Source organism: Desulfosporosinus sp. BICA1-9 (assembly GCF_000802135.1).
Window position 1 is genome coordinate 1 of sequence record NZ_JUEE01000081.1, and the last position, 53,057, is coordinate 53,057.

The 53,057-nt window shown below is 42.3% G+C and carries 36 protein-coding genes, 1 tRNA gene, 1 other RNA gene and 1 pseudogene; 29 read left to right on the plus strand and 10 right to left on the minus strand.

The genetic code is table 11. The annotated features are described in order from the left end of the window. Positions 1 to 257 precede the first annotated feature (257 nt). From panB to JL57_RS10125, 4 genes are all read left to right on the plus strand, one after another. On the plus strand, positions 258 to 1,091 hold the full coding sequence (gene panB, locus JL57_RS10115) for a 3-methyl-2-oxobutanoate hydroxymethyltransferase (protein ID WP_034141931.1): 834 nt from the start codon (positions 258 to 260) through the stop codon (positions 1,089 to 1,091). Between the two features lie 129 nt (positions 1,092 to 1,220). After that, complete coding sequence (locus JL57_RS10120) at positions 1,221 to 1,688, plus strand: hypothetical protein (protein WP_034141932.1); 468 nt, start codon at positions 1,221 to 1,223, stop codon at positions 1,686 to 1,688. 50 nt (positions 1,689 to 1,738) lie between these two features. Continuing rightward, positions 1,739 to 1,924, plus strand: a non-coding RNA gene (gene ssrS, locus JL57_RS34050) — 6S RNA. A gap of 41 nt (positions 1,925 to 1,965) precedes the next feature. After that, positions 1,966 to 2,619, plus strand: a complete 654-nt coding sequence (locus JL57_RS10125) for a histidine phosphatase family protein (RefSeq protein WP_034141933.1) — start codon at positions 1,966 to 1,968, stop codon at positions 2,617 to 2,619. Positions 2,620 to 2,682: 63 nt separating this feature from the next. Here JL57_RS10125 and JL57_RS10130 read toward each other — a convergent pair whose 3' ends face one another. Next, a complete protein-coding gene (locus JL57_RS10130; RefSeq protein ID WP_034141934.1) occupies positions 2,683 to 3,708 on the minus strand; it encodes a phosphatidylserine/phosphatidylglycerophosphate/cardiolipin synthase family protein in 1,026 nt (341 codons plus the stop codon). Positions 3,709 to 3,850: 142 nt separating this feature from the next. Here JL57_RS10130 and JL57_RS10135 point away from each other — a divergent pair, with 142 nt between their 5' ends. The 12 genes from JL57_RS10135 (at position 3,851) to surE (ending at position 14,438) form a co-directional block, all read left to right on the plus strand. Beyond that, on the plus strand, positions 3,851 to 6,160 hold the full coding sequence (locus tag JL57_RS10135) for a M28 family metallopeptidase (protein WP_034141935.1): 2,310 nt from the start codon (positions 3,851 to 3,853) through the stop codon (positions 6,158 to 6,160). 65 nt (positions 6,161 to 6,225) lie between these two features. After that, positions 6,226 to 6,465, plus strand: a complete 240-nt coding sequence (locus JL57_RS10140; RefSeq protein ID WP_034141936.1) for a YkuS family protein — start codon at positions 6,226 to 6,228, stop codon at positions 6,463 to 6,465. A 379-nt stretch (positions 6,466 to 6,844) separates the two neighbouring features. Continuing rightward, the gene (locus JL57_RS10145) at positions 6,845 to 8,119 is read left to right on the plus strand and encodes a class I SAM-dependent rRNA methyltransferase (RefSeq protein ID WP_291299925.1); all 1,275 of its coding nucleotides are present in this window, start codon (positions 6,845 to 6,847) and stop codon (positions 8,117 to 8,119) included. A 69-nt stretch (positions 8,120 to 8,188) separates the two neighbouring features. After that, positions 8,189 to 8,635: a Fur family transcriptional regulator gene (locus JL57_RS10150; protein WP_291299926.1), complete on the plus strand. Its 447-nt coding sequence runs from the start codon at positions 8,189 to 8,191 to the stop codon at positions 8,633 to 8,635. Positions 8,636 to 8,888: 253 nt separating this feature from the next. Beyond that, positions 8,889 to 10,052, plus strand: coding sequence for a tetratricopeptide repeat protein (locus JL57_RS10155; protein ID WP_034141938.1), 1,164 nt, complete (start codon positions 8,889 to 8,891; stop codon positions 10,050 to 10,052). 237 nt (positions 10,053 to 10,289) lie between these two features. After that, positions 10,290 to 10,670 carry a 6-carboxytetrahydropterin synthase QueD gene (queD, locus tag JL57_RS10160; protein ID WP_034141961.1) on the plus strand — a complete coding sequence of 127 codons (381 nt, stop codon included), beginning with the start codon at positions 10,290 to 10,292 and terminating at the stop codon, positions 10,668 to 10,670. Then, positions 10,670 to 11,365 carry a 7-cyano-7-deazaguanine synthase QueC gene (queC, locus tag JL57_RS10165; RefSeq protein ID WP_034141939.1) on the plus strand — a complete coding sequence of 232 codons (696 nt, stop codon included), beginning with the start codon at positions 10,670 to 10,672 and terminating at the stop codon, positions 11,363 to 11,365. The genes queD and queC overlap by 1 nt, the downstream gene beginning before the upstream one ends. Before the next feature lie 161 nt (positions 11,366 to 11,526). Further along, entirely contained in the window at positions 11,527 to 12,084 is a 558-nt protein-coding gene (locus JL57_RS10170; RefSeq protein ID WP_034141940.1) for a DUF366 family protein, read from the plus strand. Then, entirely contained in the window at positions 12,084 to 12,815 is a 732-nt protein-coding gene (locus JL57_RS10175; RefSeq protein ID WP_034141941.1) for a 7-carboxy-7-deazaguanine synthase QueE, read from the plus strand. Before JL57_RS10170 ends, JL57_RS10175 begins: the two co-directional genes overlap by 1 nt. Positions 12,816 to 12,861: 46 nt before the next feature. Next, positions 12,862 to 13,434 carry a GTP cyclohydrolase I FolE gene (gene folE / locus JL57_RS10180; RefSeq protein ID WP_291299927.1) on the plus strand — a complete coding sequence of 191 codons (573 nt, stop codon included), beginning with the start codon at positions 12,862 to 12,864 and terminating at the stop codon, positions 13,432 to 13,434. A gap of 13 nt (positions 13,435 to 13,447) precedes the next feature. Then, positions 13,448 to 13,642 carry a YpmA family protein gene (locus JL57_RS10185; protein ID WP_034141942.1) on the plus strand — a complete coding sequence of 65 codons (195 nt, stop codon included), beginning with the start codon at positions 13,448 to 13,450 and terminating at the stop codon, positions 13,640 to 13,642. 13 nt (positions 13,643 to 13,655) lie between these two features. After that, on the plus strand, positions 13,656 to 14,438 hold the full coding sequence (gene surE, locus JL57_RS10190; RefSeq protein ID WP_034141943.1) for a 5'/3'-nucleotidase SurE: 783 nt from the start codon (positions 13,656 to 13,658) through the stop codon (positions 14,436 to 14,438). A 60-nt stretch (positions 14,439 to 14,498) separates the two neighbouring features. Here surE and JL57_RS10195 read toward each other — a convergent pair whose 3' ends face one another. Then, a complete protein-coding gene (locus tag JL57_RS10195) occupies positions 14,499 to 14,729 on the minus strand; it encodes an alpha/beta-type small acid-soluble spore protein (RefSeq protein WP_034141944.1) in 231 nt (76 codons plus the stop codon). A 116-nt stretch (positions 14,730 to 14,845) separates the two neighbouring features. On the opposite strand from JL57_RS10195, the gene JL57_RS10200 reads away from it, so the two are divergent. Continuing rightward, positions 14,846 to 15,103, plus strand: coding sequence for a hypothetical protein (locus tag JL57_RS10200; protein WP_034141945.1), 258 nt, complete (start codon positions 14,846 to 14,848; stop codon positions 15,101 to 15,103). Between the two features lie 13 nt (positions 15,104 to 15,116). On the opposite strand, the gene JL57_RS10205 is transcribed toward JL57_RS10200, so the two are convergent. Then, the gene (locus JL57_RS10205) at positions 15,117 to 16,661 is read right to left on the minus strand and encodes a polysaccharide biosynthesis protein (protein WP_034141946.1); all 1,545 of its coding nucleotides are present in this window, start codon (positions 16,659 to 16,661) and stop codon (positions 15,117 to 15,119) included. Between the two features lie 190 nt (positions 16,662 to 16,851). Between JL57_RS10205 and iadA the strand changes: the two genes are divergently transcribed. The 5 genes from iadA (at position 16,852) to JL57_RS34055 (ending at position 26,180) form a co-directional block, all read left to right on the plus strand. Continuing rightward, positions 16,852 to 18,018: a beta-aspartyl-peptidase gene (iadA, locus tag JL57_RS10210; RefSeq protein ID WP_034141963.1), complete on the plus strand. Its 1,167-nt coding sequence runs from the start codon at positions 16,852 to 16,854 to the stop codon at positions 18,016 to 18,018. A 158-nt stretch (positions 18,019 to 18,176) separates the two neighbouring features. Continuing rightward, the gene (gene fusA, locus JL57_RS10215; protein ID WP_034141947.1) at positions 18,177 to 20,198 is read left to right on the plus strand and encodes an elongation factor G; all 2,022 of its coding nucleotides are present in this window, start codon (positions 18,177 to 18,179) and stop codon (positions 20,196 to 20,198) included. Positions 20,199 to 20,487: 289 nt separating this feature from the next. Next, complete coding sequence (locus tag JL57_RS10220) at positions 20,488 to 21,069, plus strand: TetR/AcrR family transcriptional regulator (protein ID WP_034141948.1); 582 nt, start codon at positions 20,488 to 20,490, stop codon at positions 21,067 to 21,069. Between the two features lie 51 nt (positions 21,070 to 21,120). Then, complete coding sequence (locus JL57_RS10225; protein ID WP_034141949.1) at positions 21,121 to 25,467, plus strand: 2-hydroxyacyl-CoA dehydratase; 4,347 nt, start codon at positions 21,121 to 21,123, stop codon at positions 25,465 to 25,467. A gap of 542 nt (positions 25,468 to 26,009) precedes the next feature. Then, positions 26,010 to 26,180 carry a hypothetical protein gene (locus JL57_RS34055; RefSeq protein ID WP_291299928.1) on the plus strand — a complete coding sequence of 57 codons (171 nt, stop codon included), beginning with the start codon at positions 26,010 to 26,012 and terminating at the stop codon, positions 26,178 to 26,180. Between the two features lie 34 nt (positions 26,181 to 26,214). Here the strand turns inward: JL57_RS34055 and JL57_RS10235 are convergent, their stop codons facing one another. From JL57_RS10235 to JL57_RS10255, 5 genes and pseudogenes are all read right to left on the minus strand, one after another. Next, entirely contained in the window at positions 26,215 to 31,155 is a 4,941-nt protein-coding gene (locus JL57_RS10235) for a DUF4132 domain-containing protein (protein ID WP_291299929.1), read from the minus strand. 12 nt (positions 31,156 to 31,167) lie between these two features. Next, positions 31,168 to 31,587 carry a hypothetical protein gene (locus JL57_RS10240; RefSeq protein WP_034141951.1) on the minus strand — a complete coding sequence of 140 codons (420 nt, stop codon included), beginning with the start codon at positions 31,585 to 31,587 and terminating at the stop codon, positions 31,168 to 31,170. 457 nt (positions 31,588 to 32,044) lie between these two features. Continuing rightward, entirely contained in the window at positions 32,045 to 32,230 is a 186-nt protein-coding gene (locus tag JL57_RS10245; RefSeq protein ID WP_034141952.1) for a hypothetical protein, read from the minus strand. A 127-nt stretch (positions 32,231 to 32,357) separates the two neighbouring features. After that, positions 32,358 to 34,285, minus strand: a pseudogene (locus JL57_RS10250) (excinuclease ABC subunit UvrA). 175 nt (positions 34,286 to 34,460) lie between these two features. Further along, a tRNA-Trp gene (locus JL57_RS10255) sits at positions 34,461 to 34,534 on the minus strand. A gap of 208 nt (positions 34,535 to 34,742) precedes the next feature. Between JL57_RS10255 and JL57_RS10260 the strand changes: the two genes are divergently transcribed. The 7 genes from JL57_RS10260 to JL57_RS10290 all read left to right on the plus strand — a co-directional run bounded on the left by JL57_RS10260 (position 34,743) and on the right by JL57_RS10290 (position 51,032). Further along, on the plus strand, positions 34,743 to 35,570 hold the full coding sequence (locus JL57_RS10260; protein ID WP_034141953.1) for a PHP domain-containing protein: 828 nt from the start codon (positions 34,743 to 34,745) through the stop codon (positions 35,568 to 35,570). Positions 35,571 to 35,614: 44 nt separating this feature from the next. Continuing rightward, entirely contained in the window at positions 35,615 to 36,622 is a 1,008-nt protein-coding gene (locus tag JL57_RS10265; protein WP_034141954.1) for a TrkA family potassium uptake protein, read from the plus strand. 92 nt (positions 36,623 to 36,714) lie between these two features. Then, positions 36,715 to 37,605, plus strand: coding sequence for a BON domain-containing protein (locus JL57_RS10270; RefSeq protein ID WP_034141955.1), 891 nt, complete (start codon positions 36,715 to 36,717; stop codon positions 37,603 to 37,605). Positions 37,606 to 37,804: 199 nt separating this feature from the next. Beyond that, positions 37,805 to 38,776 (plus strand): metal-dependent hydrolase, encoded by a 972-nt coding sequence (locus JL57_RS10275; RefSeq protein WP_034141956.1) that lies wholly within the window; start codon positions 37,805 to 37,807, stop codon positions 38,774 to 38,776. Between the two features lie 111 nt (positions 38,777 to 38,887). Next, a complete protein-coding gene (locus tag JL57_RS10280; protein WP_034141957.1) occupies positions 38,888 to 41,395 on the plus strand; it encodes a DNA translocase FtsK in 2,508 nt (835 codons plus the stop codon). Positions 41,396 to 41,673: 278 nt separating this feature from the next. Then, complete coding sequence (locus JL57_RS10285) at positions 41,674 to 50,253, plus strand: GH36-type glycosyl hydrolase domain-containing protein (protein ID WP_034141958.1); 8,580 nt, start codon at positions 41,674 to 41,676, stop codon at positions 50,251 to 50,253. A gap of 65 nt (positions 50,254 to 50,318) precedes the next feature. Then, positions 50,319 to 51,032, plus strand: coding sequence for a bifunctional 2-polyprenyl-6-hydroxyphenol methylase/3-demethylubiquinol 3-O-methyltransferase UbiG (locus JL57_RS10290; RefSeq protein WP_034141965.1), 714 nt, complete (start codon positions 50,319 to 50,321; stop codon positions 51,030 to 51,032). A 68-nt stretch (positions 51,033 to 51,100) separates the two neighbouring features. Here JL57_RS10290 and JL57_RS10295 read toward each other — a convergent pair whose 3' ends face one another. Beyond that, positions 51,101 to 52,552, minus strand: coding sequence for an MFS transporter (locus tag JL57_RS10295; RefSeq protein WP_034141959.1), 1,452 nt, complete (start codon positions 52,550 to 52,552; stop codon positions 51,101 to 51,103). 324 nt (positions 52,553 to 52,876) lie between these two features. Then, a partial coding sequence (locus JL57_RS34060; protein WP_291299930.1) for a hypothetical protein occupies positions 52,877 to 53,057 on the minus strand: 181 nt, incomplete at its 5' end.

Consider the following 53,057-nt stretch of genomic DNA (forward strand, 5'->3'; position numbering starts at 1 on the left):
GACAGTTCTGATTCAGGGAGTGATGTGTAAGAGAGTAGGACACCAAAGAACAGAGACAATAACAATGCTAAGATCGCCGCCCAGAGAATTCCTTTTAGAATTAAGCTTAAATGAAAGGATTTTGACATGGTTATCCCTCCTTTGACTGATATCTACCTATGCCTAAACTTGAAGGAGTATGACTAATTGACAGTATAAAAGAGTATTAAAAATGTAGAGCGAAAGTATGAACTTTAACAAGGGAGGTAAAATGGACAATGAAAAAGACTATTCCTGATTTTGAAAAAATGAAACAAGCTGGTGAAAAAATCAGTATGTTAACAGCCTATGATTATCCTTCAGCCAAGTTAGTAGAAGATGCAGGCGTCGACACAATCTTAGTCGGGGATTCTTTAGGGATGGTAGTTTTAGGCTATGATTCCACTGTTCCAGTAACTATGGAAGACATGCTCCACCATACAAAAGCCGTCCGCAGGGGTGCTGCAAAAACGTTTGTCATTGCTGATATGCCGTTTATGAGCTATGCGACACTCGATCTTGCCATAATCAATGCTGGGAGACTGATTAAGGAAGGGGGAGCGGACGCAATAAAACTCGAAGGAGGCTTAAACCTTGTTCCGATCGTTGAAAGCTTAACTCGTGCAGGAATTCCTGTTGTAGGACATATTGGCCTTACCCCCCAAACGGCAAACCAATTGGGCGGGTTTAAGGTTCAGGGTCGAGACCTTGAGAGTGCTGTACAGTTGGTTAAGGACAGTCAGGCACTAGAACAGGCTGGGGTATTCTTACTGGTTCTCGAGGCCATACCAAGACAAGTAGCTGCCCAAATATCCACAGGATTGAAAATTCCTACGATTGGAATTGGGGCAGGGCTGGATTGTGATGGTCAAGTTTTGGTATTTCACGATTTACTGGGACTCTTTGAACGCTTTAAACCAAAATTTGTTAAGCAATTTGCTCAACTAGGACAAGAAGCAGTTCAATCCATTCATAAATATCACGAGGAAGTTAAATTTAGTCTCTTTCCAGCAGATGAACATACCTTTGGCTTGTCAGATGAAGTAATTCAAAAACTTTATGGGGATAAATGAATTAAACCCTACTTTCGAATTAAAGTTTAACTATTACCAATATTCAGTATAGCATTTATTCGTAAATTTGATATAATATTAATTATTCTTAAGAATTATTTAATTAATATTGGGAAGGATGGACTAGCATTGAGATTAAAGGAAAAAACCCATCGGAAATTTGTCGAATTTTTCGAGAAGATTTCTAGTATGTATCAAGGTAAGGATTTCGAATTAGCATATTCAGATATTCAACGAGAAACAGGTGCCGCAAGTGTAACTTTGAAACGAGCAATTCAGGCATTAGCTGAAGATGGAGTTATAGAAGTTCATCCTGGACGTAATTCTAGATATGCGAAGTTTCATTATCTTTTAGCTCCTCTGAGCGCTGCGGAAAATTCAATCGAAAACCCTTTGGAAAAAACTCAAGCTCCAGAGGATATCAGCAATGAGGAAACGCTTCGTTCTGGTGGAGTTCTTGAAGCAATCTCAGAAGATGTAGAAGAACTTACGCAGCTTGTGGATCACTTAAAGCGGCGAGTACGTAATCAAGAAATGGCGATTGCCTTACTTCAAGATCGATTAGCAGAAATTGAGGACAAAATGCGGAAACGATAATTTCCGAGATTTGCTAGAGATTTTTTTGTCTAGTGGTGGTATAATAGTAACATAACCTAGCTTGTGCGTATTGATTACCATGGTTTTGATCCTATTATGTGACAAGGGAGCTAAATGTCAAATTAGTACAACAGGCCCTATCCGTGTGAATAAGGGAAGTTGGAAAATTGGGACTAGGTACCCACCTGCGAGAGCAGGGTCAGAAACCTGGAATCTTACGGCAAGTCGGGGAAGGGTAGGGATTATTCCCTACCCTTTTGATTGAAGGGGTGTATTGATGACTCGAATCATATTAACGCGCCACGGTCAGACCTTATGGAATATTGAAGGACGAGTTCAAGGAAGTCTAGACTCTCCGCTTACGGAAAAGGGAATACTTCAGGCCCGTTCCTTAGCTCTTCGGCTTAAGAACGAGCGGATTGATCATATTTACTCCAGTGATTCCCAAAGAGCGATTGGAACAGCAGAAGAGATACGCCTTGAGCTGGGTCTTGGCAAATTGTCTTTAAATCCTGCACTTCGTGAGTTTTCTTTTGGAGAGTGGGAGGGGTGTATTTGGCAAGAGTTACGGGAAACCTATCCGGATATCTTTAAGATTTGGGACTCAGAACCACATCTAGTCACTACACCAGGCGGAGAGAACATGACGGGAGTCATGGAAAGGGCCTGGAATTTTGTGCAACATATCATTCAAGCTCATTCAGGAGAAACGGTTTGTCTAGTAACTCATGGCTTGACCTTAAAGCTTTTGATTACCAAAGCACTGGGTTTTGAAGTACATGAGTGGGCAAAAACTCCTTGGCAACATAATACGGCCTTAAATATTCTTGAAGTAGAAGGACAAAAATGGATCCCCAGCATCCTCGCAGATTGCCAACATTTAGAAGGACTTGAGGAATTAGCTGATCAAGAGTCAGATCCCAAAAAATAATTGCAAAGGTAAAAGACAGGCATGAGCCTGTCTTTTACCTTTGCAAGAAAATAGCCACAGTAGTTATTCAGAACTTTTTTCCCAGTCCTGTAAGAACATCTCGCCTAATCGAATGGATGCAGTAGGGGAAGGGACGGTTGTGGAGAATTCATGGTTGGCGAGAAATGAATAGCGTGTCCAACCTGAACTGCTTAAGATAAACGACTTATTATCAAAAATGCCTACGCTCATTCCGAGTGGTGGTTCGCTGGGGTAATACCGAATCTGAACCCCCTGGGCGGCGGTTAAGGTTTCGAGAGTCACTGGATTCTTAGTGGTTACAGCGCGATCAAGGATTAGCCGAACGTCACATCCTTTACCAGCAGCATCAATTAGGGCCTGTACTAAATCTGGATCTGTAATTTCTGTGTTTTCAATCCAGATTGAAGTTGTACTAGATGAGATTCGATCGGCAAGTTGTTGTCGGACATTAGCGTTCGTAGCTAAGATAATATTATCTTCCGGTAGGGAGGATGTCTTGGGGACATTTAAAGGGAATGTTGTGGTGAATTCCCAATCTTTGGAGAACAAGGTAGCTGCCTTCCAGGCGGATCTGCCGGATAACTCGAGAGCAAGATCGTGGGTCTGAAATCCGTACTCTGTCCAGTGAGGACCATAAACAATAGCTCGGGTCTGATCAACTATTAAGTTCTTAGTGTGGTTATACTGGCCTTTTTGAGCAGGATAAAACTGGACAGAAACATTTTGATTTTTGAATTTATCGAGAGTTGCTCGATTTACCTTTTGCCATTGGTCTAAGAGAATGCGGACATCGATACCTGAGCTGGATTTTTCAAGGAGAAGCTCAATAAGGCGAGGGTCATCAAATTCTGCCTGCTCAACGTAGATTGACGTTTGTGCAGACTGAATGAGAGTTAATGTTCGTTCATAGATCTCCTCTTTATCCACTAGAAGTGCATCAGCGGGTAGGTTGGAAATTGGAATTTCTTCAGGGAAAAGTTTTGGTAATTTAATCGTACAACCGCTTAAGAACAACAGACTAAACAATAGTAGAATTAGGATTGAAAGGTAGGATTTCTGTTTTGACATGGCGCTACTTCTCCCAAAGTTAAATATTAATTACAGTATACCATATATGTCCAAGCGGTTAAAACCGTTGTGAGGAATAACCCTAAGAAGTTTTTCATAAGAATTGGCAAAGTGAGTTTGAACTTCGAAGGGGTAATAGATTATGAAGGTTTCCAAGACGATCATGATCGTGTTCATAGTTTTGGGAAGTCTAATGGTTTTTTTCGGATTTAATAGTTTTAGACCCAAGCTTACTCCAACTTCCAATGATGCTGTTGAGGATTTTTCCGCGACAATGGCCTATGAGCATGTTAAATATCTCGTGCAAAAAGTTGGGCCTCGACCTGCGGGAAGTAAGTCAGAGTTGAAGGCTGCTCAATATATTCATTACGTACTAACTCAAAATGGTTGGAAGGTGCGCGAACAACCCTTTAGCAAGGTTGTGGTTCGCGAAGTTTCAATCTTGCAGCCTGAACAACGAGTCGAACTGATCAATAGCCAAAACATCATTGCCGAATTACCGGGATCACGTCCAGATACAATTATCATAGGTGCCCACTATGATTCAGCAACATTTAATGCCCCTGGAGCAGTGGATAATGCCTCCGGAGTCGGCCTTTTACTGGAACTTGCCAGAGTATTAAGTAAGGAACCCCATGAAGAAACCTATCAGCTTGTATTCTTTGGAGCAGAAGAGTTCGGGCTGGTTGGGTCACAATACTATACCTCACAAGCAGACTTATCCGCTGTGCGTTGGATGCTTAATATTGACATGGTTGGAACCCCTCTAGAAATTGATGTGGCTGGTAAAAAGTCTGCTCCACCGGAACTGATTAAGCAGGTTACAGCTTTAGCTGGGGAAAGCAATATCCCTTTCCATCTCAGTCGAGATTCCATCATAATGACCCGTGATAGTTCTCAAGGGGGGACGAGTGATTTTAGCCCCTTCTTAGATCAAGGAATTCCTGCACTGGGTTTAGGAATTTTTGGACGCCCTTCTGGATACTATCATCGACCAGAAGATCGCTTAGATCGTGTTTCTCTGGAAGAGATGCAGAAGATTGGGGACTATTCCCAGCGCTTGCTAAGGTCTATAAGGTTAGAAAAGCTAGGACCTCAGAACTGGGATGAGTTATATCTACCGTTTCAAATGGGTAAGAAGGTTATCATTGTCCCAAGTCATGGAATTCGTATCTTCACGTTTTTCACCTTGCTAGTCACGGGGTTGATTGTCATTAAATTAATTAAAATTCGTGCTCAAAAGCCTAGATTGGACGGTAAAAAGGTTTTGCTGATTCTAGGGATTACTCTGTTGATGAGTCTTATTGTAATTGGCTTAAGTGGGATTAGTGAAGCTCTTTGGCAATGGATTAAACAGGCGACGTTCATCTACTACGCTTATCCAACACTCTTTCTTGTTGTTCGTATAGGAATTGGCTTAGGGATTTTTCTAATTCTAGCGAGTTGGTTAGATTCATTTCCACTAGCACGAGATCCCCAGCTCTATTGGTTTATCGGAGTGTTGATCTTGTTAGTACTTAGTTTAGTATTAGCGCTCAATCGAATTGACCTTGCTTTTCCGTTTGTATTTTGGTTGTTGTGCCTGAATCTGCAGTTTTTCTTACCGAACATTATATTAGTTTTGATCGGTCCCTATTTTATCTATTGGATGCACTATGAGCTTTTAAATTCTCCGCAGTGGCTAAGCTATTATGAGGCAATACATAACCACTTTTTAATTTTCTTGGTTATATACAGCTTGCTGTTAATTCCTTTCTTGCTAGCTGCATTGCATGTAGCTATCACACAAAGAAAACTTGCTAAGCAACTATTGAATCATGTGCGCAAACCTTCCTTAGTTCTGACAGGCTTACTGATTTTATCCTTGGGGTTGGTCCCAATGTACACCCGAGATTACCCACAGACGGTTGTTGTTCGAGAAGAGTGGTCTGGAAGATCGGAAGGGTTCTTACATGTTTTTTCGAATGAAGAATTGCCACGTAAAGTAGTGACTGATTTGAATGGCCAGCAAGGCAAGAGTCTTTATGTACCAGTACTCAATGAAAACCCCCCCCTTAGTATCGATACCTCAGTGGTAGAGAAAATTATAAATTCACAGAGATCCCTAGAAGTTGCTCTCAAATTAAACTATTCCAGTGAACCTTATTTAATCCGTTTTATCTTAGAAAGTGATCAACCTTTTGAACTACAGACCGACGAATTTCTACCGATGTCTAAACTACCCAAAAAATTACAACTTAGAGGAATAGAACAATCCTCTGGAACCTATTCAATCATCCTGCAAAGGACGCCTCCTCAGAAAAATACCATCCAACTCGCTGTGGAAACTCAGAGCGTAATGTCCTGCACAGTGGAGGCAATGTTTCCTGAACCTGCCCCCCGAATCCTAATTCAAGATCCTCTTTTATCAGTTGATTATCAGATTAGCTTCAAAGAGAGCTTTGATTTTTAAAAAATAGGATTGTATAGGTTGAGACTATTGGGGAAAAATAGAGCTTAAGTGAGGAAGGTGAGAAAATGTATAAAACTATAGCAGTAGAAGATGGGCTCGATAATGTGATTCAAGCGTTACATGCCGGGGGATTTAAAACCACACCTTTAGAGGGTGAAAAATTGCAAAATGTCCGCGCCGCAGTTGTTAAAGGGAACGGAACGTCGCTGATAGCTCCAGATTGGCCCGTTAAAATGCCAATTATAAATGCAGCAGGTCGAAGTGCTGATGAAGTATTGGATATTCTTCGTGATCGTCTCTCATAAGCAAGTACGTTTCAACTAACTATTCTCCGTCCTTTTGAAGGGACGGTTTTTTAGTCACCAAAATGGCAATAATTTACATATAATGCAGGGAGAAGATAGGTTATCTCAGGAAGGAGTTGCTCTTATGTTTTTACTCCCCTTTGCTCTAGGTTTTGGTCTTGGAGCCTTTGTTTCTCCTCGTTATGCACCATACCCCTACCCTTATGCGTATCCTACCGCTTACGCCGCTTATCCCTATCCCTATCCTTACCGGGGATGGTAATTAGAGGGTCTCGTAGTGCAGAGAAGGAAGCTTAAGCTTCCTTTTCTGCCACTTTCGAGGTATTCTTAAGCAATACGCCCATTTTAGTAGATGGACCTGAAAGCGAGGAAGAACAAAATGATTGTGCCAAAAGCATTTCTAAAACAAAATCGTAAAAAGCGACTTGAACAGGGGCATCCCTGGGTGTTTCCCAGTGAAATTGAAAAAATAGAGGGAAATCCTCAAGGCGGAGATATAGTACATATTGTCAATCATGTCGGACATTTTTTAGCCCAAGGATTCTATAATCCTTTATCCCAACTCATACTTCGAGTTGTATCGTATTCTGAAGACGACGTTGATGAAAGCTTATTTTACAGTAAAATCGAACAAGCTTGGAAACGGCGACAATGGCTAGTACCTGAAGCCACATCTTGTCGAGTAGTCCATGGTGAGGCTGATTTCCTACCAGGATTAATCATTGATAAATATGAAGATGTCCTAGTTGTCCAAATTCTCTCGTTAGGAATAGAAATGCGACGCCAATGGATATATCAAGCCTTAATTAAACTATTTAACCCTCTTGGAATTTTTGAGCGAAGTGATGTTTCGGTCAGACGTCTGGAAGGGCTCGAAGAAAGGATGGGTTTTGTAGACCAACCCTTTGAGACTAAGGTAACAGTTCGTGAGAATGGATTGAGCATTTTAGTGGATGTTGCTGAGGGGCAAAAAACTGGGTATTTCTTTGATCAGCGTGAAAATAGAGCTGCTCTGAAACCTCTGATGACAGGGTGGGGAGCTGGGCGAGGGATTAAGGTGGATAGTAATGGGCTGCCTATCGATCCAAAAGGGAAAGCCATTAAAAATCCTTTTTGGGACGGTGCTGAGGTATTAGACTGTTTTTCGCATACGGGTTCTTTCATGCTCCATGCCTGTCAGTATGGTGCCAAAAAGGTGACCTGTTTAGACATTTCAGAGAAGGCTATTGAGATGGCTAAAAGTAATGCACTCCTTAATGGGTTCCTGCATCGCACTGAATTTATAGCAGCCAACGCCTTTGACTTTTTGCGTGAACAAGTGAAAGATAAGAAAACGTGGGATGTGGTCATCCTAGATCCACCAGCTTTTGCCAAAAATCGCCAAGCGATAGAAGGTGCTCTCCGGGGGTATAAAGAAATCAACCTTCAGGGCATGAAGCTGGTTCGTAATGGAGGAATCTTAGTGACGGCTTCCTGCTCCTATCATTTGAGTGCGGCGCGCTTCTTGACGATGCTCCAAGAAGCAGCAGCGGATGCCCATAAAGTATTGCGACTTATTGAATTCAGGCGTGCTGGTGCTGACCACCCCGTGCTACTGGGTAGTGAAGAAACAGACTATCTCAAGTTTGCCATGTATGAGGTGTTTAATCGTTAAATTCTGCGAATGCCCTTTTCAAAGGAGTTTTCTTGACATATAATGGAGATATGTGGAGGAGGTCAAGGGGTGGAGGAATTAAAGACATTTGAAAGTATCTGTAATATGTTGCGCGATCATTCCTATAAGGTAACCCCACAGCGCCAGACGATCTTACAAACGTTTTTAGAACATGTAGATCGCCACTTGAGTGCTGAAGAGGTGTATATGCTCGTCAAACACCAAAATCCAGAAATTGGTTTAGCAACCGTATATCGTACCTTAGACATATTAGCTGTAATAGGAGTTTTACTTAAAAACGATTTTGGCGATGGGCGAAGTAGATACGAATTTAGCAGAAAGGACGAACATCATCATCATCACCTCATCTGTCTACGCTGTGGGAATGTCTCGGAATTTGATGATGATTTATTAGAGTCCCTGGAGGCTGTGATTATCAAACGCAACCAATTTAAAGTCATGGACCACGATTTGAAATTTTACGGACATTGTAAAGATTGTGGAGAGGCGCAGTAAAGTGCGCCTCTCCTTTAATTTGTAAGTTTGTGAATGATGATACTCCCTTTTGTAGATATTATGAATGAAAATAAAGAATCAAGGACAGTATTTTTAAACTCTGGCGAGAAAAGTGGATATTCATTCACTTTATGAGAATTACTGGGCATCTGGAAGGTATTTGACGTACGATTTTAGGAATAAAGAGAAGGGGAAAGCAGCCTAAAAGGAGAACGTAAATATGGAAATATAAGTAAATAAAGGGGCGGAAATTATGGCTTTACCTTTGGCCTCGAGACGTAAACAGAAATGGCCTTCTCTTCAAAATTCATATGTCTGGAATTCTCTCCAAGCCAAATGGTATCAACGATTTGGCAAGACGGATGATGCCATCCGAAATTGGGTAGATTTGTTAAATCGAGAATCGCCAAAGCTACGTTTAAGAGAAGTGCGTCATTTAATTGAGGTTCAAGCATTTCAAGAAGCAAGAGATTATCTAGAAGGTCTTGAATTCGATCGTGAAAATTCACATGAAATTAGTTATCTGCTTTCCCGCTGTTATCTTGGTCAAGCACTCATCCCACAAGCCAAAGAAAAAATTGAGCAAGCAATTCAGTCATTACCTCAGATGGCGATGTATTGGGATTTACTCGCAGACATCTATCTGGAAATCGGAGATTGGCGTGAGGCGATTAAAGCACTTGATAATTCATTGAGAGCTGCACCTCAAAATGTGGAAACCAATTATCGTTTGGGTATGATTTATGCTTATCACGAAGAACATCTTGAAGCATTAAGGTGCTTTCAAGGATGTTGTCAACTCCGACCACGGGAGTACTTATATTGGGAAATGAAGGCCGAAATGCATTTAGTATTAGAACAGTTGCCAGACGCCTGTGATAGTTTTGAAAAAGCCCTTCGCTACGGTGGAACTACGGATTTAGCGGCGAGATTAGCATATTGTTATATCCAAAATGATCAAATCAAAAAAGGAATCCAATACTACAAATTCACCTTGAAAAATGAGCCGGATCACTATGAAAGTTTGAGTAACCTTGCTGCAGTCTATCAAAATCTAGGCCGATCTCAAGATGCTTTAAAACTATTAGATCGCGCCATTATCATCTATCCCAAAGATCCAATCCTGCTCAATAATTTAGCCTTTACCTTGGTTCATCAAGGACGCACAAGAAAAGCCGCAGAGGTTTATCGAGAAGCTTTAGAGTTGACACCCAATCATCCCCTAATTCTCTATAATTTAAGTGTTTGCCTTACTCGCAAAGGGAATTGGCAGGAATCCATTGATTTACTCAATCAGTTGATTGAAAATGATCCCAACCATTCAGCTGGCTGGGCCTTACTGGGTAATATTTATGAACAAATTGATCAATCTGATACAGCCATTGATTGCTTTAATAAGGCTTTAAAGCTTGCCTGACGGAGAAGGGTTATTTTAATGAGCGACTGGCTATAAGGCTACAAAGTTCAAGGAACCTTCAGAGAGAGTTAGATTACTCTATCTGAAGGTTCCTTTTCAGCGATGGATAAGTTTACACTTTCTAGCAACTTAAAACCAGGGTCAAGAAACCAAGTTTATGAATTTATTGATATTTCGTTTTCTTTTGTGAATAATAATGATAAAATAGACTGTAATTTGTCATATAAGGAGCGTAAAATGTTTCAGGTATGTGTTCGAGCGCATTTCGATGCAGCTCATTTTATCAGAGATTATGACGGAGATTGTGCTAACTTGCATGGTCATCGCTGGGATGTTGAAGTCTGTATTGAAGGTCAACGACTAGATCATCTGGGAATGTTGATCGATTTTAGTGTTGTTAAGCAGTCCGTTCGAAAATCATTAAAGATATTGGATCATGGCTTGTTAAATGATCAGCCAGCTTTTGGTATCCAAGGAGTCAATCCAACAGCTGAAAATCTTGCGCAATTTCTGTTTATGGAATTTAAAAAGGACTTAGTGCTTGAGGACAAGCGCCTAGCGTGGGTTAAAGTCTACGAGTCTCCCGATACATGGGCTCTATTTAAGGGGGACGAATGATGCCTGGAATCATTTTACTATCGGGTGGTTTAGACTCAACCGTTGCCTTGGCACTCCATTTGGAAAAAAATGTTGTGGATTTAGCCTTAACGTTTGATTATGGGCAAAGGGCCAATCAACGTGAAATCTCGGCAGCGAGAAGTATTGCTGAGCATTATCACATTCCGCATAAGGTTGTGCCATTACCTTTTTTGCAAGAGCAGACCTTTTCCGCGCTTGTGAATCGTTCAGAAGGGCTGCCCCTGATGGAATTGAGTGATCTCGATGACCTTGACGGGCAAGCACAAAAAAGTGCTCGTCAGGTATGGGTGCCCAATCGCAATGGCTTATTTTTGAATATTGCGGCTGTATATGCTGAAAACATGGGTGATGGTGCTGTTTTAATTACAGGCTTTAACAGTGAGGAAGCTGCGACCTTTCCAGACAACTCTCTAGAGTTCATGGCTGCCATGAATATATGCTTCACTTTTTCAACTCAAAATCAGGTGACCATCGTAAGTGAGACTTCGATTTACTCGAAAAAGGAAATTGTTCGAGAAGGGCTGCGCTTGCACGTCCCTTTTGAACATATATGGAGCTGTTATGAGAGTGAGGAAAGAGTATGCGGGCAATGCGAAAGCTGCCTAAGACTAAAACGTGCTCTCCTTGCCAATGGTGCTCAGGGACTTGTAACTCAACTATTTGGTTTTCAATAAGATATCAGGATAAAAATACAATTTACTTGGCAAGATTTTTAATACAATCAGAAAGTATAAACTAGCGTTATATACTGCAAGAAGGGTAATCCGTGCGAAGACAGTGTCTTCGCGGGCACCAGCCAAGTTTTCTTTATCGGGGCTGAGAAAGAGGGATAGTTATGAAATATACAGTCCTGCGTACCCCCCTCAACTATGATGGCAGTCAACTTCAATCCTTGTTTGCCTACAAAAACTTTGGCTTGATGGGAGATAGCATGAGTGTATTCCGTGGCTCGTGCCGTGTAGAACAAGACGAGATGGTGGATATGGAGGATGTCTTGGCCAAAGACTGGATCTATAGTGAGGACATGCTGCATTTTATTGTCGAGCATTTCGAGATGGACTTAGAAAAGACCATTATCCGGCAAAGACTGCTTATCGCGACAATAAAGGAAGAACTCGAAAGGCTTGGAGTGAGAACCCTCAGCCGCAGTGGGGATGATCTCTATGAGGCTGATAAAAAGCTCTCTGTGAGTATCAGTACCCTTTCTCCCGTATCCACCTTGATTCATTGTGGTCTAAACGTATCCAATCTCAATACGCCGATTCCTACCGTCGGTTTGGCTGATCTTAAGATTCAGGATGTTTTAGGGTTTGGAGAGAGCGTCGCCAAACAATACTGTGCTGAGGTCGGATCGATGCGCCTTGCGCGTTGTAAAGTTCGAGGGGTATCGTAATGCTTAAACTACCAATTACAGAAATTTTCTCATCGATCCAAGGGGAAGGTCCCTACGTTGGGGTCAGACAAATTTTTCTGCGCCTGCCAAACTGTAACTTAAACTGTCCCTATTGTGATACAAATACTTCAATACCTCCACAGTTCAGGATGGAGGCAGATTCTGGCACACAGCTATTTAAACAATTTGACAACCCAGTTCCTATCGATAAACTGCTTGCTCTCATAGAGACTTACGACGTTAATCTTCATCATTCTCTAAGTATCACAGGAGGAGAGCCTCTGCTTTGGGTCAAGGAACTAAAGGTGTTACTGCCTTTGTTACGAGATAAAGGATTTAAGATTTACCTAGAGACCAATGGGACTTTACCCGAACAACTTCTTGAAGTGTTACCTTGGGTTGATATCATCAGCATGGATATTAAACTACCCTTCGATGGTCAGGTTTTCTGGGATGTTCATGAATTCTTTTTACGCTATAGCCTGCAAAAGGAAGTTTTTATAAAACTTGTGGTTCAAGAAGATACTAGTTTAATAAATCTTCACATCGCTCGTGATTTAATTGCTAGAGTTGACCCCTTGATCCAGACAATTCTTCAACCGGTCACACCAACGCACGGAATAAAGGCTCCTAAGCCGGATCAGCTTTTGAAATGGCAAAGCTTTTTTCTGGAAAAACTTCGTAATATTCGAGTAATTCCTCAGACCCACGTTTTTATGGGTCAACTATAATAGGTTAGTAACTCAAGGAACCATAGAGTAAAGGAGAAAATAGATTATGGGGATGGATTTAGAAAAGATTGAGCAAGCAGTATACATGATTCTCGAGGCTATTGGAGAAGATCCTGATCGAGAAGGGTTAAGAGATACTCCGAAACGTGTGGCCAGGATGTATGCAGAAGTCTTTACAGGGTTACATGAAGATCCGAGTCGACATCTGAAAGTCCAATTTTCCGAAGAACATGAAGAGATGGTCATCGTGAAGGATATTCCGGTTTATTCTATGTGCGAACATCACCTTGTTCCATTTTATGGTAAAGCCCATGTTGCCTATATTCCACGGAAAGGTAAAATAACGGGTTTATCAAAATTCGCTCGTGTTGTGGAAGGATTTGCCCGCAGACCTCAGCTTCAAGAACGCTTGACCTCCGAGATTGCGGATGCCATAATGGGCGAACTAACCCCCTTAGGCGTTTTGGTGGTCATCGAGGCAGAACACATGTGTATGACCATGAGAGGGGTTAAGAAAGCAGGATCCCAAACCTTAACCTCTGCTGTACGGGGCATATTTAAAACCAATCCTATTACAAGATCAGAAGCTTTTTCACTAATTCAAGGACACAAACGTTAAGAAAGAGGATGTTATGGGAGAACAACAAGGAAACCCGTCCGAAGGACAAGGGAAAATTGAACTAATTTCGTCACTGCGGCTTGGCGTGAATGGAGAACTTTATAAGGTGGTTGATTTTCTGAATAAGAATTTGAAAGACCGTCGACTTATGTTTGGCTTGACTAAAAAAGACGATAAAATGGTGATTTCGGTCTACGAAGTAGAGTGAGCGGGGGAATACCATGCATATTTTACTGACCAATGACGATGGCTATCATGCGCCTGGGATTCAAACCCTATATCGCACTTTGAGATCTCAAACAAAGCATGACATTAGTATAGTTGCTCCAGAGAGTCAGCGTTCAGCCACTGGACATTCTATCACCCTATTTCAACCCTTGTTTCTGACAAAATATGAGTTGGACGGGGATCTGAAGGGGTATGCCGTCAGTGGTACACCTTCGGATTGCGTAAAAATTGCGATACAAGGGGAACTTATCTCCAAGCCGGATCTCCTCATCTCTGGCATTAATCAAGGCTCAAACTTAGGTACAGATGTTTTTTATTCGGGGACGGTTTCGGCAGCAATGGAAGGCGTTTTGCTTGGAATTCCTGCTTTAGCAGTGTCGCTGGCGAGTTATGAATATGATAACTTTGAACCGTCTGCCCTGTATTTAGCTGAGCACCTTGATTACCTTGTTGAGGAACATCGAAAGGGATTAATGAATATTAATTTTCCAGGTAAGCTTCAAACAGAGTGGCGTGGTGCTAAGGTGACGAGATTGGGTAAGGCTGTTTATGAGAATGTGTTTGAGCGACGTGTTAACCCTCACGGAAAAACCTATTACTGGCAGTGTGGAAATTTAACTCAGGATCAAGAAGGTGACACTGATCTAAGAGCAATCCAAGATGGCTTTGTTTCCATTACTCCAATGCATAGTGATTTGACGGATTACACTGATCTTCAAGTATGGCAAACTCGTTTGAGTGAATCGGACATCATGTCTGTTGAACGAGATAAATAAAGGAGTACAGAATCATTCTGTACTCCTTTATACTTAAAATCTGCGATCTAAGAATTCGTTTCACTCAACAGGGGTGTTTAGAGATTCCTTTGCTCTCCGAATCATGGTTTTGACCATACTACCACCGATTCGGCCTCCAACATAGCCACATTCACGAGAGGTCATGTTTTCCCAGCCTTGAGACTTGATCTTAGAACTTAATCCTAATTCCTCGGCAACTTCCCATTTGAATTGGTCTAATACAGCGTTGGGCAATATACCACTGTTGCTATTATTCTTTTTGCGACTCATTAAGTTCATCTCCTCTCATTAATCTCTAAGACAATTCTAGTATTCACGTTTCAGCGGCGGTTTATAGTACTAAAATAATGGATATATAATGTGTATTTACTAATGGAGGAAGTTACATGATTATTGGCACGTTTGTTTTTTACTTTATTCTTTTTGTAATCGTCTTTTCATATCCGAAATTTAATAAAAAAGAAAGATCAAGCTCACTACTTAAGCTTTTGACAATACCAGCGCTCTTAGGTCTGGCTATGGTCTTTTTAACGGTCATCAAAGTTTATTTTGTCTACAAAATCTTAGCTTTATTATTTGTTATTATCATGTTTCTCTTAACCTATTGGCAATGGGGAGACCAAATCCGTCGTTTCTGGAAATAATAATTAGACCAGATTAGATTGGAAGGAACTTGCCAATCCAAGGAAGTCGTTTTAGATCTTGCAAAGCAATACCACCATTTATAAATAGGATTATACCGTAAACGACTAGTCCTAAGAAAAATTCGATGAAATAACCTAAAACATGTCCGCCCAAAAATGGATTTAACCCTTGAAACACAAGAAGCATGCCAACCCCTCCACTTAATGGTTGGAGTATAAAGCGTTGAAGGTCTAAGGGCATTCCAGTATAGCGGGCAATTGCCATAATATTCAGAGATGCCACGATAAAGTAACCAAGCACAAAGGCCCAGGCCGTTCCTCTAAGACCCCATTGGGGAAGCCCTGTGAGGTATATTAAGACAGGAAAGCGAATGATTGCTGCAATGATGGAATGAAGGACTGGTAACTGAACCTTACCAAGTCCCTGGAGAATTCCAGTTGTGGTTTGTTGTATATACGAAAAGATGCCGCCAAAGGCTAGTATACGTAAAATTGGGGAGATGTCTGAACTCTTGAAAAATGCCGTCAAGGGCCGGGAAAAGTAGAAGAGAATAATTAGACAGGGAATACCGACTAAAATGGTCAAACGAATAGCTTCAGCGCTTCGGGCCCGGACAATATGAAATTGACGGCGAACAGCCGCTTCAGAAATGGATGGGACTAGTGAAGCGGCTAAGGCGAAGGTAAAGACACTAGGAAAGGAAAGTAATGTGTAGGCTGAGCCTCCAAGTTGTCCAAACAAGGTTATGGCTTCACGTGCCCCATAGCCTGCTGCTTGCAGGCGCATTGGGATAAGGATAGCATCTAAAGAAGATAAGCCTGTTGAGAGAAGCCTTCCGACGGTTACAGGGGAGGCTAAGTGCCATAATCGCCTTAGGATTTGGCGTTTTGAATAACCGGGTGCCTGGCTCTCGCCGGTCGGTTTAGGTTTGCGCCTTTGATACTGAAAGATGATTGCTAGCAATCCAATCACTTCACCGGCCAACATCCCTAAGGCTAACCCTGTTGCAGCCCATTCTACTCCGTGATCAAGAAGTCGAAGCGCTGCAGTATAACCGACGATGACTCTAATAATTTGTTCGAAAATTTGGCTGATCGCCGTAGGAACCATGTTCTGCAAGCCTTGGAAGTAACCACGGAAAACTGAGGACACTGAGACGATAAAGATTGCCGGAGTGCAAATAAGAAAAACATTCATCACCCTAGGGTCAGGAAAAATTCGCTGGGAAAGGTGCGGGGCAAGAAAATAGAGGACGATGGAGACGACGGCACCAGAAATACTGAGTAGCCAGAGAGCTAGTCGAAAGATGGATTGAGCGTGTTGCGGACGTCCTAGGGAAATTTCTTCCGAGACCATTTTAGCAATGGCTAGTGGAATTCCAGCCGTTGTGAAAACAAGAGCCAACATATAAATTGGGAAAACCATATTGAAGAGGCCATAAGCTTCACCTCCAATATAATTCATGATTAAATATTGGTAGGCAAAGCCTAGCAGGCGGTTTAACAAATTTGCTCCCATGAGGATTGTCGCACCATAGACAAAGGTTCTTTTCGTCATTTGACCCTCCACAATCAATAGTTGAACTTGCACTTTAACCTTATGCTTGTGGAAAACAAGAAATGCAGTGAAATTTTCAGATCACCCCCTGGGTATAAAGGATTTTTTAACGAAGACAGAGAAATATTAATTATTGTGGGATATCGATCCAAAAGTGGGGCATTATACCTCAAGGAGAGGGTGTGTCATGGTGTGGAAACTTCTGAAGAATGCCAAACTTTATTGTCCTGAATACACAGTAAATTCAGATATCTTAATTGTCGGGAAGAGTATTGCAGCCATCGATAGAGATCTAAGTCTTCCTGAGTTTGTAGAAGGGGAAGTAGTCGATCTTCAAGGCAAAACACTGGTACCGGGTTTTATAGATGCCCATGTCCATATTTGCGGAGGAGGGGGCGAAGCCGGTCCTGCCTCGCGTACTCCAGAACTTAAACTTTCCCAATTAACTCGAGCAGGAACGACAACGGTCGTGGGCTGCTTGGGAACAGATTCTGTCTCCCGTTCCATGGCTGAATTACTCGTTAAGGCGAATGCTCTGCAAGATGAGGGAATAAGCACCTATATCTACAGTGGTGCCTATCAGGTCCCGATGAAAACCCTGCTGCCAACGCTAGAGCAAGATCTTGTTTTGATTCAAAAGGTAATAGGTGCAGGAGAAGTAGCCATTTCCGATCATCGCTCCGGACAGCCCCAAATAAGTGAACTTGAACGTTTAGCTGCGCAGGCCCGAGTAGGAGGAATGCTCGGGAAAAAGGCTGGAGTGATTCATCTTCATCTTGGAGAGGGGAAACGAGGCTTAGATCTTATCTGGAAGATCCTTGAAGAAACGGAGATTCCGATTACTCAATTTATGCCGACTCATATCAACCGCACTCATTCCTTGCTTGAACAAGGGATTGAGTTTCTTCTAGCCGGGGGTCATATCGATCTGACTGCAGGCTGTGACGATTTTCCGGTAGAGCTACGTGTCCCCTCCGTCTTACAATTGTTGAATCAACGTCAAATCCTCAACAATCGAATTACAGTAACTTCAGATGGAAATGGAAGTATGCCACAATATAACGAAACAGGTGAGCTGATTGGCATGGGAATCGGTTCAGTTGAGGTTCTCTGGCGTGATATTAGAGAGTCTGTAATACACTTTGGACTCCCGTTAGAAGTCGCCTTGCGTACGATCACCGCTAATGTTGCTAATGTACTTCGACTACAAAATAAAGGGATAATTCGTGTTGGGTACGATGCTGATCTTGTCGTCCTCGATAAAGATTTGCAGGTCCAAGATGTCTGGGCAATGGGAAAATGTATGATGCGCAATTATCAAACACAGGTCTGGGGAACTTACGAACAAATAAATTAGCTGTTATCAAGATACTTGACCCTTATTAATTCATAAGTAAGAGTAAAATTCATAAGTAAGACTAATTAGGGATATCTAGACATAGTGACTCCAGTTATCTGTTGCAAGTAAAAAGGCACCGTCCTTTTTCTTAAATAACATATCAAGGAGGAATCGTCTTGAAAACCTATGACACACAACATCTTCGCAACGTTTGTCTAGTTGGGCATGGTGGAGCAGGTAAGACTTCCCTGACGGAAACATTTCTCTACAATTCAGGTGTGACGAATCGCATTGGCAAAATATCTGAAGGAAACACCGTCTCAGATTATCTACCAGAAGAAGTTAAACACAAAGTGTCGATTAGTATGAGTCTTATTCCTATTGAGTGGCAAGGGGTCAAGGTTAATGTTCTTGATACTCCTGGATATTCGGACTTTTTTGGGGAAGTTAAGAGTTCTCTACGTGTTGTGGAGTGTGGAGTTTTAGTGCTTTGTGGGGTTGCAGGGCTTGAGGTGCAAGCCGAAATTACGCTGAATGTTATGGAAGAACAGAAGTTACCCAGAGCGATCTTTGTCAATAAGCTGGATCGAAAAAATGCTAATTATGGCAAGGTGTTAGACCAACTCAAAGGTGCGTATCCAAATGAAAGGTTTGTAGCATTACAACTTCCCATTGGGCAAGAAGAAGAATTCAAAGGAATCATCGATATTGTCGAGAATAAAGCGTATGACTATGAAGACAATGGAAGCGGTAAATTTTCAGTTAGCGAGGTTCCCGAAGAATATAAAGATGAAGTTGAACTAATGAGAGAGCAATTGATTGAAGCAACCGCTGAAGCGGATGATGAAATCCTCATGAAATACCTTGAAGGGGAAGCACTCAATGAGGAAGATATTCAAACTGCCCTGAGGAAAGCGTTAAAGCAAAATCTTGTGATTCCGGTGCTCTGCGGTTCTGCGACGAGAAATATCGGGATTACAAATCTGCTGAATTTGTTAGCTCGATCCGTCCCAGCTCCTGAAGTTATTAAAGATAAAGCAGCCTTAGTGTTTAAAACTCTCGCGGACCCCTATGTCGGTAAAATGTCATTTTTCCGGGTTTATGGGGGGAAGTTTAAGGCCGAAACTCTAGTCATGAATTCAACTCGTGGGTCAGAAGAAAAGATAGGGCAACCCTTTTATTTAAGGGGTAAGAGCCAAGAACCCATTTCTATAGTTGCAGCTGGGGATATTGCAGTTGTTGCCAAATTAGTGGAAGTGAAGACTGGGGATACTCTATGTGGTAAGGAAAATATTCTCGAACTACAAGGGATTGATTTTCCAATTCCGACTTTATCCGTGGCGATCCAGCCCAAGACTAAAGGGGATGAGGATAAGCTGGGATCTACCTTAGCCCGTATTATTGAGGAAGATCCAACGATTACAATTCATAAAAATACGGAAACAAAAGAGTTGATCTTAACGGGTATGGGAGAGATGCAGCTTGAAATCCTGCAGGAAAAACTAGCCCGAAAGTTCGGTGTTGAAGTGTCCATGAAGGTTCCGCGGGTTCCCTATCGTGAGACAATTCGTAAGGCTGTCAAAGTAGAAGGAAAACATAAAAAGCAAACCGGTGGGCATGGTCAATATGGACATGTCTGGATTAACATAGAACCTCTGGAAGGGACTCCCTTTGAGTTTGCTGAGTCCATCTTTGGAGGGTCCGTACCGAAACAATACATTCCAGCCGTTGAAAAGGGGATCAGGGAGGCCATGGCAGAAGGAACTATGGTCGGCTATCCTGTAACAGATATCAAGGTCACACTTTGTGACGGTTCTTATCATGCTGTTGATTCATCAGAGATGGCCTTCAAACTTGCGGCGATCATGGCCTTCCGAAAAGGGGTAGAGCAAGCAAAACCCACGTTGCTCGAACCTGTCGTGGAAGTAGAAGTGAGTGTACCTGAAGAATTTATGGGAGACGTGATTGGTGACCTGAATGGAAAACGCGGCAAAGTATTAGGAATGTCGGTTGGAGAAAAATCTCAGGTGATTCGTGCCCATGTTCCACAGGCGGAAATGATGCGTTATGCTATTGATTTAAGGAGTATCACTCAAGGAAGAGGCACCTTTACGATGAATTTCCTGAGGTATGAAGAGGTGCCCGGTAAATTAAGTGACACCTTAGTAAGTCAATTAAAAACTGCACAAAACCATTGAGAAAATGGTTGTAACTAAACTTCTTTCTGCAAGTTTGTTACAACCATTTTAAATTGCCAATTAGCATTGAGGGGATAACTCAACCCTTAAAGCTATAAGAACTAATATTTAAAAAAAGGGCGAAACAATCTTAATATTATAAGATTGTTTCGCCCCTTGTGGCGTATACTGTAAGAGCAACTAATGGGATTAGTCCCATAAAGTTGATTGAAGTTATTCCAAGAGAATGATACAATTATTATGTTAGTAAGAACTAACATCAAGAGATCAATGTGATGGGAGAAGAAGTATGTGCTCACTTAAGACAGAAGATAAAATATTAAACGCTTCCATTCTTCTCTTTTCACAAAAAGGTTATTCAGCGGTAACGACTAAGGAAATTGCTAAAGAGGCAGGCGTCTGTGAAATGACACTCTTTAGGCATTTCGAAAATAAGCATAATTTGTTCGAAAAAACCTTTGATAGATTTGTGTTCTTTCCAAAATACAAGGCTTTATTTGACGGCTTAGAATGGGATTTAGAAAAGGACTTGATTAAAATCTGTTCCGCCTATCAACACATATTATATAAAAATCGTAAGATCATTCTGATGTATTTAAAAAATGAAGAATTGAACTCTGACTATAATATTGAGCTATTCAGATTTCCGAATGAGTTTAAAAAACTCCTAAACTATTATTTCGAAGAAATGCGGCATAGAGGGGTCATCCAAGAGAATCCAGATATGTTGGCTATTAGTTTTTTAAGGACAAATTTTGGTCTATTTATAACGTCTTTAGTTATGAAAAAACTTACCTTTGAAACAGATATTCAGATGAGTGTTTTAAGTTATGTTAAAATTTTCGCAAAAGGAATAAGCTCTGACAAATAACGACTTGTTATTAAAGCTTTATCAAATGCTATGCATCTGTGGAGGAAAAAAATGATTAGAGTTCGAAATATTGGATTGGATGTTGGTTCAACAACCGTTAAAATTGTAGTCTTAGATAATGAAAAAAATATTGTCTATAAGAAATATTTAAGGCATTTTTCCAATATTAGAAATACAGTAGTTTCTATTCTTAATGATGCCAGAGTTAGTTTGCATGGTCATTTATTGACCTTAATGGTTACTGGATCTGGAGGCTATAATATTTCTCAAAACTTGGAGGTTCCTTTTATTCAAGAAGTGATTGCCTGTACGAAGGCCATAAAGATTATGATTCCTAGTACGGATGCTGCCATAGAGCTTGGCGGTGAAGACGCTAAGATCACCTATTTCGGTGAATCCATCGAACAACGCATGAATGGAACCTGTGCCGGTGGTACGGGGGCCTTTATTGATCAGATGGCCTCCTTGCTGCAGACGGATGCTCCTGGCTTAAATGAACTAGCCAAAAATTCACAAAACATCTACCCGATTGCCTCAAGGTGCGGTGTGTTTGCCAAGACCGATGTGCAGCCTTTGTTAAATGAAGGAGCCGCCAAAGAGGATATTGCAGTCTCGGTCTTACAAGCAGTTGTCAATCAAACGATTAGCGGTCTGGCTCAAGGACGACCTATTACTGGTCAAGTAGCGTTTTTGGGCGGTCCGCTCCATTTTATGTCCGAGCTGAGACAGCGCTTTATTAAAACTCTGAACTTAAAGGATGAAAATGTAATTTTTCCGGAGGATTCCCAATTTTTTGTGGCCATTGGTGCAGCCTTGTCTTCACAAGATAAAGCGCTTTTTACCTGTGAGAGTTTAGATGAAAAAATACCCGCGATTCATAAGATCAATAACACTGAGAAGGAAGAGTTAGAGATTCTATTTGCCAATGATGAAGACTATCGTGAGTTTAAGGAACGGCATGCCTTGCATAAAGTCAACCGAGTGGAGCTTGAAAATTATCACGGGAACGCCTATCTTGGGATAGATGCTGGTTCGACAACCACTAAAATTGCTCTCGTCGATGAAGTAGGAAGCTTATTGTATTCACATTATGGTAGTAATATGGGTAACCCCTTAGAGTCGACCATTGAGGCCTTAAAAAGCTTGTATGGAAAACTCAATCAGGGCACAACCATCGTGAACTCTGCCGTTACCGGTTATGGCGAACATCTTATCAAGGCTGCCCTTCAGGTTGACATTGGCGAAATCGAAACCGTTGCTCATTACACTGCCGCTAATTTCTTCCAACCGGGTGTCGATTTTGTTTTAGATATCGGTGGACAGGATATGAAAAGCCTAGTGATCCGAGATGGGGTCATCGAGTCCATCACTTTAAATGAAGCATGTTCTTCAGGTTGTGGATCCTTTGTGGAAACCTTTGCCCATTCTCTGGATATGGATGTCAAAGAATTTGCTAGTTTGAGCCAAGCTTCAAGACATCCCGTCGACCTTGGGACCCGCTGCACCGTATTCATGAATTCCAGAGTGAAACAAGCCCAAAAAGAGGGCGCTGAGATTAGTGATATTTCCGCAGGGATATCTATTTCAGTGATCAAGAATGCTTTATATAAAGTTATTCGCCTGAGAAATGTTGAAAATCTAGGCCAGAAAATCGTCGTCCAAGGTGGAACTTTCCACAACGATGCAGTGCTGAGAGCGTTTGAACGAATTACTCAACAGGAAGTAGTCCGTCCTGATATTGCAGGCATCATGGGCGCTTTTGGCGCCGCTTTGATCGCCAAAAGCCGCTATGAGATTGGGCATAGAACTAGTCTCGTACAGGGAAATGATTTGAGCGATTTTAAGATCGAAACGTCCATGAAACGCTGTGGGTTATGCGGGAATAAATGTTTGGTCAGTATCAAAAAGTTTTCTGGCGGAAGTGAGTATATCTCAGGTAATCGCTGTGAAAAGGGTACAGGCAAAGAGGTCGTTAAGAACGATATACCCAATCTTTACGAATATAAGTACCATAGAGTGTTTGACTATAAACCCTTGACTAAGGAAAAGGCCTGGAGAGGTTCGATCGGAATTCCTAGAGTTTTAAATATTTATGAAGACTATCCTTTTTGGTTTACCTTTTTCACAGAACTCGGTTACCAAGTCTTAATTTCTGGTCGATCCTCAAAACAAATTTATGAACAAGGCATGGATACTATCCCTTCAGATTCAGCCTGTTACCCCGCTAAACTCGTCCATGGACATGTCACTGATTTAATTAAAAAAGGGATAAGAAAACTATTCTATCCCTGTATTCCCTATATTCGAAAAGAAGATCCAGAGGCGAACAACCATTATAACTGTCCAATCGTCACCTCTTACCCGGAGACCATTAATGCCAACATGGATATTCTTAGAGAACCTAGTGTTACCTTTTATCACCCATTCTTGCCCTTGGATAAGCCGAGCAGAATGGTTAAACGCTTGGCGGAAGAATTAAAACCTGAGGGCATAGCCAAGCATGAGCTTGCTCGAGCCATGAAGAAGGCTTATACCGAACAAGATAGATATCAGGAAGATGTCAGAAGAAAAGGTGAAGAAACCCTTAATTATATCCAAGAAAATAAAATCAAGGGAATTGTACTGGCGGGTAGACCCTATCATATTGACCCTGAAATTAATCACGGTATACCGGAAATGATTGGCTCCTATGGGTTTGCCATCTTATCTGAAGACTCGATTCACCATCTTGGCAAGGTTGATAGGCCTTTGCGTGTAGTCGATCAATGGGTTTACCATTCTAGGGAGTATTCTGCAGCCAGCTATGTTGCGAAACAGACAAATCTGGATTTGATCCAGTTGAATTCCTTCGGATGTGGTCTTGATGCTGTGACCACTGATCAAATAAAAGAGATTCTGGAAACATATGGGAAGATCTATACCGTTTTGAAAATCGATGAGATTAATAATTTGGGAGCTGCGAGAATACGCTTGCGTTCTTTGATCGCGGCTATTAACGAACGTGACAAGCGGAATTTCACCCCACACAAACTCTATGATCTACCCCCTAGGGCTCTGTTTACCAAAGAGATGAAGCAGACCCATACGATTTTGGCTCCGCAGATGTCACCCATTCATTTTCAGTTCTTTAAGACGGCCTTTGAAGGGGCGGGCTATACGATTGAGTTCTTACCCTCTGTGGATAAATCCGCCATTGATGAAGGCTTAAAGTATGTGCATAACGATGCTTGTTATCCGGCGATTATCGTTGTCGGTCAATTAATGAAAGCCTTGAGATCTGGTAACTATGATGTGAACAACACTTCGGTCATTATCACCCAAACAGGTGGTGGCTGCCGGGCAACGAACTATATCGCCTTTATTCGCAAAGCTTTAAAAGATGCAAATCTAGAACAGGTCCCAGTCATTGCTTTAAATACGGGTAATTCCTCAAATCTTGAAAGCAATCCAGGTTTTAAGTTTACCTTGGCTATGTTTAACCAAATCGTGAGGGGTCTTATTTATGGAGATCTCTTAATGCGAGTTCTTTATCGAGTTCGACCCTATGAGAAGTTTCCAGGCTCCGCTAATATCTTGTATGAATCTTGGGTTAAGCGGTGCCAAGAATCCCTGAAAAGTGGCGATAACAAAGATTACACTGAGAACATTCGTCAAATAGTCAAGGATTTTGATAATTTAGAGATCTATGAGGAGCTTCTCAAACCAAAAGTAGGGGTTGTCGGGGAAATTCTCGTCAAGTTCCATCCTACTGCCAATAATAATATTGTGGAATTGTTGGAGGCAGAAGGGGCTGAGGCAGTCGTTCCGGATCTCACGGATTTTCTTTTATATGGTGCCTTTGATCATGGTATTAAATATAAGCAACTTTCGGGCAGTTTTTGGGAAATGGTGTCTGGGATGATTTCGATCAACAGAATAGAATCCCTTCGTAAAGAGATGAAGAGGGCTTTGCAAGCCAGCAAGCGCTTTGAAGCTCCAAAATCCATCAGTGAGATCGCCAAGTTAGCGGAAAAACACCTCTCGCTTGCGAATCAGTCGGGAGAAGGTTGGTTCCTCACCGGTGAGATGGTCGAGTTAATACGAAGCGGGGTTAACAATATCGTCTGTCTGCAACCATTTGCCTGCTTGCCCAATCACATTACAGGGAAAGGGATGATTCGTGAAATTAGACGGTCTTATCCCTTAGCAAATATTGCTCCCATTGACTATGATCCAGGAGCGAGTGAAGTTAATCAATTAAATCGCATAAAACTCATGCTTTCTGTAGCCTTAGATAATCTTGGGGGTAAACCAGTGGATGCCAAACCGATCTTAGATCTAGAAACTGAGTTGGTAGAAACTAAACTGACGCTAATGTTGAATCGAGACACGAACTTAGTAGAATGTAAAATGGATTAATCAAAGACAGCTGGTTACTCTTGATAAGATAACCAGCTGTCTTTGATTAATGCAATTGAAAAAAAAGCAAAGTTTCTTGACAGGCAGCCTGATATCTTAGCTGCGCCCAAGAGACAGCTTTGACTTATCCCATCTCACAAAAAATCCGGATCTTGGTCATAATATTCCTAGTAAATGCTCGTCCTACTTATTGGCTCTCTCGGAAACGGTGGGGCCTTTTGATTTTTTATTTTCCATTATTAGCCTTCACATTTTCTCCATACAACGGTCATAGAACGGTAACAAATATATTCTAAGATAAGAACAACAGATGATTACTCGCTGCTTTAGCGGTTAACATAAAGCTGATTTTTTCATTTTTTACACCTCCTTCTACTCCCCCTCCTCGTGAGGGGATTTTTTATTGTTTAACTACATTGGCTATTTTCAAATCTGAATTTTTGACAGAGCACAGACAAATATCGTACAGGTTAAAACTAACCGATATTTACGGCTATTACCAAATGGATGAGATAATTCCTATCGATGGGGTCAATCATAACATGGATATTAACAGAAAATTACAAGTTAATAACTATAGCTTATATTTGCAATCTTTCATTAGAGGAAATAAGGAAGATACTTGGATTTTAGACTACAGTGTTCTAGATGCTACCGGGAATAAATTGGATGCTGCCGTTGAAGCTGGTATATATATGAAGGCAGACAATTAACTTTCTGTTAGCGGAAAGTATTGTTAGTTAGTTCTCAGTCTACTATTTGAACCAGAATATTGGGATCTTTTATTTTACTGTCCTCGGCCAGGAAAATAATCTTGGCTACTATTTCGGCTGTTTTTGGATCATCATCGATAAAGGGAAGAAAGATCCGGCCTCTGTGTTGCGAGTGTACCGGTAGGATATGCACTGATCCGCTGGCCATTTTGTGCACAACACCGCTGCCGAGGTGAACGGTATAGTCGCCAAGCGTACCCTTAATAAAGGCATGCGAGCCTTTCATTTCCACATTGGTCAGTTTAAGCAATCGTAGCATTTCTACAATTATGACGGTACGCATTTCGATCGTTGATAAGCTCGCTTCCGGATCAACCCCTCCGACATGAGCCACGCTGACGACTAAATCAACATCGCGCATGATCTCGGAAAATATTACTTCGGAAAAATCAGTAAACGGTACGGGTTGGCCGGTTTTTCTGTCCCGGAAATCAATTCCTTCAATTGTCGGTGCCTCAACATCAGCTGGTGAGAACCAGTCGGCCATGGCATAGATTTGCGCGATGATGTTTTCTTTGTAATACACCTTTTGCAAGCCTTCACCATAGCTAGCCGTCCAGCCCCTGCTCTTCAGGAGCGCAGCCGTCTTTTTCGGCTGAACCTGATGCCCGTCGTACCTGCGTGATAGGGTACGGGCCTCGAGTTCGTCGCTATTTGGCCTGTATAGTTCCCGGAACACCTGCTTAAACGGCTGAATAATCTGGCCGTCATAGATATCCTTCTGGTAGGCGGGCCATTCCCCGCTGGCATAGAGGTGTACCGGATGCGCAATAATGTATTTATCCTCCAGCTGCATCTCCCATCTGCGGTTCTCGGTATCCATAAGCGCTTGCTCCCTGAAATAGCCCAGTTTATCCCTACTCTTGAAAACGAGGTTTTGCAAAAGCGGATAGATGACAGGATTTTGGGTGAGATTTTGCAGTTCGTCGGCGGTAAACTCATCCCCAGATTCCATTGCCTTCTCCAGTGACATACGGGCTCGGGCGTGCTGAGCCTTGAGGGATTTTTGAGCGGCTATTACTTCCTTGATATAGTCGTTGGCCTTTAGTTTGGCTGGAATATCCTTTAGCACTTTACCGTTCTTTTTAACAACAACCGCTGCCCGGCCAAGTTCATCAATACTGATCATAAGCTCCATATCTCCGACAGGTGTGGGTTGCAGATATTGGGCAATGGAGTTGATTTTTTCGGTTTCCATCGACCACGTGAATCGGGTAACATCCTGGAAGCCAGCATTGCGTGCCAAATTCTCTAGGGCAATGGAGACTGCTTTGCCTTCACTTTCCCGTCGCTGGGCTCCGAACTGTTTGCTCTCTTTCAGGAAGCCATGCAAAAATTCATATCTGGTCAGGGTATCCATTTTATCCTTACCGAGTGGAATTAGTCCGTAACACAGGACGTAATCCTTGTTGCGTTTTTCTCGGATGATGGTTTTAGCGTGTTCGAGACTAATCTTACCAAACACTGCATCGGCAAAGAGCTGTGCGCGTTTATGCAGACCTCCTCCGGCAATATATTTGGCACTGTCGTAGACAATTTGAAAACGTTTTTCGCCCAGCGTTGAATAGGCCTCGTTAAACCAGGCGATATCAAAGGCCCCATCTTTAAAATCCTGGGGGGAAACCGGCGAGAAACGGGCGACAATGGTTTCTTTTTCAGGGGTGAAGGTTTCGTTGACATGAGCGTGAAAATACCAGCAGGCGGATTTGAGTCCCGGCCAGTCCAAATATTGTTTGACAATATCCAGCCATTGTGGTGCATACATGGTCGCATCAATCAGTTGTTTGTCTGTAATCTTAATTCCCATTAATAACTCACGCAGAGTGTTCTCATCCTCACCCTCAGCCGGATAACAACATTTCAGCAAGTGGCTAAAAATCTGCTTTTTGGTGCTGTCATCCCCGACAAAGTTATACCCGCGCACAAAGGTGTCCTTTTCCGCTCCGACTAGGATGTCTACAAAGAACCTGGTCCCTGAGCAACGATGTATCTTGGCGGCCAGATGGCTGACCTCAGTAGTCATATCCCCCCGCTTCAATTCAATACCGACGATCCGGTCAACAACCTTATGGCCTACTTGATAGAGCTTAAGACAGGAGGCAAGGTCTTTGTTGCCGTGACGTTTAGTATCCGTCAGTTTGGCTAAATTTTTGGCACTTAAAGGTCTACCGCAGAGTTCCGTAAACAATTCATTTTCATCCACCAGTCCTAGGGTGAAGGCCTTTTCAAAATCGGCCAGTTGGAGAGAAGCATGGGATTTATACCCTGAAGCTTTATAATACGCATATCTGATTTGAAAGCCTTCAGTAAAGCTTTGCTCATTATAAATACTGTCGCTGATCTTGCGATGCCAGTAGGAAATCTCTTCGGCATCAACTAGGCAGGATTTATGGCTTCTATAATAGAAAATTTGATTATCCTTTTGTTCATACTCTTCAGCAAAACGCCGGACAGGCGTCTTTTGATAAATATACCCTGACATATCACGACAGAGAGGAAATACCTCCTCTGGGGCGCAATCATTCAATAAAGCAGAAAGAATAGTATGAATATGGGATGAATAGGGTGGTTTTTTCAGAGTTCCCTTTAATTCTTTATGTTTCAGGGGGAACAAATTCGCGACCAGGGTATCATACCACTCTTGATTCTCGGAGGAGGAAGAGAATTGGTTTATATTATAATAAAATAATAGTTCCAGTAACTTTGGAGTTGTAAGACTATAGTCTAAGGCTGCCCCCCGCCACACCTCTGGCAGCGGATAATTGTCTAAGTTTAGAGCCCTATCAACACGGTTTTTTATACATCTAATATTATATTCTCCACCCAGCACCACTTTAGAAAAAGATCCGTTCCAGTCTTCAACCTCATATTCATACGCTTTGTGTTGATCAATCAGGTCGCTTAAGGCTTGCAGGATCATTTTGATCTCGAAAAAGTTTGAAGACAGGATATCTTTGGCTGAAAAGCCTTTAGGACCAGCAATTTCCGGCAGGGAAATTTCCTGCTTGGGCTCATAAAGTCCAAAACCGTTGGCAGCTGAATAAACCGGTCGAGCGCTGTCAGTGATTTTTTCCGCCAAGATCTTTATTTTTTGCGAAGACCCGGCAAGCAATTTGGCCATCTGTTGGCACTGCGGTAATATTTTCATATAATTGGCGTCGTTTTCAACTGCCGCAATCATATCCAGAGCCGCGAGGTGTTTATTCTCATTTTTTTCCTCAAACAAGTGTTGGATACTTCCTAATAAAGCTTGAGGTGATTGGCGCAGTAACATGGAAATTGCATTTTTTCTCAGATCGCCTGATTTATATTGCAATAGGTCTTCAATTATTCGGTAGTCATCTTGGCTAAGGGGAAGTCCTTCCACGACTCTCAGGGCGTCAGAGCGCACAGATGAACTTTTGTCACCCATCAATTCCAGAATTGCTATTTTTTGCTTATTGGTCTGGGGTTTATTCAAAAAGACATCAATGAACACACTCCGGGTTTCGGCGCTCATTTTATCCCTGTAGTCCAACATTAGATCAACCATACTATCCGTCTGATTACCAGCAAAGGTTAGCAACATCTTGACAATAAGCTGATCATACGAAACACTTGCCTGACACCATGGAAAAAGGCTCTCTTTGAAGACCAGTTCTTTGCGCGGTAGATGGTCCAGCATGTTTTTTAGCTTAGAAAACAATTCCTCCGGGCTACCTGCACCCTCGATTTCCTTGTACTTGATGAGTCCACCCCAGTTTATCGGCCTAATGGAATTACGCTCTGCATCGGAGAATAGATTGCCTAAGACCCAGCATTTGACCTCATCATCGGGATCAGCCAGGAGCGGGGCAGCGAGTATGTGCTGAAAGTGCGGAACACTGGTCTGACTCAGGAAACCGAGGGCTACTATTCGTTTATACTTGTCAGGCGCAGACATCAGGTGTTTTAACGGGTTCTCGGTTGACATTACATCGTCGAAGGCCATCGACCAGAGTCCTATATAGATGAGCAGGGCATCGTTGCTTGCCAAACATTCCTTCGCATAAGCATCTTCAGTTAGGCATCGATACCCAGTTCCTAGACATTTTTTAATCACCGCAGGTTTCTGGGCTGAGATGCCGAGTCCCGTCCAGACATCAAGGGCTCGAACTACTGAAGAAAATCTGACAAGATCATGATCCAGTATTACCTTCGAGAGATAGAGGAAGCCTTCCTTTGAGCCTTCGTCCATACATTCAACAATAGTCTGGCGCAGCCCTTCCTGTAGCTTGGCAGCAAGGAGGAGGTCGCCTACCCACTTGTGCGCTTGGCTACTGTGGCTCATCAGGAGTCCTTTGATGATTTCGTGTGTCATAAGCCCTGCATTATTATCGCCATTAAAAAGCTCATGAATCCAGTGAAGCACCTGTTCATTACCCTCATCAATTTCAAGAGCCAGTAAACTTGAAATAACCGGATTGTGGGTAAAAAAATTGTCCTTTTGGACAGAAAAGTATTTCTCGTAGGTAAAGTCATTGGCGACCAATTGAATCATGGCATCGAGGTTTGTTACAGCGGAAGGCAGATACAACACATCGAATGATTTTGACCGAAAGGAACGCCGTTCATATCCTGATGAATAGATGTAATCAGGGCTTCTGTCCCAGATCTTTTTGAATTTGTTGGCCCATTCCTTACCCAAAAGTGCAACTAAAACGTTGGCCTCGGATCCAGAAAAAATACTGGTCATTCGCTCCGTTTTTTCTGTCCATAAGGTAGAATAAAGTTCATTTTTATTGTTAATTGATTCATAATAGTAACTTTCATTGGTTTTAAAGCTTGCTAGAACAGCCTTTAGGATATCGTTATTTCTACCGAAAAATAAGAAGGATTTTACTTCGATCTTGCGAAGATACTTTTGTTTGGCTTCACTGTTTGTTCTATAATACATTTCTCTATCCCCTTACCACATTCTGCCGGCAAGCATTGTAAACCGGATAAAGGTCAATACATCTTCTTCTTGTAAGGAAATCGTTTCATCAAGAGATGGCATCTCGTTGTCTCCATTAAATATTCGGTAAATACCGTCTTCAAAGGCCAGAATTACCGTTTCAATTGCTTTTTGCACATCAGCCTGTTTGTCGCTCTTACGCTCGCCAAAGCCAACCTTGCCGGTTTTAATCTGATTCTCTGTCTCTTCCGCAGAAAGATATTTCATGATCCAAGGTTCTACAGCTTTCTTATTGTATTCAGCAACATTTATCTGCACAATCTCAGTCAGAAGCTCTCTTAAGCTTGATGGAGTACCTGCCAAAACCAACTCCTTTTTAGTAATATATTCTTTACGTTTACCTGCCTGCTTGACGGAAACATAAACTTTCATGGTATCACCTCTCCAGCCGTTTTCAGAATAGGAAAATATCAGGGCTTATTAACTAAATTCTTCACCTATTATGTTAAACCCTGCCAATGTTATTCTTTAAGTAATGAAAGAGCGTGGGCCATATTTGTATTATTTTTAAAAAAATCTAGTAGCTATTATTGAGAAGGTACATAAGATTGACATGAATATCGGTTTAACACAATCGGTTATTGCTCCCACTGACTATGATCCTAGAGCGAGTGAAGTTAATCAACTGATCGCATAAAACTCATGCTTCCGTAGCCTTAGATAATAATGGGATAACCAGTGGATGCCAAACCATTCTTAGATCTTGACTCCGAGTTGGTCGATAATAAACTGACGCTAAAGTTGAATCGAGACACACGTTAGTAGAATGTTAAATGGATTAATAAAAAGACAGCTGGTTACTCTTGATAAGATAACCAGCTGTCTTTGATTATTGTCGAGTTGAAGATTTTTTGATTTCCTTATTCTCTCTTGTATTCAAGGGTCCATATTTCTGCCAATCCTCGGGTGTCATTTTTCGAGTGATGCAATCACTAATCACAGCAGGAGAATCTTCATTTTCGCACATCATTTGTGCAGTTTGAATAGTATCTAGTTTGTGTGCTCTTCCATACATAGCTTGTCAAGCTCCTTTTGAGTTTTCCTACAGTTTATAAGAGAAAAGCTAATCTGAGCATATGTCGTTAGTCATATTTGTATAGGACTTAAGCACGAAATTTAGCCACATTACTAAAGATGTCGAATTAAATGTATATTCCAGTTATAGACCTTTTGCATTCCTTCAACCCCATCAGATTACCACTATAAAGAATCTCGCCACCTCGGTTTCCACCGTCCGGTCCCATGTCGATGATCCAGTCGGCTCTCCTGATTATATCGAGATTATGCTCAATTACAACAACAGTGTTTCCTTTTTATATCGCTTTCCCGCACAATCTTCGCAAACAGTTTTCGTGGCATTCATAAATGAGAGGTCTGTTTCGATGAATCCCGTTCCGCCGCAATTCGGGCAACCACCCTCGGAGTTATAGCTGAAAAGCCCGGCACTCACCTTATTTTCATCGGCAAATATCTAGCGAATCAAATCCATTATTCCTGTATAGGTGGCTGAATTAGATCGAATGTTAGCACTTACCGCGCTTTGGTCAATCACAACTGCTTCAGTATACTCTTTGATAAAAACCTCATTGACAAGGGTACTCTTACCCGACCCAGCGACGCCCGTGATGACCGTAAACAAACCTTTAGGTATTTGCAGGCTCACATTCTTTAGATTGTGAATACTGCTTTTCTTTGTTTCGTAAAATTCATTGCTTATCCTTGGGTGCTCGTTAAGATCGAGCTTTTTTCCTAGAAACCTTCCGGTCAAGGTATCTGCCTGTTTCAAATCGTCAAAACTACCCTCAAACACAATATTTCCGCCCTGTGAGCCTGCCTTGGGGCCTACATCCACAATATGGTCGGCTATTTTTATAACATCGGGGTCATGTTCAACAACGATGACTGTATTTCCCTTATCTCTGATTTTTAGGAGCAATTCGTTTAGCCTATGAACATCTCTTGAATGAAGCCCAATGCTTGGTTCATCGAAAATATACATAACGTCCGTTAAACTGCTGGACAAATGTTTCACCATCTTGACTCGCTGCGATTCTCCGCCCGACAATGTGGAGGATTCTCTGGTAAGGCTCAAATAATCCAGTCCGATATTAATTAAGTTCTCCAGCCGTTCAAGGATGCTTTGCACAATTGGAGCAAAGGCTTTAGCATCAATTTTTTTAAGTACCTCGATCAATTCATCAATCTGCATCGATGTCAGATCATAAATGTTATAGCCCAGTATTCTCGAGGAAAGAGCCGTTTCGTTATACCTTTTTCCATTGCAATCACCACATTTTTGAATGGAAGTAAAGGCTTCAATCTTTTTCTGATTAGCTTGGGACTTTTCCCGATCTGTTTTGATGTTTTGGCGAGTGAACCTTTCTGTAAGTCCCTCATATGTGGAATTCATTTCACCATCCATAATGTTAATCAAAACCTTTTCGGGTTTGGCGTAAACCAATTTATCATACTCTTCTTTTGTATAGTCCTTTATCTTCTTGTCATTGTCGAAGAAGCCGTGATTGGCATACATTTTCCATTGCCACGTGCCTACACCGAACCCCGGAAGTAAAATTGCGCCATCGTTTAGTGATTTTTCCATATTTAAAGCCTTTTCTATATCCAAGGTCATGATTCGTCCGATGCCTTCACAGGTTGGACACATACCATGTACGTCATTGAAGGAGAAGTTAAAGGATAGGCCAATATTTGGCTCACCCAATCTGGAAAAAAGCAATCGCAATAATGAGTTAATGTCCGTAATCGTACCCAGTGTAGAGCGTGAATTCCCCCCCAGCCTTTTTTGGTCAACGACAATGGCTGTTGATAAGTTAGAAATCGAATCAACGTCTGGCCGCCCATACTTCGGCAGAAAGGTTCGCACAAAATTACTGAAGGTTTCATTTAACTCTCTACCTGCTTCTTGAGCTATCGTTTCAAAAACAATCGATGATTTTCCTGAACCCGAAACTCCAGTAAAAATCGTTAGCTTTCTTTTGGGGATTTTGAGACTGACATTTTTAAGATTATTTTCTCTAGCACCTAGGATTTCAATAAATTCAGTTTGCATCGTTTTCCTCCATTCGAAAGATAGGTTTGATAATTTAAGTAAGCCATGAAATTAATAAAAGATCAAGGCACCACGGTTAGTTGGGGTGTTTGATCTTTTCCAATATGTCCTATAAAATTAAATATATTCAAACTCTGAAGAGCAAAAAGAAAAAGGCTTAAAGCCTTGGTGCGATTGGCAGGGGATGAGAGAGTCGAACTCCCACTGACGGTTTTGGAGACCGTTGTTCTACCATTAAACTAATCCCCTATATTTTTTGCAACGAAGTAAATTATATCGCAGAAACAGAAAAGTGTCAATATCTAAAAATAAATTACAAGATTTTTGAATTAGATTCAGAACAGGCAGGCAGGATTTTTGAAGAAGAACAAGAATAGGCATACTATAGTTAAGTATTGTCTTTTTGACCTCTTGATGTAGGATTGGAAGTGAAAATGCAATTGAGGGAGGGGTGTTCTTGAGGTCCGATTTACACATTCATACCTATGAATCTGACGGCTTGCTTTCGATAGAAGAGGTCATGAATCTTGCGCAGGCCAACAATGTTCAAACCTTAGCTATTACGGACCATGAAAGTACCCAAGCAATCTACAAGGCTGAAAGTCTTGCCAAAGAACTAAATATTAAGATTATCCCTGGTGTGGAATTGTTAACCAGCTATCAAGGTCATGAAGTCCATTTGCTTGGGTATTTTAAGACTATAAATCATCCAGTTCTGCAAGATCGTCTGCAAGAAATTCGGGCACAACGGACTGCTTTAGCCTATGATATGGTGGAAAGTTTAAAAAGTGGTGGAATTTCTTTGGAATGGCAAGATGTTGAAAAGGAAGTCGGAGCAAAAGGCGCTGTTACTAAGGGACATATCATGAGGGCTATTTATCATCAGGAAACGGGTGGCAGTCAGAAAAATTGGCGAGAAATAGCAGCTCATTTTCGTCCAGGGGGGGTAGCCCATTTACCGTATTTAAACCACAGATTTGAGGATGCCGTTGATCTTATTTTTTCTTGCGGAGGACTTCCTGTAGTGGCCCATCCAGGACTGCTCTGGGATCCCCAGATGGTGTTCTCTCTCTTAGCCTATCGGCCTATTGGGCTAGAAGTGTACTATGGTTACTGGGAAAGACAAGCAGCACTTATTCAATACTATGCCGAAGTGGCCGATAAATTTGCCATCATAGCGACTGGTGGTAGCGACTATCATGGACCTTCAGGGTATGTAAAGCTAGGGCAAATGGATGTGCCCTATGACAGTGTTCTTAAGCTACGATCTTACTTAACACTATAAATATATTTTCACTAACGTTCCGGTAGACAGAAAGGAGCGAGTCCTTGGGTAGGAGAGTTTGGCTCGCATTTATTGCCGTATTTATCATCCTGATTGTGGGGGTAGTTGGGCTTATATTAACGGAACACCTCAGTTTATCTAGAGCTATTTATCTCACAGTTCAGACGGTCACGACAGTAGGCTACGGAGATATTGAACCTCAAACTGAGGCTGGGCATGTCTTCTTAATTTTTCTGATGCTAAGCGGAGTCAGTGTTATGCTCTATTTTGCCGGACTTCTGATGGCCTTTCTGGTTGAAGGTCAATTAGCCGGGGTGTATTGGAGAAGAAAGATGAATAAGAAGATTGAACAACTACAGGATCATATCATTGTCTGTGGTGCAGGACGTGTAGGCAGACAAGTCGTATATCGCCTTCGTAAAGAGGGGGCACAATGCGTTGTAATAGAACAACGGGAAGATCTTGCTAGACAGCTCATTGAAGAAGGTTTTTTAGTCATTAACAGTGATGCTACCCATGATGAAACCTTGATTAAGGCCTCCATTAATACGGCTAAGGGACTGATCTCAGCTCTCCCCGAGGATTCTTTAAATGTCTTTGTCACCTTAACTGCGAAAGGGCTAAATCCCAATATTCATGTGGTAGCTCGGATGGATCAGCCGGAGTCTGAAAAGAAGTTATTGCGGGCAGGTGCAGATAAAGTGATTTCTCCAGCAACTCTAGGAGGGTGGAGAATGGCGATGTCGATCCTAAAACCTATAAGTGTGGAATATCTGGAGACCGTGATTCATGATCATAACATTGAAATGGAAATGGTGGAGCTGAAAATTGATCAAGGCTCATGCTTAGTTGGCGAGACATTATTAACGAGCGGAATTAAACAGCAAACAGGTGCCATGGTTCTTGCGATTTTACGAGACAATCAGGTGATTAGTAATCCTGGTGCCAGCGAAGAAATATTGCCTGGAGATCTATTAATTGTATTAGGGTTAAGAGATCAGCTCCATCGGTTAGAAAAACTTGCTGCAAATCTTATAGCATGCAAATCTTGACAATCATAAGGGTGTTGGAGTAAAAGATTATGACTTGGGATAAAATACCCTCTAAGTGAAAGAGTAAACTGTTTTCATGTGGAGGGAGAATTATGCATAACTCACGAGCCGAAATAGACGTCCTTCGGGATATCAAAAACCTAATTCATACACATTTTGGGGAAAGTGGCCAAGGACTTCACGTTAAGGTAACAGGAGATCGGGCAATAATTTGGGGGACGGTTGATAGTCTGGTAGAAAAGGATTTTTTCGGAAGTCGAATCGGTCGAATTGATGGAGTTAGAGAATTAGATAATTCGCTAACAGTAGCCGATGACGGAACTATCAAGGACAAAGACATTGAAAAGGGCATCAATCAACGATTCCAAGGATCTAACTATATGGATGTTACTAAGTTAGGTTGTCGTGTAAGTCGAGGAATTGCCACTTTGCTAGGGCATGTGGAGACCCAAAGTACGGAGAGATTAGCGAAACGTTTAGCCTCCCAAGTGCGGGGTGTTAAAGAAGTACGCAGTGAGATTCAATTTTTAGAAAAGGCTGTGGACGATGCAACGTTAGTCAATCGTGTCGAAAATGCTTTGGTTGCTTCTCCTTGGGTCAATGCTCATGAGATTAGGACAGAAGCTCGAATGGGGCTAATTACGCTAAGCGGACTTGTGGATACTCAAGAAGAGATGGAATGGGCTGTAGAAACGGCTTATCAAGTACCCGGAGTAAAAGCAGTGGTCAGCGAAATATTTACTCGTCACCGTTCTCAAGGGGATGATTTGTGGTTAACTGAACAGTTAGTTTCCAAGCTCGGTCAACATCGCTTAAACTCCGGACAAATTCGCGCTTTTGTCAAAGACGGAATTGCTTTTCTGACTGGAGAAGTATACTCTGAAGAAGATCGGGAAAAGGCAGGAAAACTAATTCAACATATCCCTGAAATCCGCGATGTTAATAATTCGATCAAAGTAGCAGCACATTCTAGTAAGGGTTAACCCTTGATTAATAAGACCAAAAACCTACTGTCATTTACTGGTTTTTGGTCTTATTTAAGTTCATAACTTATAAATATATTCTTTGCAAAAAATGGTACTATAGGAAATAAAATATTTTTTTATTACTCCCGTTCACGTGATATAATGGGATTTGTTTGTTAAAGACTGTTATAGACGACTTTAAAGAGTGCAACTTAATATGAGGAGGGCAAACGTGGATCCGATAACACATGGCTTAATAGGAATTGCATTGAGTACCCTTTCGGGGCACACGATCCAACTGAATGATCCCATAATTTTAGGCTGCACCTTAGGAGCCATGCTGCCTGACTTAGACATTATTACTCATGTAAAAGGTCGTTTGAATTATTTATTAAAACACAGGGGAGCTAGTCATTCTTTGATTGCTTTAAGTGCTATGGCGGTAGGTCTGAGCACAATTCTGTATCTTGTTTTTCCAACAACTTCATGGACGACTGTTTTCTTTTGGACACTGCTTGGGACATTGTCTCATGGCATCATGGATTTATTGAATTCTTATGGAGCAGAACTCTTATGGCCTTTTTCACGCAAGAAAATTACGGCCGATATGATTATGTTGACGGATCCCGTCGTCTTAAGTTCTTTGTTGGTCTCCTTATTTATTTCTCTAAAACTCCCAGACTATGCGACACTCTCCTCATCTGCTGCCTTGCTATTAAGCGGGATCTATCTGGGCTATCGTCACTTAGGCAGACTGAAGACTCGCGACCGTATAATGGAGAAATATGATCTAAAGGATCGGAATCAGGTTAAAGTGCTTCCCGCGATGTATCATCCTTTTACTTGGAACTTTATTCTCTTTCAAGGGGACAATGTGAGTTTTGGCATTATCCGCAATAAAATTCCTGCAATTTGTCGAGTTCTCCCCAAGTTCGATGGAGAAAACCCATCACTTTCCAATGCGCTTGAAGGAAATCTAGCGGAAATATTTAGTCAATTTACACCTTATTATCATGTAATTCATCACTCTGGTGACCAAGAATGCAAGGTTGAATTTTTAGACTTACGCTATTGGGCCAAAGGAGACTTTATCTATACCGGTCATGTCTTTTTGAATGCTGACGGAGAAATTTCTCAAGAAATATTTCAACCTTTACCTAATCGTGAGGGTGTCCTCGTAGGATATTGATTTTGATCCCCTAAACCGTAACTGGTTAGGGGATTTTTGTAAGAAAAAATCTTTTGACATTCTTATAGCTCATCTACCATAATGAGTAGGGAAGCTTGGAGGTGGATTAGTGTGTCGAAAAGGAAGAAACGGTCAAATGCTTTTTGGCTTAAATTAATGAGTATCATTTTATTGACGATTTCGATACTTGGCTTGCTGGGGACTTTTGGTTTAGTGATCGGAAAACATGTATATTTTCTATTTGAGGTAACGTTGGGAAGTTTTACCTGGGCAGGCCCCATGATTTGTTTTGTATCTGCAATCTTGCTCTGGATTTATGCGGAGAGTTTAACGTCTGTGAGGTCTAAACGATCAGGTGTATCATCGGCAGAAAAATCAAGAGTGCCTAAACGCAAAATGATTGAGAGTATGGATCAAAAGTCTAATCAAGCCCAGGACAAGGGCATTTCTCTACCTGCGGGGAAACTAGTAAGCATGAAAGGGTTTAATCAATATTTTTCTTCACCTGAATGGGTAGAAATGAAAGACCTAAATCCCCAGAGAGTTGAGGAGATGGAGATATTTGGCAAGGATTTCCCCTCGTATTTTGGGACAGGTGAGTCGCTTTTTCCGAAGACCCCCTCTAAGCTGAAAAGTTTAAAAGGGCTGCATGATTATATGGAGGAAGTTGACCAAGAGGAACGAATTGAACGATCAACCTTCCAGCAGGCAAGCTTTTCTGCTCCGGGATTAGCCAACGAACCTCTTGCAAAACAATCAGGGTTTTCGACGGTGTTTAAGTCTCAAAGGGAACAAGAAGAATTCCTCTCTCGATATAAAACAGATGAGCATATACTAGATCTGGAAATTCTCGGTCAAGAGACTCTGGAATTAAAGACCGTGGATCGAGAATCTGTGGCTCAAGAAACTCAAGAACCAGTAACTTTGAGCCATGAAAATCCGGATGAGGAGGAGTGCTTGAAGGATGTACGTCTTACGGTTGATGAGCTAGAAAAAATGCCTCAAACCCAAATTGCTGCGTGTTCAGAACCTAGTTCTGAACTACCGATGGCTACCGACTTAATCAATGATCAGGCGAAGATGGAAGAGACGTTAAAAGCTCCCTATGCAGGGCAGGTAGCTCAACTCGTTGAACAGGTGATGAAAGACAAAGTTGAGAGAGTGGAAGTCCCTCAGGCTGTGAAGGACGTTGAGAGGGTTAATCACTGGAAGTTCCCAGATATTAACTTAATGGAGTCGATAATCCAGCGTGAAGTAATCCAAGATACGGAAACCCCAAAGCTGCTTGAAAAGGTACTCCTTGATTTTGGAGTTAAAGCCAAGGTTATAAGGGTGACCCGTGGTCCTGTTATCACACGTTATGAATTAGCGCCAGCACCAGGTGTGAAAATTAGTAAAATTGTAAATCTCTCGGACGATATTGCGCTAGGGCTTGCCGCTCGGGATGTGCGTATTGAAGCTCCGATTCCCGGTAAAGCAGCAATCGGAATTGAAGTTCCTAATAAACACGCACGAGCTGTCCCGTTTCGTGAGGTGCTCGAGACAAAGAGTTTCGGAGAATATCCTTCCAAGCTTAAAGTCGCTTTAGGTAAAGATATCGCGGATCAGCCTATTATTGCTGATTTAGTTAAAATGCCCCATCTGCTCGTAGCGGGGGCAACTGGAGCAGGAAAAAGTGTTTGTATCACGACGATCATTAATTCTATTCTCTTTAATGCGACTCCTGATGAGGTGAAATTTCTGCTTGTCGATCCGAAAATGGTTGAGCTCAGTCAGTATAATGGTATTCCGCACCTTTTAGCGCCCGTCGTCGTCGATCCTAAAAAGGCAGCAAGTGCTTTAAAATGGATCGTTAAAGAAATGGAGAATAGATATGAACTATTTGCAGCTGCGGGTGTACGTGATATCGAACGTTATAATCACCTAAAAGGGGAGCCCTTAAGAACTAAACCTGCCTTGCCCTTGATTGTGGTAATCATTGATGAATTAGCCGACTTAATGATGGTTGCCCCGGGAGAAGTCGAAGAAGCTATTTGTCGATTAGCCCAAATGGCCCGAGCCGCGGGAATTCATTTGGTCATTGCCACGCAACGCCCATCGGTTGATGTCATCACTGGGGTGATTAAAGCCAATATACCCAGCCGGATTTCCTTTGCTGTTTCGTCTCAAATCGACTCCCGTACTATTCTTGATGCTACTGGCGCCGAGAAGCTCCTGGGACGAGGAGACATGCTTTATTCGCCACTGGGAGTGAATAAAGCGCTTAGAGTACAAGGCTGTTTAGTAACCGATGACGAAGTCCAACGAGTGATTAAGCATTGGAAAGGGTTAGGTAAACCGGAGTATCTAGACCCAGAACGGCTTTTTGAGGAAACCACGGTGAAAAATGAAGAGACTAATGGTGCGGACGATGCTGTGTTTATTGAGGCAGGCCAGCTTTTTATCAGGACAGGTATGGCATCGGTATCCTTTCTGCAAAGGCGCTTAAAATTAGGGTACACTAGAGCGGCGAGGTTAATGGATATGCTCGAAGAACAAGGGGTGGTAGGAGGCTACGAAGGAAGTAAGCCTCGCCAGGTACTCTTAACCTTAGAAGAATTTAATGAACGGTTTGGATAATACTATGCGCGAGGATGAAACGAAAACTATTAAACCTTCGAACTTCGAACGTCAAGCATCTACCTTATGCCTCGAAATAATAACTTTCGAACATCACGAAAAAAAACTCTAACCATAAAGAATTGGTTAGAGTTTTTTTTGTAGTTTAACCTCCGAGATTTCGAACTTTGCGCCTCGAGCCTCGATGAATTGCCTACGGTGTTTCTGTATTATGAATGAAGTGAGAGGAAATGGGAATAATGCATAAATAATGTTAAAAAATAGACGGAGACTGAAGAATGAAGTTTTTTATGAGATCAATGACGAAGGATAAACCATATAAAGATATTGTTCTAAATGGGGAAGACTTGCTTAGTCACGCCGAAGAGATTGCCCGATTAAATGCTAGCCAAGGAAGCAGATTTCCGAAACGAACGTTGTTACCTAGGGTTAAGCAAAATATGAAGTTCATAGAGCAGGCTTACCGAGAAATTACGGATTATTCAACCCGAACTCAAGATGTTGTACCCGCTACAGAATGGTTACTTGATAATTTTTATAGTTTGAAAGACCTGAGAGAGGAGATTCAAAGTAGTCTACCCGATAAATTTGAACGTCAATTACCGCGCATTGCCAGTGGAGACTTTCAAGGATATCCACGAATTTACGGGTTGTTAATTGAACTTATCGAGCATACGGATAGTCAGTTGCGTATTGACACACTGAAAGCGTTTATCAACGCCTATCAGGTTCAGGTTCCTTTATCAAGCGGAGAACTATGGGCGATACCCATCATGTTGCGAATTATTCTGCTGGAAAACATTCGCAGGTTAACGGAACTCATTCTTTTTACCCAAGCGGAAAGAGAAGCAGCAGATCGGTGGGTTTTACCCCTTTTGGAATCAGAACATCTTCCAGCAGAGTGGGAAGGACTATTACAATCTCTCGAACCTCAAGAGGAATATTCCTCAGCTTATGCGGAACAGATTCTCAAGCGCATGCGAGATCTCGGGGTAGATGTAGCACCACTTTTACAGTGGGTTGACCGGGTCGTGGCCAAACAAGATACAACCATCGAAGAATTAGCAAAACTTGAACGTCAACGTCAGACCACGTATCAGGTGTCAATGGGTCATGCAATTTTGAGTATTCACTTTATCACTGCCGAAGATTGGCCTCGTTTTTTCGAAGAGGTCAGCATGGTGGAACGAGTTTTTCAAAAGGATCCCAGTCGGGTTTATTGCGCTATGGATTTTCAGTCTCGAGACGCCTATCGCCATCAGGTAGAAAAAATAGCCAGACGATTCAAGGTTTCGGAACTGGTCGTAGCTCGAAAAGTGCTCTCCAGAGCGCAGAAGGCTCATGAGTTAGGTGAGACAGCAGCGTCCCATGTCGGGTATGACTTGATGGGAGCAGGGCGTGAAACCCTCGAACAGGAGTTGAAACAAGACTTTGGCAAACCGCGCCATCTAGGGAGCGAGATTCGGCGAACGATTCAAGGGAAACCAGTTCAATATTACTTTGGTAGCTTACTGATAGGAATTGCGATTCTTAGTGCTTGGGTTTTAACCTATATCCATCAATCGAATCCGATTTCTGCGCTTGCTCCTGTTTTATGGCTAGGAGTTTTAATTTGGGCTAGTAGTTTGGTGATTCCCTTTTTGAATTGGGTTACATCAAACTTTATTCAGCCAACCTTTCTGCCTAAATTAGAGTTACGAGATGGAATTCCAGATCCCTTACGAACGATGGTTGTTGTTCCAACCCTTCTAACAAGTGTTGAGAGGGTGTATGAACTCATCAGTCAAATGGAAGTTTATTATCTTGCCAATCGAGATGCTAATTTGCATTTTGCTTTACTGGGCGATTTTGCAGATGCCCAGTCTGAGAATGTTCCAGGAGATGCGGAAATTATTAATGCTGCAACCGCTGGAATCCAAAATTTGAACCAAAAATATGATCAAGGTAGATTTTATTTCTTTCATCGTAAGAGGCTTTTTAATAACTCTGAAGACGTGTGGATGGGATGGGAGAGGAAACGTGGAAAACTTACGGAGTTTAACTGTCTCTTGCGTCAGGAAGGGGAAACGAGTTACGATATTCAAATTGGCGACCTTTCCATTCTGCCAACCTTTCAATATGTCATTACCCTGGATGCTGATACCCAATTACCACGTGGTACAGCTAAAAGGCTGATTGGCACGATGGCCCATCTCTTACACGCACCCATCCTCAGTGAGGATGGAACTAGGGTGGATAAAGGCTACGCAATCCTTCAACCACGGGTTGGAGTTTCTATTTTATGTGCAGGTGCTTCAAAGTTTACCCGGATTTTTTCGGGTAAAGTGGGAATTGATCCCTACACCACAGCAGTATCGGATATTTATCAAGACTTGTTTAGTGAAGGGATTTATACAGGAAAAGGAATCTATGATGTTAAGGTTTTCCATCAGGTGACGCATAAGGCCTTTCCGGAGAATACCATTCTTAGCCATGACTTGATTGAAGGATTGTATGCTAGAACTGGACTTGTGACAGACATTGAGTTAGTCGATGGATATCCTGCGAACTATTTTTCGTATATTCGTCGGCTGCACCGCTGGGTCAGAGGGGATTGGCAACTTTTACCGTGGTTATTTAAGCCTATTCCGTTTGTTTCACGCTGGAAGATTTTCGATAATTTGCGGAGAAGTATTGAAGCACCTGTACAACTATTGCTGCTTATCCTAGGGTTCACGGTTCTTGCTGGTGAGCCTTTAGTATGGGTAGGGCTAATTTCTTTGAGTTTGATCTGGCCAATGGTTTTTTCTATACTTAGTCGGCTTTTAGTAAAACGCTCTGAAAGAGGAAATGTGGGTCATGATCTAGTAAACATGGTAACTCAGTTTTTGCTACAGCTGGTCTTCTTTCCCTATCAAGCTTTTATGATGCTAGATGCAATTACCCGTAGTCTATATCGGCAATTTATTTCCCGTAAATATTTGTTAGAATGGGAAACAGCAGCCGATACTGAGAAACGGTTAGGTGTCAATTATAAAACGGTGCTTTCAACGATGTGGCAGGTTATGCTCTTAGTATTGTTAGCCGCCTTAACCATCGCTCTAAATTACCCTGCCAAGTTTGGGCGCTTTATTCCAGTTGCGATTGTTTGGATCGTATCGCCATGGATTGCTTTGCAGGTGAGTCTTCCCTTAAGACATAGGCGCGAGATACTCACGACTTCGGAACAGCTGGAGTTGCGTCGGTGGGGCAGAAAAATTTGGGCCTTTTTTGAAGAGTATGTCTCTAGCGAGGATCACTGGCTGCCACCTGATAACGTTCAAATAGACCCACCCAATGGTGTTGCCCATCGGACCTCCCCTACCAATATAGGTCTAGCACTGTTGGCAAATTTAAGTGCTCTGGATTTTGGGTACATCCCGCTAGCCAAGGTGCATGAAAATATTGAGCATACACTGGAAACCCTGGAGAGTTTAGAGCACTGGAGAGGGCATCTGTACAATTGGTATGATACTCAAACCCTTGTTCCGTTAGAGCCTCGTTATATATCAACGGTTGATAGCGGGAATTTTGTGCTCTATCTTTTGACCTTGAAATCTGGTCTTGCAGAGACCTTAGAGAAGCCCTTGATCGATCTAAATTTTGCTCGCGGTCTTAAGGATACTTATAATCTGTTACTTGAGGTGGTCGATAAGGCGACTTATCCAGAACTTGAGGGATTTGAGAAGGCTCTTGATCAGCTTCTTGATTCAAATCAGGGATGGAGTTTAGCGAACTGGCTGAAGCTATTATCTTTATGGCCAGAGCTTCTTTTGGAACCAGATTCACCCAAAGAAGGGGTTTACTGGGCGCGAAGAATAGGTTCCATGGTTCGATCTTTTCGTCAAGAGACGGAAGCAATCTACCCGTGGATTAAGGATACTGGAGATTTAGGCACTTTTCCGGATCTAAACGAACAGAGGTTCACAAATTTAAGTTTAACTGAACTTGCCAAGTACTATAATGGGATGTTAGAGGAAGATGGGTTTTCTCCAGAGAGAACGAGGATAATCCAACCTGCACTCCAGAAGATACAGGGCTATATTCAAGGGTCAGAGCAACTTCAACATCGGCTGGAGGAGATTTTTGTCGAGACAGATTTCAAGCCTTTGTTTGACGAAGCCCGCCAACTCTTTTCCATAGGTTATCGGGTTTCAGAAAGCATGCTTGATAAGTCCTATTACGACTTACTGGCTTCAGAAGCTCGTCAAGCAAGCTTTCTGGCAATTGCTAAAGGAGATGTTCCTCATAGTCATTGGTTCAAGCTGGGGCGTTCGCTGACTGTAGCCTTAGGAGAGCGGAGTCTAGTTTCTTGGAGCGGTACAATGTTTGAATTCTTAATGCCACTCTTAGTCATGCGGAATTATGAAGGGACATTACTGGATGAAACCTATCATTCCGTTGTGGCTGTACAAAGGAAGTATGGCTTAGAACACAATGTTCCCTGGGGTATTTCAGAATCAGGATTTCACGCCTTCGATCCTCAACTAAATTATCAATATAAAGCCTTCGGAGTTCCAGGATTGGGTCTGAAACGTGGCCTAATTCAGGATCTAGTCATAGCGCCTTATGCCACCTTTTTGGCGCTCATGGTGTCTCCGCATGAAGCTTTGTCAAATATAATCGCTATGGAACAAAAAGGTTTTGGGGGACGTTACGGACTGTATGAAGCGATTGACTATACGACTGAACGAGTTCCCGTTGGACGGTCGTTTAAGTTAGTTCAAAGTTTTATGGCCCATCATCAAGGCATGAGTCTATTAGCTTTGGACAATGCCTTGCATGAAAATGTCATGCAGCAACGCTTACATAATCAAGCGTTAATTCAAGCTACAGAGCTTTTGTTGCAAGAACGCATTCCAGAATCAAGCCTCATCATTCCTCAACCAGAAAACGAACAGACCAGGACAGAACATAAAATTACAGGACCCGAACATGAAAAGAATCAGTTTATACTCATCGACTCTGTCAATAGCCCTATTCCGATCACTCACTGCATTTCGAATGGTCAGTATTCTGTCATGTTGACGAATTCTGGGGCTGGATTCAGCCGATTCAAGAATATTTGTCTCTCCCGCTGGAGGGAGGATGTAACACGAGACCCTTGGGGGATGTTTTTCTATATTCAAAATCTAAATTCTGGTGATGTCTGGTCTGCCGCCTACCAGCCATGTCGAAATCCCGGCGACGACTATAAGGTGACCTATGCAGCGGATCAAGTAGAGTATTGCCGCAAGGATGGAAACATTACAACCCATACTGAAATCGTCGTTTCCCCTGAGGACCAAGCAGAAATGCGCCGAATTTCTCTGACAAATCACAGTAAATATGACAGAACCCTTGAAGTAACAAGTTATTTTGAGGTTGTTCTGGCAAGGTCCAGCGAAGATTTGGCGCATCCTGCGTTTAGTAATCTTTTTATTCAGACTGAATTTACCCACGAGTCGTTATTAGCGTCTCGCAGACCACGCAGTGATAAACAGACCCGTTTATGGATGATGCATACAGTTGCGACCGAAGGAGAGAAGGTCGGTTCCTTGCAGTATGAAACTGACCGGATGCGCTTTATTGGACGGGGAAGAAACTTGGAGAACCCTCAAGCATTGGATGCCAATCACCCGTTGTCGAATACGGTAGGCGCGGTGCTGGACCCCATGATGAGCCTTCGTCAGAGAGTTAAAATTGGTCCAGGGCAGACCGTAAGGGTCTCCTTTTCGGTAGGCTATGCGGAGAGTCGTCAGGAGATCATTCGTATTGCCGAAAAATACCGAGATCCTCTCTCTGTAAATCGAGCGTTTGAGCTGGCCTGGACCCACAGTAAAATGGAACTGAGGCATTTAAATCTGACGGCCGCTCAGGCCAATGAAAGTTTAAGCTTAGGAGGACATTTGCTGTATCTTAGTCCTTGCCGCAGAGATGAGGCTGATTTCATTAAGCAAAATAGCAAAGGACAATCCTCTCTTTGGCCCTATGCTATTTCTGGAGATCTGCCGATCGTCCTGGTTCGAGTCAAGGAATTTGAACACTTAGATTTAGTACGGCGACTTTTGACGATCCATGAGTACTGGAGACTCAAAGGGTTGTTTGCAGATTTAGTCATTCTCAATGAAGATCAAAGCGGATATGTACAAGCCTTCCAGGATAGCCTCCGAGATTTAATCTCCATGGGTCATGCTCGTGATCTCTTAAATCAGGCTGGCGGTGTTTTTCTACTCCAAAAAGACCATGTTCATTCAGAGGGTATCGTTCTTCTATCGACTGTGGCAAGAATTGTATTCAATGGCGAGGGTGGATCTTGTACCGTTCAAATCCGCAAAAAAGGGAAGCTCATCAAAGATGTCGTGGATTCTCAGCCGAGTCTTCAAGACCGTGCGCTCCTTGCTACCCAAGAGAGTATACAAGAACATCGAGAAGCGGCCATAGGACAGTTTTCTGAAGACTTGCTTTTTGCGAATGGATACGGTGGATTTAGCGAAGATGGTAAAGAGTATATTATTAGACTACAGGAAGGAATGAACACACCACTCCCTTGGATTAATGTGATTGCCAACCCTAAGTTCGGCTTTCAAATATCAGAAGTAGGTGCTGGCTATACCTGGTCTCAAAATAGTAGGGAATATAAGCTGACTCCTTGGTCCAATGATCCGATTATGGATTATTCAGGTGAAGTTCTCTATTTACGTGACGAAAAAACTGGAGAATCATGGTCTGTTACTGCCAATCCTAAACGCGGTAAAGGTTCTTATACCATCCGGCATGGTCAGGGATACTCTATTTTTGAGCACCTTAGTCATGGCTTAAAACAAGCACTGCGGCTTTTTGCTCCGATTGACGAATCGGTGAAGATCGTCGAATTAACAGTTACGAACATGATGGACTATCCACAGCGCCTGAGTGCGATCTATTATGTTGAATGGGTGTTAGGAGTGGCTCGAGAGCATACTGCTCCGTATTTGGTGACAGATTACGACCGAGAGCGGAATTGTTTCTTTGCTGAAAATAGGTATCAAGAGGAGTATGCAGACCGGATAGGATTTTTGACTGTTTTTGGAGCGCCGGTGACTAGTTTTACGGGAGATCGTTCTGAGTTTATTGGACGAAACAGGAGTTTGGCAGACCCTTTGGGTTTAGAGTTGGAACTACTATCGGAAACCGTGGGGGCTGGGCTAGATCCTTGTTCTGCGCTGCACCTGATTCTTTCCCTTGCTCCTGGTGAAAGTAAAACAATCACTTTTCTGCTGGGTGAAGCTGAAAATCGCCAAGCAGCTGAGGGGATCATTACTTTGTATGGGCGATCCGAGAAAGCGGGTCAGGCCTTCGAGGAAGTAACAAACTACTGGAATAAGTTGTTAGGAACTGTCCAGGTATCTACGCCAGATATGTCCATGAATTTGCTTCTCAATCGGTGGTTACTCTATCAGACTGTCGTTTGCCGTTTATGGGCGCGTTCAGCGTTCTATCAATCAGGAGGTGCCTATGGTTTTAGGGATCAACTCCAAGATGTGATGGCCTTGGTATATACGATTCCTCAAGCGACCCGTGAGCAAATTATTCTCCATTGTGGGCATCAGTTTATTGAAGGGGATGTGCAACATTGGTGGCACGCCAGTCAAGGAAAAGGGATCCGAACTAAATTTACCGATGATTTGTTATGGTTACCCTTTGTAACTGCTCACTATATCGAACGCACCGGAGATGAGGAAATTCTTAAAGAGGTGAATGGATTCCTTGAAGACGAGCCTCTGAAAGACGACGAGGATGAACGATATTCGATTCCGCACTTTTCCCAGGAACAGGGCAGTGTGTATGAGCATTGTATCCGGGCCATTGAAAGAGGATTGCGTTTCGGAGAACATGGGCTACCCCTCATCGGTTCTGGAGACTGGAATGATGGATTCAGTCAAATAGGGACTAAAGGGAAAGGGGAGAGCGTATGGTTGGGGTGGTTCTTGTACCTAACATTAATACGTTTTGCCGTAGTATGCGATCGTCATCAAGATTTGGAGCGAGGTATAAGATACCGTCGTATAGCCGAAGAACTACAAAAGAATATGGAATTGCATGGTTGGGATGGCGGCTGGTATCGACGAGCTTATTTCGATGATGGCTCAATCTTAGGCTCTTCTCGAAATCAAGAATGTCAAATTGATGCCATTGCTCAGTCTTGGTCGGTGCTTTCTGGGGCAGCAAAACCCACCCGGGCCCAAGATGCCATGTTGGCCTTAGAACACTATTTATGGCGTAAAGAAGATGGTATTCTTCTCTTACTAACGCCTCCTTTTGATAAATGCTTACCGGACCCTGGCTATATTAAAGGGTATGTTCCTGGGGTGCGGGAGAACGGTGGACAGTATACCCATGGGGCCGCTTGGGCAATTATGGCTTACACAAGTTTAGGAGAAGGGGACAAGGCCGGAGAATTGTTTCAGATGTTAAGCCCCATTAATCATGCCCGTACCGAACACGAAGTTAATCGCTACAAAGTAGAACCCTATGTTATGGCAGCTGATGTCTATGCGATATACCCACATGTAGGCCGAGGAGGATGGACGTGGTATACTGGAGCAGCTGGATGGATGTATCAGGCGGGGCTAGAAGGAATATTAGGGTTTACACGTCAAGGGGAGAAGCTGATCCTAAAACCTTGTATTCCAAGTCGCTGGACGGGTTATAGTCTTACTTATCAATATCAATCGACTAAGTATGAGATTAGCGTTGAAAATCCTTATGCTAAGATGACAGGGTGCGAAACTATTACCTTAGATGGTGACGCTTTAGATGAACCTGTCATTGTCCTGAAGGATGACGGTCTAGTGCATACGGTTCGTTTAATATTATAATGGACGTTAAAGAGAGTCCACTAGGACGACCTTTGCCTGCTATTCAAGGGGAAAGGATGAAGAGAATGGATTTTTATCGCACGCTAGCGGAACATTACGATGAGGTATTCCCGTTAAAGGGACCTCAGAAAGCATTTCTGCACGATTATTTAAAGCGAGAATCTCTTACCTCAGTCTTAGATATTGGCTGTGGTACCGGAACATTTGCCTTAGAACTAAGTCAACTAGGTGCCCAAGTGCATGGTGTGGACTTAAGTGCTGAAATGATTGAGATTTCTCAAAGCAAGGCACAGGAGGCTAGAAGTACTGCCACCTTCTCAGTAGCGGATATGCTGGACCTCAGTGGGATAAAGCAACAGTTTGGGGGAATTGTTTGCTTGGGTAATACCTTAGCTCATGTGTCTGGAGAATTGGAGCTCAAACAGGTTTTGGCTCAATTTCGGGAAAAGGGAACTCACCTGTTATTACAAATTGTGAACTATGATCGAATTTTAGCTGAACAGGTTACTGAACTCCCCGTTATTCGCACTAAGAATCTAATATTCTCTCGATTTTACAAGCATCGTCCGGAGGGTATTGAGTTTTCTATGAGCATCGAATTTCCTGACACCAGTCAGATTGTATCTGGAGTTAATCTTCTCTACCCCATAAAAAGTGATATGCTCAGAAATGCCTTGCTCGAGAGTGGTTGGAAAATTGTAGAGCAGTGGGGAAACTTTGAAAAAGCACCCTGGACTGACGATTCTCCCGCAACCATAGTATCGGCAATAGTTACTTAAGGGTAAGGATTAGTCAACAAAAGCCAGTAGTCTTTTACAAGGCACTGGCTTTTGTTGTATATTTTTTTTTAAGACTTTTGAGGGTGTGGATTTCTTTTTCGATTCAAAGAAATCAAAGCGGCTATGATGGCAATTCCCATCGAGACAAGCATGACGGTATGGTAGGCACTCATAAAAGCATTCATTTTTTGGACTGAAGTGGGGTTGTTGACGCCGATAAGGAACATCGCTTGCCGGTTTTCGAATAAAGAGACTGAGAAGGCGATCCCTATGACCATACCGACATTGCGGACGAGGGCATTAATTCCACCTGCGACCCCCAGCTTATTGGGAGGGACCGAACTCATTACACTACTGTTATTGGGGGATTGGAAAAGGCCTGCCCCTATACCCATTAGCAGGAGTCCCGGAGCAATTTGCCAGAATAAGGACGTTGTTGTCAACGTTGAAAGGTAAAATAAGCCTAAAGCAGTTACGCACAGGCCTGTGGTGGTTAAGATGGTTGGTCCAATACGGTCAGAAGCGTGTCCGCTCAGAGGTGCTACAATCGCCATCATCAGAGGAAATGAGGTCATCAGTAATCCTACTTGGGTTGGATTATAATTTAAAACATGCTGGAGATAGAAGGGCATGAGCATTACATTAGCAAACATCGCCACAAAGGAGAGCAGACCCGTAAGATTCCCTATGAAAAATGCTCTGATGCGGAACATAGAAAGGTCAATCATGGGATTAGTCACTCGAACCTCGGTATAGAAGAAGAGTTCCAGAAAAAGCGTTCCGATAATCAAACCTATCAGGATAGGATAGGAGTTCCAGCCCCAACTTTGACCATTACTAATGGCAAACATTAGACTAATTATCCCAAGAGTAAAAAAGAGGGCACCGACATAATCAAAATTTTCATTGTTCTGCTGGGGTTTATCAGGCGGAAGAATGATTTGAGCGGCGAGATAGCCAATGACCCCAATCGGTAAATTGATATAGAAGATAGAACGCCAGTCTAACAGTCCGACCAAGACCCCACCAAGAGCTGGACCGGTGAGACTTCCTAATGCAACCACTGTCCCAGTTAATCCTAAGGCGCGACCGCGCTCTTTGGGTGAAAAATTAGCGGTGATAATCGCGGCACTGTTAGCCATCAGCATTGAAGCTCCAATAGCTTGAAGGATACGCATCCCGACTAAAAACCAAATGTTTGTCGCTAATCCACATAGAACAGACCCCAGAGTAAAGACTAGAAAACCAATGGAGAAGATGCGTTTGCGTCCTAGGAGATCTGCCACTCGTCCAAACACGGGGAGCAAACTAGAAATGGTTAATAAATAAGCCGTCACAACCCACTGTAAGGTTGAAAGATCGGAATTCAACTTGCTGGAAATGGTGGGCAAGGCTACATTAACGATACTACTATCTAAAGTTGCCATAAATGTACCAATGGAAACGGTTATCAAGATAAACCAGCGGTACCGATCTGATGATTTAAACCTTGCTGTGAGATTGTTGCTGATTTGGCTCATAGGGTTTTAGACTCCTTCCGATCTACAAACGAAACATTAACATTAATTTCAATAAATAATATATCATAACCTGTCTAGTTAAACTATATTCTAGCAGAGCTGACAGAGCTGAAGCATGATATTTTTCGCAGTCAATTATTTTTCAATATTATACCAATTAGATGAATCGCTTAAGAAACTATGACTCATTAGCAAAGTTATACCTTAGTCTCACATCACTTTATGAAGACTGATCTGCCTAGAAACTAAATTATCTCACCACAAACAAACCCTAAAGGGGGCCATTAATTATTTTTGAAATTGTCATCCAAACGTTGGATGATTCTAACTTACCAATCTCCACTGGTAATTATTATCGATAACAATTGACGCTATACGGGTTAGATCCAGAACATCCGCTGTACATGCTTTAAAAATAAACTCTAACAAGCCATTGATCCCGAGTACGGCTACTTTTTTCTCTAGAAGCTCACTATGTACTAGCAAAACATTCATAAATCGACCG

Coding starts and splice junctions, on each gene's coding strand:
- JL57_RS10125 (WP_034141933.1), top strand. CDS start 1,966: ATGACTCGAATCATATTAACGCGCCACGGTCAGACCTTATGGAATATT.
- JL57_RS10200 (WP_034141945.1), top strand. CDS start 14,846: ATGATTATTGGCACGTTTGTTTTTTACTTTATTCTTTTTGTAATCGTC.
- JL57_RS10155 (WP_034141938.1), top strand. CDS start 8,889: ATGGCTTTACCTTTGGCCTCGAGACGTAAACAGAAATGGCCTTCTCTT.
- JL57_RS10295 (WP_034141959.1), bottom strand. CDS start 52,552: ATGAGCCAAATCAGCAACAATCTCACAGCAAGGTTTAAATCATCAGAT.
- panB (WP_034141931.1), top strand. CDS start 258: ATGAAAAAGACTATTCCTGATTTTGAAAAAATGAAACAAGCTGGTGAA.
- JL57_RS10185 (WP_034141942.1), top strand. CDS start 13,448: ATGGGAGAACAACAAGGAAACCCGTCCGAAGGACAAGGGAAAATTGAA.
- JL57_RS10285 (WP_034141958.1), top strand. CDS start 41,674: ATGAAGTTTTTTATGAGATCAATGACGAAGGATAAACCATATAAAGAT.
- JL57_RS10220 (WP_034141948.1), top strand. CDS start 20,488: ATGTGCTCACTTAAGACAGAAGATAAAATATTAAACGCTTCCATTCTT.
- JL57_RS10195 (WP_034141944.1), bottom strand. CDS start 14,729: ATGAGTCGCAAAAAGAATAATAGCAACAGTGGTATATTGCCCAACGCT.
- folE (WP_291299927.1), top strand. CDS start 12,862: ATGGGGATGGATTTAGAAAAGATTGAGCAAGCAGTATACATGATTCTC.
- JL57_RS10235 (WP_291299929.1), bottom strand. CDS start 31,155: ATGTATTATAGAACAAACAGTGAAGCCAAACAAAAGTATCTTCGCAAG.
- JL57_RS10135 (WP_034141935.1), top strand. CDS start 3,851: ATGAAGGTTTCCAAGACGATCATGATCGTGTTCATAGTTTTGGGAAGT.
- JL57_RS10275 (WP_034141956.1), top strand. CDS start 37,805: ATGAGGAGGGCAAACGTGGATCCGATAACACATGGCTTAATAGGAATT.
- JL57_RS10240 (WP_034141951.1), bottom strand. CDS start 31,587: ATGAAAGTTTATGTTTCCGTCAAGCAGGCAGGTAAACGTAAAGAATAT.
- JL57_RS10270 (WP_034141955.1), top strand. CDS start 36,715: ATGCATAACTCACGAGCCGAAATAGACGTCCTTCGGGATATCAAAAAC.
- surE (WP_034141943.1), top strand. CDS start 13,656: ATGCATATTTTACTGACCAATGACGATGGCTATCATGCGCCTGGGATT.
- JL57_RS10130 (WP_034141934.1), bottom strand. CDS start 3,708: ATGTCAAAACAGAAATCCTACCTTTCAATCCTAATTCTACTATTGTTT.
- queC (WP_034141939.1), top strand. CDS start 10,670: ATGCCTGGAATCATTTTACTATCGGGTGGTTTAGACTCAACCGTTGCC.
- JL57_RS10140 (WP_034141936.1), top strand. CDS start 6,226: ATGTATAAAACTATAGCAGTAGAAGATGGGCTCGATAATGTGATTCAA.
- JL57_RS10145 (WP_291299925.1), top strand. CDS start 6,845: ATGATTGTGCCAAAAGCATTTCTAAAACAAAATCGTAAAAAGCGACTT.
- JL57_RS10170 (WP_034141940.1), top strand. CDS start 11,527: ATGAAATATACAGTCCTGCGTACCCCCCTCAACTATGATGGCAGTCAA.
- JL57_RS10225 (WP_034141949.1), top strand. CDS start 21,121: ATGATTAGAGTTCGAAATATTGGATTGGATGTTGGTTCAACAACCGTT.
- JL57_RS10205 (WP_034141946.1), bottom strand. CDS start 16,661: ATGACGAAAAGAACCTTTGTCTATGGTGCGACAATCCTCATGGGAGCA.
- JL57_RS10175 (WP_034141941.1), top strand. CDS start 12,084: ATGCTTAAACTACCAATTACAGAAATTTTCTCATCGATCCAAGGGGAA.
- JL57_RS34055 (WP_291299928.1), top strand. CDS start 26,010: ATGGATATTAACAGAAAATTACAAGTTAATAACTATAGCTTATATTTG.
- JL57_RS10245 (WP_034141952.1), bottom strand. CDS start 32,230: ATGTATGGAAGAGCACACAAACTAGATACTATTCAAACTGCACAAATG.
- JL57_RS10290 (WP_034141965.1), top strand. CDS start 50,319: ATGGATTTTTATCGCACGCTAGCGGAACATTACGATGAGGTATTCCCG.
- queD (WP_034141961.1), top strand. CDS start 10,290: ATGTTTCAGGTATGTGTTCGAGCGCATTTCGATGCAGCTCATTTTATC.